The sequence below is a fragment of the Burkholderia sp. AW49-1 genome (assembly GCF_053427845.1).
On the sequence record NZ_JBSAXF010000002.1, the window covers coordinates 286698 to 342510 of the forward strand.

The following is a 55813-nucleotide window of genomic DNA, read 5'->3' on the forward strand; positions in this document are numbered from 1 at the left end:
CCCTGCGCGCCCATCACCGGATCGAACTGGATGAACGGTCCGACCAGCAAGTCGCCGAATCCGGCACGCGAATTCAGCGCGACGTTGCCGATTCCATCGTTCGTATGCGCGGAGGCCACCCACGGCAGGATCACGTCGAGCCCCGGATGCATGCCGCCGAACGTCAACGGCGACTGGTAGACGAGCTGGCTCAGCCCTGCGAACAGGTCGATGTCCTGCTTCGGCAGCCCGACCTTGTTGCCGACGTTGTCGTTGACGCGGCCAGCCGTGTAGTACTCGAGATACTGCGTGCCGTACCAGCCGGAGCCGGCCGGCGGCATTCCGTCGAGGAAGCTGGTCATCCCCAGGTTGACCGACGGCAGGTCGGTCGCATGCGCCGGCGCAGGGCCGGCCAGGCCGAAGAACACGAGGCCTGCGATCGCAAGCAGGCGAGAGCCACATTTCATCATCACCTCCTCCTGAATATTTGTTTGTATGACTAATCAAGCAGCGCGTGAAAGATCGGGATGAGCGGAGATTGCGCGATATTGACCCGCATGGAACACGAGCGGCGCCTTGCCGAACGCATCGAACTGCTCGATCTGTCCGATGAACAGCAGATGGTCGCCTCCCTCGTAATGGCCCACGTTGCGGCACACGAAACGCGCACTTGCGCCGTCGAGGCAGGGCACGCCGCCTGCGTCGGCGTCCACGTGCGGCACGCCGTCGAACTTGTCGGCGCTCGGTGTCGCGAAACGGCGCGACAGCTCGATCTGGTCGTCTGCGAGGATATTGATCGCGAAGTGCGTGGCCGCGACGAAATCCGGGCGGCTCGGCGCCACCTTGCGCAGGCTCCACAGCACGAGCGGCGGGTCGAGCGATAGCGACGAGAATGAATTGGCGGTGAGTCCGACCTTGCGCCCGTCCGGCGACCGCGTCGTGATCACCGTGACGCCGGTCGGAAAATGCCCGAACGCGGCGCGCAGTTGCTGCGGGTCGAGGCCCGGATTGCAGGTAGCGGTGGCATTCATGTCGCCTACTCCGAACGTGCGGCGTGTTCGCGGATCAGCGCCGCGCAGGCCGACGGTTCGAACCACCACGGCGCGAACTGGCGCGGATCGTCGAAGCCATTGACGAGCGTCGCGGCCAGCGATGGCAACTGTCCGGCGGCACCAAGCAGCTCGAGAACATGCGGCGGCGGCGGGGTGAGCAGCGAGTTGGTCCAGCGCACGACGTGCTGCGCATAGGACCAATAGCGTTCGAACGTGTCGTGCATCCAGCCTTCGTCGAACGGTTCGGCTTCGCGCGCGAGGATCGCGTCGCCGTATACCTTCGCGCATTTCGCCGCATTGTTCGAACCCTGGCCAGTGATGGGATCGTTGACGACCACCGCATCGGCCATGCCGAACACGGTGCGACCCGACGGCAGGCGGAAGAACGGCTTGCGCACGGTCGGCGTGAAGCGGCCGGACAGCGTGCCGTTCGGATCGGTGAGCTCGACGTCACGGCAACGCTCGAATTCCCACGGCACGTATTGCTGCAGGAACGACAGGCTGCGGTCGAGATGCTGCTCCGGCGTCTTCACGTCGACCCAGCAGTCGAGCGGGCCGCCCGGGATCCCTTCGAACACCATGATTTCGCACGGGCCCGTGGTCGTTAGTGCGGGGAACACGAAGTATTCGCCGATGCCGGGCAGGAGGTTGAAGCGCACACGCGAATACGGCTGGCTTGGCGTCATGCCTTTCACGTAGGTCAGGGCAAGCGCGCGTTGCGGGCGCTCGAAGGCGCTGCGTGCGTCGTCGCGAACCAGCAGGTTCACGATTTCGCCCTTGCCGGCCGCGAGCAGCACTAGATCGTGGCTGCGCGCGAGGTCCTCGAGTTCCGGCACGCCGACGTCGCAGATGCGCACGTGCGCGCCGCGGCGACGGATCGCGTCGAGCCAGTCAGCCATCTTCACGCGCTGGTCGACCGATTGCGCGTAGCGGGTCAGCCGAGACGACCAGTCGATCGCCTTGCGGCCGTTGCCTTCCGGATGCGGTACCGCGATGCCGATGCCCTCGACGGACGGGCACGCTTGTTCCCAGGTGTTCAGGCCGAGATCGCGTTCGATCTGCAGTGCGGTATGGAACATGCACTGGCTCGACATGACCTTGCCGGCGCGGATCTGTTCCGCGTCGCGGTTGGTCGCGAGCGTGACGTGATAGCCCTGGTCGAGCAGCGTGAAGGCGAGTTGCAGGCCGGCCTGGCCGGCGCCGACGATAGCGATGCGTTTCATGATAAAAATCCTTGGTAGAACGAATTGCATGAGGCGGAGTATGGGCGTGAAGAAGCGGCTGCCGGTTATTCGGCCAGCCGCGGAATCGCCGGCACCGCCTGTTCGGGGCCCATCGCGGAGTAGCCGCCATCCACCGCATAGTCGGCGCCCGTCACGAAGCTCGCCGCGTCGCTGCACAAGAACGTGACGACCTGCGCGACTTCCGACGGATCTCCGACGCGTCCAAGCAGATGAAACGGCGCGGCCACGCGATCGGTCTTCGCGCGGTCGCCGTGCGTGAGCTCGTCCATCACGCGCGACCACGTCCATCCGGGCGACACCGAGTTGACGCGGATCCGGTCGCCGGCCAAATCCATCGCCATGCTGCGCGTGAGCTGGCGCATCGCGGCCTTCGAGGTCGGATAGAGCCAGCGGCCCGTCTGCGCGCATTGCGCCGAGATCGAACTGAAGTTGACGATCGCGCCGCCGCCGCGCCGCGCCAGGTACGGATGAACGGCCTTGACCAGCATCGCGGCCGACACGACGTTGACGTCCATCGCCGCCAGCCAGTCGTTGCGGGTGGCCTGGATCCCGTTGTCGACGTAACTGCAGGCGAGGTTGATCAGCAAGTCGATCGCGCCGAAGCGTTCGGCGACCGCCGACACGGCGCGGTCGATCGCGCGGTCGTCGGTGATGTCGGTCGCGATGAACATCCCGCGTTCGCCGAGCGTGTCGGCTGCACGCTCGCCGGTTTCGGCATCGAGATCGAGGATCGCGACGTACGCGCCGGCGCGGCTCAGGTCCTGCGCGACGGCGGCGCCGATCAGCGTGGCGCCGCCGGTGACGATCGCGACTTTGCCAGCAAGGGCAGTCATGGGGTGTCTCCTGGAATGATTGGGTGAAGGCGGCGCCCATTCGGCGCGCCGCCAGCGTATCCGTCGATCACGCGCTGTCGCGCCAGCGCTGCATCAGCCTGTTCGACGGCACGGTTTCGTCGAGCAGCTTGCGCGCCGTTTCGACACCGGCGACGGGCAGCCCGGCCGCGTCGAGCAGGCCGATCTGCACGAGCACGCTCGCCTGGTCCCAGTAAATGTGTTCGTGATACAGCTTGTTGCCGCGGAACTTGACGATCGCGACGAGCGGAATCTCGACGCGCTTGCCGGTCGGCGCGACGCCGGGCAGCATCCAGTCGATCTCGGTCGTGTGCGTGAAGCAGAACAGCAGTTCGTCGACGATCTGGCTCGCGCCGATCGTGCGCGAGATCGGTGTGATCGTCGTGTCCGGCGGGTTCGCATGCACGAAGTGATGCGTGTAGAAGCGCTTGAGCTCGTCGTGGCCCACGCCGCCGGTCAGCGTCGGAATATGGTTCACGTAAGGCTGCGCGACCATCGTGGCCATCGTCGCGTCGACGTTGCGTGTGTCGAACTCATGCCGGAGGTGTTCTTCCCACAGGGCGGACAGATCGTAGTGCGGGCCGAGCGCCGCGCGGAACGCGGCGATCGCGCGCTGGTGCGCCATGACCGCGGCGGCCTTGTCGAAATGATCCCCGCCGACGCGCGCGAACGCATGATCGACACCCGGGTAGACGTACACTTCGACGCCGTCGCGGCCGGCCAATGCAGCGGCGATGCGCTGCTGCGCGTCGGGCGGACAGAAGCGGTCCTGCGCGGCGATCTGCAGCACGAGCCGGCCGCGCAGATGGGCGACTTCGTCGAGCGCGTGCTCGATCCCCACGCCGTAATAGCTGACGGCGGCGGCCACGTCCGGCAGCCGGCACGCCGCGAGATACGCCAGCTTGCCGCCCAGGCAGTAACCGAGCACGCCGGCCCGGCCCGTGCATTCCGGCCGTTGCGTCAGCACGGCCAGCGCGGCGGCGATGTCCTCGACGCCCTTGTTTTCGTCGTACTCGCGGTACAACGCCATCGCACGCTCGAAGTCCGCCGCCGCGTAACCGAGTTCGATGCCGGGCGCCTGGCGCCAGAACAGGTCGGGCACGAGCACCGTGTAGCCTTCCTCGGCGTAGTAATCGGCCACGTCGCGCATCGTCGCGTTCGCGCCGAAGATCTCGTGGCACAGCACGATGCCCGGCCCCGTGCCGCCGGTCGGCGTGCTCAGGTACGCGCGAAACGTCCCGCCGTCCGGCGACGGGATCTCGATGTGTCGTCCTTGCATGTGTCCCTCCATTCTGTTCGTGACTGGCATGGGCCCAGTATTGGCGGACGAAACGCGCGCTTCTATCCGCTTTCTTCGGCCGGTATCCGCGAATTCCGGAAACCTGCGGATTGGCCCGCCGCGCCGGGGCCGGAACGTGGCGCACTGCGGGTATGTGCGGATGCGGAAGCTCCGTACAGTTTTTACGATGCGCGAAGGGTCCGCTTCTTGCGTCAGGTGCGCAGGGCTTGCGTAGTGTAACGAGGCGGACTGTCCGGGTACTCCGGACGCTATCCGGATCGTGCGACGGTGTTCCCCGGAATCGGGAACGCGTGCACAGCGCAGGTGCGATCGGGCACGACGGGAGAACTTCGATGGGGCAATTTTCCGGAACGGGATGGCTGGGCGACGCCACCTGTTTCAATCGCGACACGCTGCTGCTGCAGTCGGACGACGTGGACGAGGTGCGCGCACGGGTGGCGGACGTGTTCAAGCCGCATCGGCTCACGCTGACCGGCGATTCGCGCGCACTGCACGGCCGCATGCATCACGCGCGTTGGGGCAACCTGTCGCTCAATTTGCTCGACTACGGCGGCGAAGTGTCGATCGAACCGGGGCCGCTCGAGCACTTCTATCTGTTGCAGATTCCGCTGCGCGGCGACGCCGAGATCGAGTGCGGTGTGACGCGCTTCGTGTCGTCGCCAGACACCGCGTCGCTGCTGTCGCCAACGCTGTCGCTCCGGATGCGGTGGGGCGAGGCGTGCCCGCAAGTGATCCTGCGCATCGAGCGCGAGGTAATGGAGCGGCATGCGCGGCGGCATTTCGGCGACGACCGGCGCGGGCCGGTGGAGTTCGAGCCGGAATTCAGCCTGGCGTCGCAGCAGGGTGCGTGTCTCGCGCAAATGCTGCCGATGCTGGCCGACGCGATCGCGACGGACGGGCATCCGCTGCGCCATCCGCTCGCGTTCGAGCAACTCGAATCGACGTTGCTCAACCTGTTGCTGTACGGACACCCGAACAACGCACGCAATGGCACACGCCCCGCGCCGGCGCCGCTTGCGCCATTTTATGTGCGGCGCGTCGAGGAATACATCCGCGCGCATCTCGACGAGCCGCTGACGATCGAGCGGCTGGCCGAACTCGCGGGCGTCAGCCCGAGCACGCTGTTCGCCGGATTCCGCAATCGCCACGGCATTTCGCCGATGGGATTCGTGCGCCAGTTGCGGTTGCAACATGTGCGCGACGAACTGCTCGACGACGCGACACCGGGGCTCGCATCGGTGACGGACGTCGCGTTGAAATGGGGCTTCGCGCACCTCGGGCGGTTCGCGATCGACTACAAGCGCGCGTTCGGGGAATCGCCGTCGGCCACGCTCCGGATGCGGCGTGCGCGGTGCTGACGGGAGGGCAGCCACGACGCAGGCTCACTTTTGAAAGTCTGGCACATGCGTGAAGCGCGGGCTTGACGCAAGTCATCAACGCGGACGATGCCACTGCGCCGCGTAGGGGCACGCCCCCGTCTCCCGCGTCACGGCGCTAGGATGAAAGACGTCATCCTCGATTGCCGGAGACGCACATGAAAATCAGCGAGCCGATGCGGGCCCCGTCGGCGCCCGATACCTTACCGCTGCTGCAGCTTGGGCTGCGGCCCTTCTATCTGACCGGCGCGCTGTTCGCGAGCATCGCCATCGCCGTGTGGCTCGCGGCCTGGCACGGCGTGCCTGTCGCCGGGCGAGCCGGTTCGATGACCGGGCTCATGTGGCATGTGCACGAGATGATCTTCGGCTTCGTCGCCGCGATCGTCGTCGGCTTCCTGCTGACCGCCACGCGCGCCTGGACTTCGCGCGAGACGCTGCGCGGCCCGGCGCTCGCGGCGCTGTGGCTGCTTTGGCTGGCCGGACGCGTGCTCGTCTGGTCGGGGCCGCCGATGCTCGCGGCCGTTGTCGATTCGTTGTTTTTGCCGGTGACGGCCTTTGTGTTGTTGCGCGTGCTCATTTCGGCGAAGAACAGGCACAACGTGTTCCTGCCGGTCGCGCTGCTGTTGTTCGGCGCGCTGAACGCGCTGTTCCATGTATCGGTGATGACGGGTCGTGCCGATCTTGCGCTGCGTGCGGCTTACGCGGCGACGGGGCTGGTCGTGTTCTTCGTCGCGGTGATTACCGGACGCATCGTGCCGATGTTCACGACGAATGCAATCCCCGGCTTCAAGATTCGCCGCTTCAGGATCGTGGATGCGCTCGCGGCCCCGGCGGTCGCGGTGACGCTGTTCGCGGACGCGCTCGGCGCACCCGATACGCTGTTGATCGTCGCTGCGCTCGCGACCGCCGTGCTGCATGCGTGGCGCCTTGCCGGATGGCATTCGTGGCGCGTCGGCAAGCGGCCGATCGTGTGGATTTTGCACGTGTCCTGCCTGTGGATTCCGGTCGGCTTCGTGCTGCTCGCGCTGTCGTTCGCCGGCGCAGTCGCACACTCGCTCGCCGTGCACGCGTTGACCGTCGGCGCGATCGGCGGTGCGATCATCGCGATGATCACGCGCACGGCGCTTGGCCACACGGGACGCATGCTCGTCGCGGGGCCATGGGAGCAGCTGTGTTACTGGCTGGTGATCGGTGCGGCGGTCATTCGCGTGTTCGGTCCGCTCGTGCCGGGGGTGCCGTACGCGGTCTGGCTCGATGCGTCGGGCGCGTGCTGGATCGTCGCGTTCTTGGCGTACGCGGTTCACTACACGCCGTTCCTGATGTCGCCGCGTGCGGACGGTCGCCAGGAATGACGCTCGCGCGTCGACGGATTGCGACAGGAAGCGTGAGGCGCAGCATCAGAGTCGTGTTGCGCGCCGGGCGCGGGGGGATATGACGTCGACCGTTGCCGGTCCGACAAGTGAGGGATCGGAGAATGCATCGCGCCGGCAAGCATCGAGGCTTGCCGGCGGCGTCGCGCAACGAGACCGGTTACTGCGGCCGATCTTGTCGCGCGTATTTCAGAAATGCACGACGGTCCGGATGGACTTGCCTTCGTGCATCAGGTCGAACGCTTCGTTGATGCCGGTGAGCGGCTTCGTGTGCGTGACGAACGGTGCCAGCTGGATCGTGCCGGCCATCGCTTCCTCGACCATGCCCGGCAGTTCGGAGCGACCCTTCACGCCGCCGAATGCCGTACCCAGCCAGCGGCGGCCGGTGACGAGCTGGAACGGGCGCGTCGAAATTTCCTGGCCGGCGCCCGCGACGCCGATGATGACGGACTGGCCCCAGCCGCGGTGCGCGCATTCGAGCGCGGCGCGCATCACGTTGACGTTGCCGATGCACTCGAAGCTGTGATCGACGCCCCAGCCGGTCATTTCGACGATCACCTGCTGGATGGGCTTTTCGTGGTCCTTCGGATTGACGCAGTCGGTTGCACCGAACACGCGCGCGAGGTCGAACTTGCCGGGGTTGGTGTCGATCGCGATGATGCGGCCGGCCTTCGCGAGCTTGGCGCCCTGAATCACTGCGAGGCCGATGCCGCCAAGACCGAATACGGCCACCGTATCGCCTTCCTGCACCTTCGCGGTGTTCTTCACCGCGCCGAGGCCGGTCGTGACGCCGCAGCCCAGCAGGCAGACCTGCTCCGGGTTCGCGTCCGGGTTGATCTTCGCGAGCGAGACTTCGGCGACGACGGTGTATTCGCTGAACGTCGAGCAGCCCATGTAGTGATAGATCGGCTGGCCGTTGTAGCTGAAGCGCGTGGTGCCGTCGGGCATCACGCCCTTGCCCTGGGTGGCGCGCACCGACACGCACAGATTGGTCTTGCCGCTCTTGCAGAACAGGCACTCGCCGCATTCGGCGGTGTACAGCGGAATGACGTGATCGCCGGGTTTCACGCTCGTCACGCCTTCACCGACTTCCACCACGATGCCGGCGCCTTCATGGCCCAGCACGGCGGGAAAGATGCCTTCCGGATCGTCGCCCGACAACGTGAAGGCATCGGTGTGACAGACGCCGGTATGGGTGATCTTGATGAGCACTTCGCCCTTGCGGGGCGGTTCGACGTCGATTTCGACGATCTGGAGCGGCTTACCCGCCTCGAACGCAACTGCGGCACGTGATTTCATGGCAATCCTGTCAAAAAAGAATCATCGAATGGCTCGGACGTCGACGAACCTGCACCGGTCAGCGCAAGTAGGACCGGACGAGGGTCACGATATCGTCGATCGATCCGGACGAGGGCCGCGGGGCGTCCGCGAGCTGGGTGAATTCCTCGCGCAAATGGCTTTCGAGCACGCCGGCCATCACGCCGTTGATCGCGCCGCGGATGGCAGCCAGTTGCTGAAGTATCGGGCCACAGTCCGCCCCCTCCTCGAGCGCTTGCTCGAGCGCGTTCAGTTGCCCGCGAACACGGCGCACGCGGGTCAGCACGCGTTTCTTTTCTTCGGGGGAATGCGGCATGGGATTTGTGGGCTCCGGATACTGGGGGGCAGTATAGAGCAATGCGGCGTGGAGGTATACGGGATCGCTGCGGGCGGGCGCCGCGCGCGCGCCTGACCGGCACACCGTCAGATCAGCAGCGCGAGCGTGCGGAACAGCGCAAGATCCTCGTTGCGCGCCGACCGCGCATGCAGCCGGATCACCTGCAGCAGGCAGTCGATGAAGCAGCGCGCGGCGTCGCTCAGCGTGCTGCTGCGGCGCGTGACGATGCCGAGTTCGCTCGGCTCGAAGGTCTCCCTGAGCGACAGCACGCGCATCCGCTCACCGAACGGCGGCACCGCCGCGAGGATCGTCGGGCACCACGTGCACATGCCGGCTTGCTCGAGCATCGTCTGCAGCATCGCGACCGATTGCGCGCGCACGATGCGCCGCTCGTCGATCCGTGCGCCGTGCCGCGTAAACAGATAGTCGACGAGCGCGGCCTGGCCGTCGGCCGATGAATTCAGCACCCAGTCGCACTCGAGCAGGTCGTGCACCGACTTCGCGTGTTCGAGCGGATGCCCGGCGCGCACCATCACCGACGTCTCGTAGCGCAGCAGCGGCTCGAACGCGAATTCCTGCGCGCCGCCGCCGGCCTGCACGTGGCCGAGCGCGAAATCCATGCTGCCGTCACGCAGCAGCGGTTGCGCGACGGCCATCAGCGCTTCGTAGAGTTCGAGGCGCACGTCGGGCATCCGCTCGCGAAACCGCAGCACGGTTTCCGCGAGGAACGTCATCGTCAGCCACGGCGTGACGCCGACGCTCAGCCGCCCCTCGATGCGTCCGCGCATCCGTTCGAGATCGCTTTGCGCATGCTCTAGCTGCTTGAGCACGAGCTTCGCGTGCGTGAGCAAGGTTTTTCCGTATTCCGTGAAGCCGATGCCTTCCGGCGCGCGCACGAGCAGCGGCAGGCGCTCGCTGGCCTCCAGCTCGCGAAGCGCGCGCGTGACGGCCGCCTGCGACAGCCCGAGCGTGCGCGCCGCGCCGCGGATGCTCCCGGCCTCCGCGCTCGCGACGAGCGCCTGCAGCTGATGCAGCTTGATCGTGCTCATGGTGCGATACCCGACAACGAAAGGTTGTCATCATAACGAAACTGCGGCTGTTCGCCGGTTTTTTTGCTGCCTACGATTTCGCCATGATCCGCCATTCCGGCGATCGACAACCGGCACGCATCGAGGAGTAACGGGGTTGGATCGAGCACGCATTCCGCCTGAAATGGCGACCATCGAGACGGAAATGATCGCGCTGCGCCACCGGCTGCATGCGCATCCGGAGCTCGGTTTCGAGGAACACGCGACGAGCGAGCTGGTCGCCGATTGCCTGACAACATGGGGTTATCGCGTCACGCGCGGACTCGGCGGCACCGGGGTGGTCGGCACGCTCACGCGCGGCACGGGGAAGCGGCTCGGCCTGCGCGCGGACATGGATGCGCTGCCGATCCGCGAGACGACCGGGCTGCCGCATGCGAGCCGGCACGACGGCGTGATGCATGCGTGCGGTCACGACGGCCATACGGCGATGCTGCTCGCGGCCGCACGCTGCATCGCGGAGCGCGGACGCTTCAGCGGCACGCTGAACCTGATTTTCCAGCCGGCGGAGGAAGGGCTCGGCGGCGCGAAGCGGATGATCGACGACGGGTTGTTCACCCAGTTTCCATGCGATGCCGTGTTCGCGATGCACAACGTGCCGGGGCTGCCGGCGGGTGTGCTCGGCTTCTGCGACGGCCCGGCGATGGCGTCGGCCGACGAGGTGCGTGTGCGCGTGACCGGGCGAGGCGGCCATGGCGCGGCGCCGCACACGACGATCGATCCGGTAGTGGTCTGCGCCTCGATCGTGATGGCGTTGCAGACGGTTGTGTCGCGCAACGTGAATCCTCAGGAACTGGCAATCGTTACGACCGGCGCGATTCATGCAGGCACCGCATCGAACGTGATTCCGCCGCATGCGGATCTGGAACTGAGCGTGCGTGCGCTGTCGCCGGACGTGCGCGTGCTGCTCGAACGGCGCGTCCGCGCGATCGTGCACGGGCAAGCCGACAGCTACGGCGCGACCGCCGAGATCGACTATCGCCATGGCTATCCTGTGCTCGTCAATCACGCGGTGGAAACCGCGTTCGCCCGCGATGTTGCGCGCGAATGGGGTGGCGACGACGCGCTGATTCCGCACCTTCCGCCGATCGCGGCGAGCGAGGACTTCGCGTTCATGCTCGACGTCTGCCCGGGCAGCTACCTGTCGATCGGCAACGGCGACGGCGCGGCCGGCTGCGGGCTGCACAACCCCGGCTACGACTTCAACGATGCGTGTCTCGCGACGGGCGCGAGTTACTGGATCGCGCTCGCCGAGCGCTACCTCGCGTGAGGCGGCCGGACCGATTCGATTTACCTTCAACGATGGAAACAAGGAGACTGGCAATGAAACAGTGGATGGCGGCGCTCGCGGTGGCGCTGACGGCAACCACGGTGGCAGGCGTCGCGCATGCTGGCGACTGGACGGGCAAGGAGATTCGCCTCGCGGTCGATCCCACGTATCCGCCGCTCGAATACAAGAAGCCCGACGGCACGCTGACCGGCTTCGGGATCGACATCACGAACGCGATGTGCGCGGAGCTGCATGCGCGCTGCGTGTGGGTCGAGTCGAGTTTCGACGGGATGATTCCGGGGCTGCTCGCGCGCAAGTTCGACGTGATCGCGTCGTCGATGACGATCACGCCGAAGCGGATGGAGCAGATCGCGTTCACCAACCGGATCTCGAATGCGCCGGCGCGGCTGATCGCGCGCAAGGGTTCGCCGCTGCTGCCGACGGCCGCGTCGCTGAAGGGCAAGCGGGTCGGCGTCGAGCAGGGTTCCGCGCAGGCCGACTATGCGATCGCGAACTGGCAACCGGCGGGCGTGCAGATCGAGTCGTACCAGAACCAGGATCAGGTCTATGCCGATCTCGTGACCGGGCGGCTCGACGCGGCGTTCCAGGCATCGATCGCTGCGAGCGACGGCTTCCTGAAGAAGCCGCAGGGCAAGGATTTCATGTTCGCCGGCGCGGCGATCGACGACGCGAAGTATTTCGGGCAGGGCGATGGCCTCGGGCTGCGCAAGCAGGACACCGACCTGCGCGACGCATTCAACCGCGCGCTGGCGACGATCCTCGCGAACGGCACGTATCAGCGGATCAACCGCAAGTACTTCGACTTCGACATCTACGGCACGAAGTAAGCCGCGCCGACCCGTATCGAGCGGGTAGCGACCATCATATAAATAAGGAAAACGAATGAACTGGAGATTGTTTTTCGTCGTGATGCCGGCACTTTGTGCTGCGCCGGCCTTCGCGCAGAGCAGCGTCACACTGTACGGGCTGATCGACGCGGGCATCGACTACACGAACAACGTCCGGGGCCACGGCGCATGGCAGATGGCGAGCGGCTTCGCGCAGGGCAGCCGCTGGGGTCTCAAAGGGTCCGAGGATCTCGGCGGCGGCTACAGCGCGCTGTTCCAGATCGAGAACGGCTTCAACGTGAACAGCGGCACGCTCGCGCAGGGCGGCCGCATGTTCGGGCGGCAGGCTTACGTCGGGCTCGGCAGCACGCGCTTCGGCACGCTGACGCTCGGCCGGCAATATGACTCGGTCGTCGACTATCTCGCGCCGACGACCGCGAATGGCAACTGGGGGGTCTATCCGTTCTCGCATCCGCTCGACAACGACAATACCGGCAATACGTTTCGCGTGAACAACACGGTCAAGTACGCGAGCCCGGATTTTTCCGGCTTCTCGTTCGGCGGCACGTACAGCTTCAGCAATGACACCGGGTTCGCGAACAACCGGCAGTGGAGCGTCGGCGCGCAGTACGAGCGGGGCGGCCTGCTCGTCGGCGCGGCGTTCCTGAATGCGGACAACCCGGGCGCGACGGCCGGCGGCGCGATCGCGGGCTCGGGGTTGGTCGGCGCGGATGCGAACTTCGCGTCGGCGCGGCTGCGGATCTTCGGGGCGGGCGTCAACTACACGGCAGGGCCTGCGACCGTCGGGTTTGCCTATACGAACAGCAACGTCACTCGGCCAACCGCGAACGTCGGCTACCTGTTCGGCGACGAGACGATCGAACCGGTGACGGGGCCGCTCGCGGGTGGCACGGTCACGGCGATCAAGTATCAGAACTTCGAAGTGAACGGAAAATACCAGTTCACGCCGGCGTTCTTCGTGGGCGCGCAGTATGTGTATACGACCGTGCGCTACGACGCGACCACGGGGAGCGCGAAACCGAAGATCCATTCGATCGGGCTGATGGCCGACTACAACCTGTCGAAGCGCACCGACGTCTATCTGATGGGTGCCTGCCAGCGGGTTGCCGGTGACACGACCGGCTCGTCGCTCGACCAGGCATATGTCCCGGGGGCGGCCGATCTGTCGTCGACGTCGAAGCAGTTGATGGTGCATGCGGGGATTCGGCACAAGTTCTGACCGGATCGGGATCGAAGGAGGGGCGGGCGGCCGGCTTGACGTCGCCCGCTCGCGTCATCGACCGATCCCGGCAACGTCAGCGACCATGCGCGGCACGGCAACCGGTTGTGGAGTGGAAGTTGTGAGCGGGGGCGGCCATTCACGCTGAAACCCGAATGCGTGAACGGCTGGCCGGTGCGCGCCGTCGATGCGGCGCGCACCGTGTGTCAATCTCGCGCCATCCCGGCCGATTCCCGCAGCCTCGATGGGAGGCCGGATCGCCGCTGATGTCGATGCAAACAACGCGTGCGTTGCCGACTACCTGGCGACGCGCGTGCGTGCGGACGGTGAGTCTGAGACGGATGGACCGGTTTCGCGCCCGTTACAGCGTTATGCGTTCATTCAGGTGCCGTTCGTGGCGAACCCTGAGCCGTCTGAATGCATGAAGCGAGGCAAAGGAACGTTCGATGAACCCGCGTTTTACCACGGCCACTGTCATGAGGCGAATCGCTTTTTGCAAGCAAGGGCATGATCGGTCTTGCCGCTAATCAAATGCCAATAAATGCCAATCCCGCCATTGCGATGCCAATAGCGGCCACTCCGATTGACAGACCCTGCATCCATGAGCGGCGCGTGAGGATCGTGATCGCCGCAAGTGCGATCGAGATCTGGATGACGGTCGTCGCCTGCGACCACCGATGATGTCGGTGCATCCGCGCCTCGCTCGCCGCGTTGTTCTTCTCGACTTCCGTTTCGAGCGACTCGGCATGTGCCCGGATCGGTTCCTTTTCGGCGCGGTATCGTGCGGCGTCCGTCTCGAACCGCTTCCGCTGCGGCGAGCCGTCGGGGCTCAACGCTGCACCGAGTTCCGCGAGGTTCTGCTTGTTGCCCTTTGCCTGATAGTAGGCCCACTGGTTCGCAGCCTCGGTTTTCCGGATCGCGGCGTCATTCTTGTAGAGCAACGCAAGGCTTTCGTCGGCACCGCTCTGGTAGGCAGATATCGCACCGAAGCAGGCAAGCACGGCCGTCAGCACAGCGATGCGCGACGTACCCTGATCGCGGTCGTGAGCCGCGTGATGTTCCACCGCATGGTCGTGAGGGCCATGAACTTCGTATTCTTCAGACATCGGTGACAAACCCGCAAGAGTTGAATGAATCCATCGCCGGCCGACCGCGCGGACGCTCGATTGCACGTAGGAGTCTGACACAGGTTTGCGCGCTGGCGATGCCTTCACGCGGCGCGCCGACCCGTCGCGTCGCACACGATGTAAGCAAGAGATCCAGATTCTCGTCGAACCGCATCGCGGCTGATGAACCTTACGCGGAGGCTGCCTTCCGCCAGTCAAGGGGGCGCGGGCATTCCGACATCTTCCGTAGGCGTCCCGTGGAGCGCCGATTCTTAAAGCGATTCATGGGTGACGATATGCTTCCGTCGCCGTCCCGCCCGGTTGGATCCCGATAATATCGGCGCGAGACTCAGCGTCTGCCGGGCTGCAGAATTCCGCCGCATGTCACGTAGTCGCGTCGTTGATTTTTGGCAGCCAGGCAAACGCGATCGTCACCAGCGTCACGCCCACGATCAGCATGGGCACCACCATTGGCCACGCGCCCAGTTGATAGCGCGGATCGGTGAAAACCGCTGCCGTCTGTCCCACGCTGAAAGCGAAGAACATCATGATGAAGCCAGACCAGGATACCGCGCGGCCTGCAAGGTGGGGCAGACCGCTGACCGCTCCTGCCTGCCCGCATGGCTGGTGGATTCCGTGGCCGAGGCAGTACACGCCATGCCCCACGAGCAACGGCCAGATGCTTCCGGGAAGCAGCGCACACCCCAATGCCTGAATCACCGCGCCGGAAAGGCTCAACGTTGCGCCTTGTCGCACCGTTCGCAGCATGCTTTGACGTCGCAGCAACAGGCGGCAGCCGTACGTGCTCAGCACATAGACGAGCGTGCCGCTGGCCGGTATCCAGCCATATCGCTGGGGCGACAGGCCGAGATGCCGGATGTAGATTGCGGGAGAAAGCAATAGGAAGCAGAACATGCCGGTGTACGTCGAGGCGGCCAGCAGCGCCCATAGCCTGAACGTGGCATTGCCGACTATCTCGCGCACCTCCCAGGTCGAGCCCCGGCTCGACGAGATTCCCGAGAAACTCTCCTCGAAGCCGTACCAGCACATGACGAGCAGCCCGAACGCATACAGGCTCATCCCGGCGAGCACCCATCGCCATCCGGCCTGCTGCGTGACATACGCACCGAGAAGCGGCGCGAGGAACGCCATCATCCCCATTCCCATGAAACCGCGGGCCATCACGTACGGACCATCGGCCGCCGAATACCGGTCGCGCACCGTCGCGCGTGCGCATACCAGTATCGCGGCCATTGCAAAGCCCTGCATTGCGCGAGCGACCACCAGCATCGCCGCGCTCGAGGCGAGCGCAGCCGCGAGCGCGGCCACTGCATAGAGCGCAAGACCGCTCAGCAACACGGGGCGGCGGCCGTATCGGTCCGAAAGACTGCCCATCGGCAATTGCCCGATACCGAATATCAACGCGAAAACCGTGAGGCTGACACTGGCGGACCCCAGCGTTGCGGCGATTTCAGGCAGCGCCGGCAGGTAACTGTCGGTCGCCACCGGCTGGGCCGCGAGCAGAAGCGGCAACATGAGCGCGAAGTTCATGCGAGCAGGGCGCGTGGTGTCCGACATGACGGTTTTCGGCACGGTATCAGGCATCGGGTGAAGACAGCGGCAACGCCAGTTCGCTCTGCCACTGAGGGCAAGCAGCAGCAAGCTGGAAATGATGGGCGAAAGGGGCGCCGAACACGACGCCCCGTCGAGCGCTGGCTAGCTGCCGATGGACCCCGGCACGTGTTCGCGCACGATACGATGGCGCGCGATCGCATCGGTGCGCAACCGGTCGTATTCTGCCTTGTCGACCGGTTGCGCGTTCGCTCGCCCGAGATCGTTCATATGGATACGATGTGTCTCGCGTGCGCTCGCGGCTGCGAGCGACGCAATCACGGTGATGCCGAATGCGATCGCACCGACGATCAGCCACACGTGGTGTCCTCCGGGCGGCGCGACCGCCGTGAACAGCGCGGGCAGCATCGCCGTGGCCGCGGTACCCAGATTCTGCGCGATTGCCATCGCCGACACGCGCGTGCGGGTCGGGAAGAGTTCGGGGTAGTAGGCGGGAAATACGGCGTTGTAACCCTGGTACACCACACCCCACATGAGCATCGACATCGCGAATGCGAGTGGCACGTTGCGGATGCTGATCGCATACAGGTAGGCAAACGCGAGCAGGCCGGCCGCCAGCGAGCCGACAATGATCGGCGGCCGGCGTCCGACCTTGTCGGACAGGTTGCCGACGAACGGAATCACGATCATCGCAACGATATTGCCCATCACCGTGATCCAGAGATAGACATCTTTCTGGAATCCGATTCCATACGCCGGCTGAACCGCATAGGCTGCGCCGAAGATCGTGGCGACGACTGGAATCACGTTCATCATCGACATGCAGGCAACGCGCACCATGTCGGGAAAGTGGTGCCTGAAAGCGTCGGCAACGGGCGAGCCGGCTTGCGAACGGTTGCGTACCGCTTCATCGAATGCAGGCGACTCGTCGACCTCGCGGCGAATGATCAAGCCCGCGACGATGACCAGCGCACTCAGCAGGAACGGAATGCGCCAGCCCCAGCTGTCGAACTGCGCGGACGGCATGTAGTAGGCGAGCGGCAGGAACACGGCGGCGGCCAGCACTTGCCCGGCCTGCACGCCCTGCAGTGTGAAGCTGACGAAGTATCCGCGTCGACCGAACGGCGCGTGCTCCAGGATCATCGAGCTCGCGCCGGTGATCTCGCCGGCCACGGCGAAACCTTGCAGCAGGCGAAGCGTCACCAGCAACGCAGGTGCGATCAGCCCGGCTTGCTGATAGGTCGGCAGGAGGCCGACTCCGACGGTCGAGATTCCCATCAGAAACATGCAGAAAAGCAGGACGGTTTTCCGTCCGCGCGTATCGCCGAGATGGCCCAGCACGAACGCGCCGATCGGGCGGGACACATAGCCGACACCGTAAGTGGCCAGCGACGCGATGATGGCTGTCGTGGGGCTGCCGTGCGGAAAGAATATCTGCGGGAAGATCAGCGCCGATGCCGTGGCGTAGATGAAGAAATCGTAGTATTCGAGCACCGAGCCGATCCAGCCGCTGACGGCGGCTTTTCTCGACTGGTGCCTGCCCCGGGGCTCGTCTCGCAAGGTCGTGGTCATCGTCGTCTCCAGATATTGATATGTGTGCCGGGCAACGCGGGTGGTGCGGGGAGTCGTCACTGCCCGATGTATCGACTCCGTTGTGTGACCTGACCGAGGCCCATCGATACGACGCACGGCGAACAACCGCGGTGCGCAGGGCTGTGTACGCGGGAACGGTTGCGCATGTGCGTGGGGCCCGCATCGGCAGCCGATGCGGGCATCGGCTTATGCCTCGCGGAGCGCCGAGACCGCGGCCCGCAGCGCCAGCAGATAGCTTTCGACACCGAAACCGCAAATTTGCCCGCTGACGATCTCGGCCAGGACGGAGTGATGCCGGAACGGCTCGCGTGCATGGATGTTGGACATGTGCAGTTCGACGATCGGGCACGTGAGGATGGCAAGGGCATCGCGAATGCCGTAGCTGTAGTGCGTCCATGCGCCCGCGTTGATCAGCACCGCATCCTGGCCTTCCTCGAAGGCGCGATGAATGCGCTCGCACATCGCGCCTTCGCTGTTCGTCTGGAACGCGTCCACCTGTACACCCAGTTCCTCCGCCAGCGCCTGCAGCCGTGCATCGATCTGCGCGAGCGTGATCGTCCCGTACTGCGCCGGGTCGCGCTTGCCGAACATGTTGTGGTTGATGCCGTGCAGCATCAGGATCTTCTTCATGCGAATCTCCACTGCGTGTTCAATCAAAGGGCACGGCCAGCCGATCGATCACCGAAGGGGTCTCGGGACGCACGCCGCGCCACCACGCGAACGCCTCGGCCGCCTGTTCGACCAGCATGCCGACGCCGTCCGCGATCCCGTGTACGCCAGCGTTTTTCGCGAGCCGCAGAAACGGCGTCAGACGCTTGCCGTATGCCAGTTCGTAGGCCGTGCCGGTCGGACTGAACACGCTCGGCGGCACCGGCGGCAAGTCGCCGGTCAGGCTGGCCGATGTCGCATTGACGACCAGGTCGAAACGCCCCATCCGTGAAAGATCGGCGTAGCCGCCGGCGACGAGCGGACCGCGTCCGGCAACCTGCGCGGCCAGTGCGTGCGCCTTGTCGACGTCGCGATTCGCGATGACCAGCTCAGCCGGTCCGGCTTCGAGGAACGGCAAGAGCGCGCCGCGTGCCGCACCGCCTGCACCGAGCACCAGGACGCGCTTGCCGGCCATCGGCAGATCGAGGTTCGCTTCGATGTCGCGAACCAGGCCGATGCCGTCGAAGTTGTCCGCCAGAATCCGGCCGTCGTCGAACTTGAGCGCGTTGGCCGCGCCCGCGAGCTGCGCCCGCTCGCTGCGTTCGTCCGACATCGCGAATGCGTCGAGCTTGAACGGCGCAGTGACGTTGATGCCCTTGCCGCCACCCTCGAAAAACGCACGAACCACGTCGGCGAAAGCGCCTGTCGGCTCGACGGGTCCCTCGATGGCCGTATAGGTCATGTCCTGCCGCGCCTCCTGCGCGAAGAGACCGTGAATCAGTGGGGATTTCGTGTGCCCGATCGGATTGCCGATCACCGCGTATTGGTCGGTCATCATTGGCTCGCTTTTGAATAGAGGACGCCGTCGGCCTGCATCGCGTCGATTTCGGCCGAATCGAACCCAAGGGAGCGTGCGACTTCCGCGTTGTGCTGCCCGAGATCGGGCGCGACGTCGCGAATCGTCGTATCGCAACCAGAAAACCGGAACGGCAGGTTCGGCAGGCGCAGCGTGCCGTAGCGCGGATGCTGTTGCTCGACGACCATGCCTCTTGCCTGGATCTGCGGATCGTCCAATACCTCGTCGATGCGTTGCACCTTCGCGCACGGAACGTCGATGCCGTCCAGCAGTTCGAGGACCGACGCGACGGAACGCGCGGCCACCCACGGCTCGACCACCGACAGAATTTCCGCGCGGTGCGCGTTGCGGCCGGTGCTGTCGTGAAACCGTATGTCGGCGCCGAAGTCCGCCGGGCCGCCGTGCGTCGCGATCAGATCGGCGAAGCGTTTCCACGCGTCGTCGACTTGCGCGGCGATCACGAGATCGCCGTCCGCGGCACGGAATACGCCGTAGAGCGTCGAGGTAGGCATGTCGTGTCCGGTCTGCTCGGGCAGCACGCCCTGCAGCGTGTAGCACTGCACCGCATATTCGTGCATCGATACCAGCGTGTCGTACAGCGCCATGTCGATTTGTTGCCCGCGGCCGCTCTTCACGCGCCCCAGCAGCGCGGCGTTGATGGCGGCGACGGCGTGGATGCCGGTGTACATGTCGCCGAGCGAGATGCGCAGCAGCGGTGGCCGTTCGCCCGGCGTGCCTACCATTTGCATGATTCCGCTCTTGGCTTCGGCGATCAGCCCGAAGCCTGCGCGATGCGCATCGGGGCCGGTGTGCCCATACGCCGAAATCGAGCAGTAGACGAGCCCCGGATTGCGCGCCGACAATTCGGCATAGCCGAGCCCGAGCTTGTCCAGTGCACCCGGCCGATAATTCTCGATGAACACGTCGGCGGAGTCGCACAGGCGCTGCATGAATGCCTTGCCGCGCGCGTCCTTCATGTTGACGCTCACGCCGCGCTTGCCCATGTTGAGCTGCAGGAAGTAGCCGCTTTGCTGGTCGTCGAGCACGGTCGCGTGCTGGCGTCCGGCGTCGCCCGATCCGGGACGCTCGACCTTGATGACTTCGGCGCCGAGCGCCGCGAGACAGCGCCCGACATACGGCCCGGCGAGGAAGTGGCTGTAGTCGACGACGCGAATGCCTTCGAGTGGGCGAGCCTGCATCACAGTGCCTCCGGGCGGCGCGGCACCATCAGACGATGCTCGCCGCGTTGAACGACCTGTCCGTCCTGATTGATCAGCTCCGACGGCAGCACGACGATGCCCCAATCCGGGCGACTCTTGCTGGCCCGCATCGAGCCGACGCGGAACTTCACGTGCAGCACGTCGCCGACCTTGATCGGGAGCAGAAAATCCCACGTCCAGCCGAGCGACATGCCAGGCAGAAAGCGATAGTCGCTCTGCGTCTTCAGGCCGTCGGCGATGGACAAGCCGAACAGCCCGTGCGCGACGAGGCACCCGAAATGGCTCGCGTTCGCGTATGCCTCGTCCACATGGACGGGCGTATGGTCGCCGGTGAGGTCGGCGTACGCGAGAATGCGCTCCTTTGTCACGGTGTAGCTCGGGCTCGTGCACGTGTCACCCTCGCGGGCGTCGTCCCAGTATTTCTCGACGATCGTCATGGTCACGCCTCCGCGCGCGGGTTGATGGCCAGCGCCTGCGCGACGCAGGAAGCTGGTCTGGCCTGGATCAGTTCGACGGCAAGCCCGTCGGGCAGGCGAAGCCAGTTCCGCCCCTGTGGCATTTCCGTCACACCGAACCGTTGCGCCGCGGCCAGCGCGGCTTCCAGGTCTTCGCACATCACGCCGAGATGGGCGAGCCGGCCTTCCGGACCATCGTGTTCCGGCGCGTGGATGAGCTGCATGCCGCCGAGCGTCCAGTACTGCCGCGGCGCGTCGAGCGTGCCGTCCACTTCGCGCAGGGTCATGCCGAGCACGTCCTCGAAGAAGCGGATGTGCCAGCGGATGTCCTTCACCCAGATCGCAACGTGTTCGAGATAGGCTTTCGTGGCATTCATGCGGCGGCCTCCTGCCGTTGGCGGTCGGCCATCGCGCGCTCCAGTCCCTTGATGCAGGCGACGAGCGTCGCATTGACCGGGGTCGGTACGCCGTAGCGCTGTCCCCAGCGCACGACCGAACCATTGATGAAGTCGATCTCGGTGATCGAGCCCTTCTCCAGGCTTTGCAGCATCGACGTCTTGAAGGACGCGGGCAGCCCCTCGGCGGCGAGCGTCCAGGCCTGTTCGGGATCGGTCATCGACAGCTTGACGCCGGCTGCCTGCGCCGCCGCGATTGCCTCGGCCACGGCCGCGAGCGACGTCGCCTTCAGCAGCGGCTCGTCGTAAAGCTGCCCGTAGGTGAGGCCGGTCAGCCCCGTCAGCGCGCCCGTCGCGACGTTCACCAGCAGCTTGTCCCACATCGTGCCGACGATGTTGTCGCTGATCGTCGTGGCGAGGCCGGCGGCATCGAACGCCGCGGCGATCGCCTGCACGCGCGGTGTGATGCGCCCGTCGAGTTCGCCGATATAGGTGTACTTGCCGATCACGCCGGATTCGATATGACCCGCGCCGCGCAGCACGCCGCCGACGTAGGTCTTGCCCGCGAGGACGCGCTCGCGGCCGACGACGTCGATCAGGATGTCCTCGTGTCCGAGGCCGTTCTGCAGCGACAGCACCGTGGTATCCGGCCCCACCAGCGATTGGGCGCCGCGGATGGCCGCGTCGGTGTGGAACGACTTGACCAGCACCACCACCAGGTCGGCCACGCCGACATCGGCAGCCTGGGTCGTCGCGTGGACGCGTACGTGGCGGGTGCCCCCGGCGTCGTCGACGCGCAGGCCGTCACGGCGCATCGCATCGACGTGTGCAGGCGAGCGGTCGATCAGCCAGGTCTCGTGGCCGCCTTGGGTAAGAGTGGCGCCGATCGCGCAGCCCAGTGCGCCCGCGCCCAGAATTGCTATTTTCAATGGTGTCTCCTTGACGTATGGCATCACGATAGGAGCCGCCGCTCATGCCGACAATGCAATGGATACAATGGTGTCATTGCCATGGACAATAACGCCACGATGCCTGCCGACCTGCCCGACCTGAAGCTGCTTCAGCTTTTCGATCTCCTGTACGACGTGCGCAGCGTCACGCGCGTCGCCGAGCAACTGGGCCAGAGCCAGCCGACGGTCAGCATCTGGCTCGGACACTTGCGGGAACATCTGCACGATCCGCTCTTCATCCGGACACCCGGCGGCATGGCGCCGACACCGCAAGCCGACGCGCTGATCGGGCCATGCCGGGAAATTCTCGAATCCCTGCGGCGCTTCACCGCGTGGGAGATTGCGTTCGATCCCGCGACGGCCCAGCGACGGTTTCGCATCTGCATGACCGACGCGAGCCACATCACGCTGCTCCCGCGGCTGCTGGCCCATGTCCGGGCGCAGGCGCCCGGCGTCCGGCTGGAGGCCGCCCGGATCGACGGCAATACGGAGCGCGCGCTCGAATCCGGCGAAGCCGATCTTGCGATCGGCTACGTGCCATGGCTGGGCGGCGGCATTTACCAGCAGAAGCTGTACGACCAGGACTGGGTCTGCCTGGCCAACCGGCATCATCCGAGGATTCGCGGCCGCCTCGGGGCAAGACAGTATCGATCGGAAGGACATGTCGCCATAACGGCGGGGACGGGCGCGCAACTCCTCGAGCAGGCGCTGCGACAGGCGCGCATCGAGCGCGATGTCGTGCTGGAGTTGCCGGGTTTTCTGGGTTTGGGGGCGATCGTTCAGACGACCGACCTGATTACGACGCTACCCCGTCATATCGGCCAGACACTGGCTCAGGCGAGCGATCTGGCAGTTCATGCGTGTCCGATTCCGGTCGACGGGTTTGCCGTGCGGCAGCATTGGCATGCACGCTATCACCACGAGGCCGGCAATCGATGGCTGCGCGGCGTCGTGATTCAACTTTTCGGCGCATCGCATTGACCCGCGGCTTTGGCGCGTGCGACAGACGCCGGACTTCCCGCGTCGCCGACCTCCGGCGAACGGCAGGCGCGGATTCGAACTTGCGGGGCTCGAATGACGTATGCCACCGGCATGCAAGGCCCGCCTGCACGCATGCGACCGAACCCGCCGCGCGTTTGATTGGATGAAAAACATCCTGTAATCGGTGTTTTTCGATGTTTGACGGCGGTAGACAACGCGGTTGAGATTTTTTTAGTCGCATCGAGGCGATATGATTTCTCCAGCCCCAACATCGGTCGGCAAATCCATGAAGCGCGTCAGCATTGCAGTGACGCGGCCCCGCAAGCACGAGAGAGTTGTATGCCGGACACGCCATTCGTCATCGTTGAACACGCCCGCAGGCGGACCGCTCAAGTTCGGGCCGGCGACGTTCCCGCCGCCTTGCAGGATGGTCCCAAGTGGGTGTGCAGGATCGTCCCGGATCACGAACGGATGTCCCGCGAAGGGCACCGGTCGATGGCAAGCACGGCTGAAATGCTCGGCCGATTGAAGCCTGCGAACGTCGTGTTGACGGACTCTGTCCCGAGCGCCGGCGGCTGGCTGGCGCGTTCTTCGACCGACGGGGTTGGCCGGTGTCGTGCCTATGCGCATCTCGGCGTGGATCGGGTCCTCGAGATGGTCGGAATGCCGGGTGTCGGCCCCTGGCTCGACGAGCACGACACCTGGTGGCCCGGCGCGTACGAATTGCCGCTGCTCGAGCAGTTGTCCGCGACCGAGTCGCCGCTGCGTGACCTGCTCGGTGCGGCTGCACAGGCCCATCTGCTGATGAGCCTGACCGAAGTCGACGGCACCGCGCTCGTGACCGAATCGGACGATGGCATCGAACGTCCGTTCCGTATTCCCGCAGGTGTCGATACGATCCATTTCGCACCGGTACGCGTCTTCGGGCCGGCGGCGCATTGGCGCGAAACGCTTGTCACCGCATTCGACCGTGTCCGGCATCTGGTCGGGCTCAGATCGGCCCGACCTTTCTATCTTTGACGCAAGCCCCGTTCTCCGACAGGCCACGCAATGACCGACGCACTCGACTCCTTCGACCGCAAGATCCTGAATATCGTCCAGCGCGACTGCACCGCGACAGCGGATGCCATCGCCGAACGGATCGGTCTGTCCACGTCGGCCGTGCAGAAGCGGCTGAAGCGCATGCGCACCGAGAAGATCATTTCCGCGGAAATCGCGGTGGTCGATCGCGCGGCGGTCGGCAGGCCGATGACGTTCATCGCGGCGATCGAGATAGAACGCGAAAACTACGAGACGGTCGCCAGGTTCCGCGAGTGGTCGAAGGCACATGACGAAATCCAGCAGATCTACTACGTGACCGGATCCGTCGACCTGATTGCGATCATCACCGCGCACGACGTCGAGGCGTACGACCGGCTGTCCGCGCGGATCATGCAGAGCAATCCGATGATCCGCCGGATCAACACGAACGTCGTGCTGAGCGCGGTCAAGGTCGGGCTGTTCGTGCCGGTCGACAAGGACGGCGACGACGGATTGCCGGGCACCTGACGTGCTTGCTTCGCGCGGGGACGGGCGATCCGCCCGTCCCGCATGACAAACCGCAACGGGTGACGGCTTGAATCGGGCGAAACGCATAATTTGAAAATCGATTCGCATCACTAACCTGTGTCCTGTAGTCAATGAACAGGAGATGATCGAGATGGAACTCAAACTGGCACTGGTCGGTTTCGGCGGAGTCAATCAGGGACTGGTCGAACTGCTCAGGAAGAAGCGCGCGATGCTTGGTGCGGCGGGACTCGACGTGTCGGTGACGATGGTCGCCGACCTGCGGCTCGGGATCGCGACGAATCCCCGCGGCATCGCGCTGGACGTCCTCGACGACACCGCTCGGCGGGGCGTCGATGCCGAAGCGCTGCGTCGCGATCCCGGCACGCTGGTGTCGCCGGACGTCGGCCTCGGTGCCATGCTGAAGGCCATCGCGTCGGATCACGTGGACGTCGTCATCGAGGCGACCTTCACCGACCCGAACACCGGTGAGCCTGCGCTGTCGCATTGCCGTACCGCGCTCGAATGCGGCAAGCACGTGATCACGACCAACAAGGGGCCGATCGCCCTCGCGCAGCCGGCACTGGCGCGGATCGCCGCGCAGTCGGGCGCATGTGTGATGTACGAGGGCACGGTGATGAGCGGCACGCCGGTGCTGCGGCAGCTCGCGACGTCGCTGCGCGGCTGCGACATCAACGGCTTCGCCGGCATCCTGAATGGTACGTCGAATTACGTGCTCGGCGAGGTCGAGGCCGGCGCGAGCTTCGAGGCGGCGATCCGGGATGCGCAGCAGCGCGGCTATGCGGAGGCGAACCCGGCGGCCGACGTCAACGGTTCGGACGTACAGCTGAAAGTCGTCATTCTCGCGAACGCGCTGTGGAATGCCGGCCTCAAGCGTGGCGACGTGACGTGCCGCGGCATCGTGGAATTGACCGAGGACGACGTGCGCGCGGCGGCGGCGCAGCGCATGTCGTGGCGGCTGATCGGCTCTGCCACCCGCCATCCGGACGGCACAGTCACCGCGAGCGTCGAGCCGCGCAAGCTGCCGGCCGGCCATCCGCTGCTTGCCGCGAGCGGCGTGACGAACGCGATCACGTTCGACACCGACGTGCTCGGCGAGGTGACGATCAGCGGGCCCGGCGCGGGGCGCGAGGAAACGGCGTTTGCGATCCTCTCCGATCTGATCGAGCTGGCGGACAGGATTGGCGCAGCCTCGCACGAGGTGGCCGCATGAGCGCGCGCGATGCGGTGATGAGCGACTGCACGGGCGCCGGCGTAGCCGATGTCCGTTCGCCGTATGACGGCTCGACCGTCGGTCAGGTTCGTCTGTCGCGTGCCGACGCGGCGCCGGCCCTGGTCGAGCGCGCGCTCGACGGCGCGCGCGCGGCCGCCGCCATGCCGCGCAGCCGGCGGGCCGACATCCTGTTTCGCGCAGCCGCGAGCGTGGAGGCACAAGCGGAGACATTCGCACGCACGATCGCGCTCGAAGCGGGCAAGCCGCTGCGGCAGGCCCGCAAGGAAGTCGCGCGTTGCGTGAACACGCTGCGCCTGTCGGGGGAGGAAGCGAAGCGGCTCAACGGCGAGACGATCCCGTTCGACGGGTATCCCGGCTCCGAGGATCGCAGCGGCTACTACACGCTGGAGCCGCTGGGCGTGATTCTCGCGATCACACCGTTCAACGACCCACTGAACCTCGTTGCACACAAGCTCGGACCGGCGATCGCGACCGGCAATGCGGTCATCCTGAAGCCGTCGTTGCTCGCGCCGCTGTCTGCACAAGCGCTCGTCGAGGTCCTGTGGGAAGCCGGTGCGCCGCGCGATGCGCTGCAGATCGTGCACGGCGGCGCGGATATCGCGTCCGCTCTGGTACGCGATCGGCGGATCCGCATGGTGACCTTTACGGGCGGCCCGCAGACCGGCGAAGCCATCACGCGCGATGCGGGGCTCAAGAAGGTCGCGATGGACCTGGGTGGAAATGCGCCGGTGATCGTCATGGCCGACTGCGATCTGAAGGATGCCGCCGAATCCTGCGTGTCGGGCGCGTTCTGGGCAGCCGGACAGAACTGCATCGGCACGCAGCGCATCTTCGTCGCCGAGGCCGCGTACGAGCCGTTCATCCGGTATTTCGTCGAACTGACCGACAGGATGGTCGTCGGCGATCCGCTGGACGAGGCAACCGACATGGGTCCGATGATCGGGGAGGAACACGCGAGCCGCATCGAACGCTGGGTCGACGAAGCAGTGTCGCGGGGTGCGAAGGTGCTGGCCGGCCACCGTCGGCGCGGGGCGCTGTATGAGCCGACGGTACTCGCGGATGTGCCGCATGACGCGCGTGTATGGACCGACGAGGTATTCGCACCGGTCGTGACGATCGAGAAATTCGCCGACCTGCAGCAGGCGTTGGACGCGGCCAACGCGTCGGAGAGCTGCCTGCATGCAGGCGTGTTCACCAACCGCCTGGAAGTGGCGCTCGGCGCGGCCGAGCGCCTGCAGGCAGGCGGCGTGATGATCAACGATTCGTCCGATTACCGCTTCGACGGCATGCCGTTCGGCGGATTCAAGCATGGGTCGCTGGGCCGCGAAGGCGTTCGGTTCGCGATGACGGAAATGACGCAGCCGAAGGTGGTCTGCTTCAGGCGCAACCGGCGGCTGTCGAGCTGATGCGCCGCGCCGGCACCTGGCGGGCCGGCGCGGCGCGAACCGGAGCGGAGCGGTGTGGTGAGCAACGTATCGAGGAAGGAGTCGAGGATGCCAGCAGCAATTCCTGCATGCAAGCCGGCGGCGGACGCGCTGGTGGTCGAGGATATTCACAAGTCGTTCGGCGGTGTCGAGGTGCTGAAGGGCATCTCGCTGACCGCGAGAAATCACGAGGTCGTGTCGATCCTCGGCAGCAGCGGGTCGGGCAAGAGTACGTTCCTCAGGTGCATCAACTTGCTGGAATTGCCCGACCACGGCCGGATCTGCGTGAACGGCGAAACGCTCGCGCTGAAGCCGGCGGGCCGCGACGGCGCGCTCGTCGCGGCCGACGCGCGGCAGGTGATGCGCGTGCGCCGCAAGCTCGCGATGGTGTTCCAGCAGTTCAATCTCTGGGCGCACATGACCGTGCTGCAGAACGTGATGTTCGTGCCGGTGCGCGTGCTCGGTGTGCCGAAGCGCGACGCACGCGACAAGGCGGTTGCGATGCTCGAACGGGTCGGCCTCGCCGGCAAGTGCGACCACTATCCGAACCAGCTCTCGGGCGGCCAGCAGCAGCGCGTCGCGATTGCACGTGCGCTCGCGACCGATCCCGACGTGATGCTGTTCGACGAGCCGACGTCCGCGCTCGATCCCGAGCTGGTCGGCGAAGTGTTGAAAGTGATGCGCTCGTTGGCCGAGGAGGGCCGCACGATGCTCGTCGTCACGCATGAAATGGGATTCGCGCGTGAAGTCGCGAACCGCGTCGTGTTCGTCCACCAGGGACGAATCGAGGAAGACGGCAGTCCCGATGAGGTGTTCGCGAGCCAGAAGTCGCCGCGTTTCCAGAAGTTTCTGTCCAGCATCATCTGATGCGGATTCAATGCAACCGGAGGGGAAATCATGAAGAAGCTGCTTCAGTCACTGTGCGTGGGTGCGGCATTGCTCGGATCGATCGCGCATGCCGAGCAGGTCGTTCGGATCGGCACGCTCGCCGATTACGCGCCGTTCGAATACAAGGATGCATCCGGCAAGCTGCAGGGCATGGAGATCGACATCGGCAAGAAGATGTGCGACACGATGAAGATCAAGTGCCAGTGGGTGACGATGGATTTCGATGCGCTGATTCCGGCGCTCAAGGCGAAGCAGATCGATGCCGTACTCGCGCAAATGTCGAAGACGCCGGAGCGCGAGCAGTCGGTGGACTTCACGCGCATTTTCACGACGGCACCCGTGCAGCTCGTCGCGAAGCAGGGATCGGGCATCACGGACAACGCCGCCACGCTGCGCGGCAAGACGATCGGCGTTCAGACGGCGTCGACGCACGAATCCTATCTGCGCCGCCGCCTGCCGGCGAGCAAGTCGGGGATCAACGTGAAGGTCTATCAGACGCTCGACGAGGCCTGGCTCGATCTCGAGGCCGGGCGCGTCGATGCAGTATTTGCCGACAACACGGTCGCGTACGACTGGCTGACGAAGGCCGGCAGGAAGGAAGGATTCGACTTCGTCGGCAAGCCGATCGCCGATGCGGAGATCTTCGGCGACGGTACGGCGATCGCGGTACGCAAGGGTGATGCGCCGCTGAAGGCGTTGTTCGACAAGAGCATTGCGCAGGTGCAGGCGGACGGGACGTTCGCCGCGGCCAACAAGCGCTATTTCCCGTTCAGCATCGCGCCGCAATAACCGCGCATCGGGACCGCGCGGTCGCCGGAGGGCGGCCAGCGCGATCCGGGCTCACAAGGAGCGATATTACGATGGACGTTCTGGTGAATTACGGCGCGCAAATCGCGGCCGGCGCGCTCGTCACGCTGGAGCTTGCAGTCGCCGCGCTGTGCGTCGGCATGCTGCTCGGCATCGCGGGAGCATCGGCAAAACTGTCGAGCCTGGGCTGGCTCAGACATGCGACCTATGCGCTGACCAATTTCCTGCGCGGCATTCCCGAGTTCCTGATCCTGCTGATCTGCTACTTCGGGCTGACGCATCTGCTCAACGCGCAATTCGATGGTGCCTTTGTCATCAGCCCGTTCTCGGCCGGCGTGATCGCGCTCGCCGTGGTGTTCGGCGCCTACTCGTCGGAGATGTTCCGCGGCGCATTCATCGCGGTCCCGCCCGGACAGATCGAGGCCGCACGCGCGTACGGGATGACACGCCTGCAGACACTGTGGTACGTGCGCCTGCCGCAGGCGTGGCGCATCTGCCTGCCGAGCCTGAACAACATGTGGCAGAACTTGCTGAAGGACACGTCTCTGGTGTCGATCGTCGGGCTCGAGGACATGTTGCGCAAGGCCAACATCGCCGCGCAGTTCACCAAACAGCCGTTCGTCTTCTACGTGACGGTCGGAATCGTCTATTTCGGCTTTCTCGCCGCATCGAATCCCGTGTTCGCGTGGCTCGAGCGCATCGCGAGCCGCGGTTACGCAACACGCACCTGACGAGGGCCTTGTGATGAACGACTTTCTTTCACTCATCGCGCAGTCCGGCCCGGACGTCGCGCACGGCATATGGATCACGCTCGAGTTGCTGGTGCTGTCATGCACGCTTGCGTTCGGGCTCGCGGTGCCGCTGGCTGTCGCGCGTACGTCGGCGTGCCGGTGGCTGTCGACGCCAAGCCGCCTGTTCATGTCGGTGTTTCGCGGCACGCCGCTGCTGGTGCAGATTTTCGTGCTGTATTACGGGCTCGCGCAGTTTTCGGTCGTGCGTGCGTCGCCTTTGTGGCTGCTGGTCGGCGGATCGTTCTCGTGCGCGTTGTGTGCGCTGACGCTCAATCTCGCGGCCTACATGGCGGAAGACATCCGGGGCGGGATCGCCGGGGTTCCGGCCGGCGAGAAGGAAGCCGCGCTCGCGTTCGGGATGAGCCGCTTCATGCTCACCTGGTTCGTGATCGTGCCGCGTGCGATCGGCATCGTCGCACCGACGCTCGGCAACGAGATCGTGCTGCAGCTGAAGTCGACCGCGCTTGCCAGCACGATCACCGTGCTCGACCTGACCGGTGTCGCGCGACGCATCTCGATCGAAACCTATACGACCGACGCGCTGATGCTGGCAGGCATCGTCTACGTCGGTATCACGGCTGTGCTTTCGACCGTGCTCAAACGCGTCGAAGGTCTGTTGAATCGCCATCTGGGCAGCGTGCGTGCTTGACGGGCGACGCATGAACGCGACACAACGAACGATCCGAGGACGAAATGGAATACAAGCTTGAAACGCTGGCGCTGGCTGCGGACCGCGACGTGACCGACGAGAAGTCGGTCGCACCGGCCATCCACTATTCGGCGGTGTTCAAGGCAGCCGGCAGCGAGGAATTCGCGGAGATGTCGAGCGTGCCGCAGCATCCGCGCAACTACACCCGCTACGGCAATCCGGTTCACGAGCGCGTGAAGGCGATCATGGCGGAGCTCGAGGGCACCGAGACCGCGCTCGTCACGGCATCCGGAATGGGCGCGATCGCCACCGCGATCCTCAGTGTCGTGAAGGCCGGCGATCACGTCGTCGGCCAGACGCGTCATTACATGAGCACCACGAAGCTGCTCGACGACATGCTGCGCCGCTTCGGCGTCGAGGTGACGTTCGTCGACCAGACCGACGCGGCGGCGTTCGATCGGGCGATCCGGCCGAACACACGGCTGATCGTGCTCGAGTCGCCGGTCAATCCGCTGCTGCTCGTGACCGACATCGCGGCGGTCACTGAAATCGCAAGAGCTCGCGGCATCCTGACGCTCGCGGACAACACGTTCGCATCGCCGATCAACCAGCAGCCGCATCGGCTCGGTGTCGACATCGTCGTGCACAGCGCGACCAAGTATCTGGGCGGCCATCACGACCTGACAGGCGGCGTGATCTGCACGAGCCGCGTGCTCGCCGAGCAGATCTGGCATACGCATATCACGCTCGGCTCGGTGCTGTCGCCGATGGACGCGTGGCTGCTGTTGCGCGGGCTGCGCACGCTGCCGATGCGCGTCGAGAGGATCAACGCGAACGCCCAGGCGCTCGCCGAATTCCTCGAAGCGCACGTGAAGATCGAGCGCGTGTTTTATCCGGGTCTGCGCAGCCATCCGCAGCACGGGTTGGCATGCAGGCAGATGCGCGGCTTCGGCGGTGTGGTTGCGTTCGGCGTGCGAGGAAGCTACGGCGAAGCGCAGCGCTTTGTCGAGGCGCTGCGCTTGCCGCTGAATGCAGGCAATCTCGGCGGCGTCGATTCGCTCGCGATCCATACGGCATCCATGTGGGCGGGCACGATGTCGGCGGAGCAAATGCGCGCTGCCGACATCCCGCTCAATTTCATCCGCTATTCGGTCGGCATCGAGCACATCGACGACCTGAAAGGCGATATCTCGCAGGCGTTGGAGCAGATCTGACACGGCCCGGCGCGCACGCTCGATCGACACCCCACGCGCGTCGCGCCGGCCTTTGATTCGATTCGGGCACGAGATGCGCGGATTGCAACGACGGAGCAGGGACTATGCATGACATTACAGTACTCGACGGTGGCATGGGGCGCGAACTGGCGCGAATCGGGGCGCCGTTCAGACAGCCGGAATGGTCGGCGCTCGCGCTGATGGAAGCGCCGCATTACGTCAGCCTCGCGCACGACGCGTTCGTCGCGTCGGGGGCCGACGTGATCACCGCGAACAGCTATGCGGTCGTACCGTTCCATATCGGCGAGGAGCGGTTCCGTCGCGACGGAGTCGCGCTCGCGGCCCTTGCCGGTCAACTTGCTCGGCACGCTGCGGACCGCGCAGGGCGGCCGGTGCGCGTCGCGGGATCGCTCCCGCCGACGGGCGGTTCTTACCGACCCGACCTGTTCGAAGCGGCGCGCGCCGATGCCATTCTGGCGACGCTCGTCGATGGGCTCGATCCGTACGTCGACCTGTGGCTGGCCGAGACGCAGAGCCTGACCGACGAAATCGGTGCGGTCCGGCGTGCACTGGGTGAGAATCCGAAGCCGCTCTGGATTTCGTTCACGCTGCACGACGACGAAGCGGGCGCCACGCCCGCACTGCGTTCGGGACAGACACTCGACGAAGCGATCGATGCCGCCGTGTCCGCGCGCGCGACCGCGCTGCTGTTCAACTGCAGCCAGCCGGAGGTGATGGGTGCGGCGATCGAGACGGTGCAGCGCACGCTCGCGCGAACGGGGACGTCGCTCATGATCGGCGCTTATGCGAATGCTTTTCCGCCACAGCGCGCCGATGCGCGCGCGAACGAGGAACTCCACGGTTTGCGCGGCGACATCGATCCGCCCGGCTATGCGAGATGGGCGGAGCAGTGGCTTGCGCTGGGCGCGCGGATCGTCGGCGGGTGTTGCGGAATCGGTCCCGGCCACATCGCGGCATTGCGCGACGTGGTCGATGCACGCGGCGCCCGGCACACCGGGTTCGGCGAATGAAGATCGACGGCCTCGACCAGAAGATAATCGACGCGTTGTGTGCCGATGCGCGGATTCCGCTCGCGGTATTGGCCGACAGGATCGGCCTGTCCCGGCAGGCGGTGCGGAACCGGATCGACCGGCTCGAAGCGCTGAACATCATTGCAGGGTATACGGTACGGCTCGCATTGCCTGACGATGTCGTGCCGGTGCGCGCGGTGATGCTCGTTTACCGCAAGGACCGGATGCGCGGTGCGGACGTGCTGGCCGCACTCGAGCGGATCGCCGAGGTGCGCGATTGCGCGGTGCTCAGCGGCGAGGTCGATTTGCTCGTACAGATAGAGGCCGCCACGCACGAGCGCATCAGCGACATCTGGGCGATGATCAGTGCGATGGACGGTGTGCAAAACATGACGACCAGCTTCGTGCTCGATTCGGTTGTACGCAAGCGTTGACTAACACGCTTGAAAGAGTCGAGATCTCAGCGAGATTGGATTCGCGATTACTCGCTGCGGCGCGAAGCAAGGTTTGCATCGATCCACGATGCCACGTCGGTGACCGGAATGGCATGGCGCTGATTGAACGTCCCACGCTTGTCCCATGCAACACCCCGTCCTTGAGCGAACGCCGCACGATACTTGCGCATCATATTGTGCGGGTCGCGCGACAGTTCATCCAGCAAGTACTGCACGCTCCACTCCGAACGGCTGAAGGGGCGGCCGAGGGCCGCTTGCAGCTTGTCGGCGACCTCCCCGTAAGTCACGGTGTCGCCGGCCAGATAGACGATCTCGTTCCGGATGCGGGGTTGGGCGAACACGATCGCGGCAGTCAGCGCTCCGATGTCATCGGGCGTCGTCAGCGTCACGGCGGTATCGAGGCTGCCCAGCGCGTGGACTGCGTCGTTCTGCAGGTCAACGACACCGAAGTCCGGCTCGAACAGGTAGCTCATGAACATGCCGGTCGAGATGATGACCCACTCGGTCTGGTGCTGACTGCGCAGCAATTCGCGCACGTCCAGCTGTGCGTCGAAGATGTCCTGCGGACTGCCGCGACCGATCACATCGAAATCGACGCCGAATTGCCATGGGAAGTACCTCGGGATTCGCGCCTGCAAGGCAGCCCGCGCCAACTTCATTGGCGTGTCGATTCCGGCTGCATAACCCGCGCAACCGATTACCGCGTCATATCGCGCGAATACGGCGGCGAGCTCATCGATGGAGCTCTTCACAAGATCGCCGACGACGATCTCGATCCCAAGATCTCGAATCTCCGCGATATCATCGCGCTTGGCTGGGGCACTGGATTCAACGGCACTTGCGCGCAGTAGCACGCTGATCTTCGCACCATCCACGTCCTTCGCCCGGCGCGCAAGATTGCGTAGCACCGGCAGGCCGAGTTCGCCGGCACCGAGCACGAGAATGTTTTGGGACGTTGCGTTAGGATCTGTTTGGTTCATCGTGTAGCCCACTAAGGAATGCGTTGCGGCAGTCTAGCAATGCATGGGCGTGTATGAAAGAAGGCACATGCGTGATACTGGGAGCCGACTAGTTGGATCGAGACGAACTTCTCAAATATTCGCAGACCGTGTGTGACGGCCTGCGAGACGATGATGACGGGTTGCGGCGGGAGGTGCTCGCCCATGCCGGAAGCCGTTGGTCGCTTGGTGTCGTCCACACGCTCGGCGTGTATGGCAGACTGCGCCATGCAGAGATCGGCAGGCGCATGCACGGGGTGACTCAACGTATGTTGACGCGCACCTTGCGACAGCTCGAGCGTGATGGCTTGGTGCTCCGTCACGATTTCGAGGAGATGCCCCCCAGAGTCGAGTACGAACTGTCCGACACGGGCATGGACCTGCTCGTTCGCATGGTTCCGTTGTGGACCTGGATCGTCGAGAATGCGGACCGCTTCCGGGAAGCGCGGCAGAATTTCGACAGACAACACAGCGACGAAAACCCATAGCGTGCCGGGGTTTCGATGCGCTTGGGCTCGACCGTGATTGACATCGCTCGTCGGCCGCCCTCGGCAAATGAGGACCCGAGGAGGCTTGCCGCTGCTTTCCGGTGGCTGATGCGGCAGAGGCCGCGTCAGCGGCCAACGCACTTGGGACGGGTATCAAGTCCGCGTGACGCGCAAGCAATCTGCGGCTTCTTCCTGCATGCCGCCGAGAGGCTGCGCTCCTTGCGGTCCGTCCGCCAACCCGGCGCCGAGGTTCTTCGACATGCCGGTCTCGTTGTAGGTCAGGCCTTCCTTTGCCATCAGGGCATGGCGCCCGATAATGGATTGCCGCTGAGCCGAATCCGCGTCGATGGTAGGCGACGCTATCTGCAACTGCGGGAGCCTTGCCTGACGGGTCTCCGCGAGCGATGGTTGTAGTCTGCTGCCTGGATCGATTCGCGATACGGGCTCGCGTGATTTACCTCGTCGTCTCGAAGCGGGCATGCTGACGAGTATGTATGCGCTACCGCTATCCGCGAATGCCGACCCGATACCGGGTTGTCTGACGATACGTCTGGCCGGGATGAACGATGGTTTCGTCACGCAACGCATCCATGTTGACCTGGTTCGGATAGAACCCGGCTTCGACGCACAGCGCCGCATGTCGTACACACGGCATGCCGCCGCCCACGCGCACACCATCCAGATAGTTGCCCGTATAGAGTTGCAGCCCGCGCTGATCCGTCGACACGGCGAGCTCCCGACCGCTTTCCGGATCGTAGATCGATGCGACGGGCCGCACGCCGCGCGCAGGGTCGCGCAGCACGTAGCAGTGGTCGAAGCCGCGCCCGCGCGCGAGCTGCGCATGCGGCCAGTCGAGACGGGCGCCGACCGGTGCGCTCTGCCGGAAATCGAACGCGGTGCCGGTCACGTCGGCCGTGCCGATCGGGATCAGCGCGTCGTCGACTTCGACGAACGCGTCGGCGTCGATCTGCAGCAGGTGGCCGCGCACGTCGCTGCCCGCGCGTCCGCTCAGGTTGAAGTAGCTGTGATTCGTGAGGTTCAGCGGGGTCGGCGCATCGGTTCGTGCCGAATAGTCGATCGTCAGCGTGCCATCGTCGTCGAGCATGTAGCGCACCTGCACGCTCACGTTGCCGGGGAATCCCGCATCGCCTTCCGGCGAATCGATCCGCAGCGTCAGCCCGCCGCGGTCGTCGATCACGTCCCAGCGCGCGCGATGAAAGCCGCTCGCGCCGCCGTGCAGCAGATTGCCGTTCTCGTTGCGGTCGAGCGTGTAGTCGATGCCGTCGAGCGTGAAGCGCGCGTCCGCGATGCGATTGGCCCAGCGACCGACCGTCGCGCCGAGGTACGCCCCCGATTCGACGTACTCGGCCGGCGTGTCGTGCGCCAGCACGATATCGGCGAAGCGCCCGGTACGGTCGGGCGCGAGCCACGACACGACGGTCGCGCCGAGATCGCTGACGACGACGCGCATTCCGTGCGCGTTGCGCAGCGTGTAGCGCCGCACCGGGTCGCCGCCGGGCAGCGTGCCCCACGGTTCGGACGGAATGCGGCCGGCGTCGGATGCCGGGCGGGGGGAGTCGGTGTCGATATGCATGTGTGGGTTCGCTCGTGAGCGGTGAATTCAGTGAGTCGACGCCGCGCGTTCCTGGTACTCGCGCGGCGTGCAGCCGAGTTCGCGGCGGAACACCGCGTACATGTATTGGAGGGACGTGAAGCCGCAGCGGATCGCGACTTCCGCGCTCGACGCATTGCGGCTCGCGAGCAGCGCCTGCGCGGCCTCGATCTTGTGACGCAGGATTTCCTGGTGCACGGTGCGCTGCAGTTCGCGCCGGAAGTGTTCCTCGAGCAGCGAGCGCGACACGCCGACATAGTCGGCGACCTGCTCGGTCTTGATTCCCTGGCATGCGTACTGCCGGATGAAATGCCGGGCGCGCATCACGTGCGGACTCGCGAGCGGCTGGTGGCGCGTCGATTCGAGCACGTTGATGCCGACCGGCGGCACGAGGATGCGCTGCCCGGGAAACCTCGCGCCGCGCAGCATCCGGTGCAGCAGGTGCGCGGCGGTGCGGCCCATTTCCTCGGTGCCCTGGATCACCGACGACAGCGGAATGCGCGTCAGCGTGCGCGTGAGCGGATCGTTGTCGATGCCGATGATCGCGACCTGTTCCGGCACCGCGATGCCCGCGAGCAGGCACGCCTGCAGCAGATGCCGCGCGCGCGCATCCGTGACCGCGATCACGCCGACGGGCTTCGGCAGCGCATGCAGCCAGCCGATCAGCTGCTCGATCGCGTGATTCCAGCCCGATGCGCTCGTCGATACGCCGCGATAGATCGGTGCGTCGAGCCCGTCGGCACGCGCAAGCCGGTCGAACGCGAGCTCACGCTGCTGCGCCCAGCGGTTCTCCTGCGCGACCGGCAGGCTGTACATCGCGAAATGCGCGAGCCCCGCGCCGATCAGGTGCGTATAGGCGAGCGACACGAGCTTCGGGTTGTCCGTCGCAATATATGGGACGCCGTCCGGGTACTGCGCCGGATCCTCGTACGACGAGCCGACCGCGACGATCGGCAGCGGCGAGCCGGCGAGCGCGTGGGCGACGGCCGGATCGTCGAAGTCCGCGATGATGCCGTCGCCGTCGAAGCGTTCGATGCCGGCGAGCCGGCAGCGGAAGTCGTCTTCGAGGAACAGGTCCCACACGACGCGCGTCGTGTGCAGGTACTGGCCGATACCGCTGATGATCTCGCGGTCGTAGACCTTGTTCGCGTTGAACAGCAGCGCGATGCGGTGCGGCGTCTGGGCGGAAGGGGCACGGGTCATGTGGGTCTCGGGGCGGCCGCCGCTCGGGCGTCTCGCCATTGTCTCCGGGGGCGCGCGGGCGGCGCCGCGCGGTTCTCTGGTGTCCGGCGATTGTAGGACGGAACGCACGCCGCGCGCAGCGGCTGGCAAGAAACGTTAAGCGTGCTGCGCAATTTCGCAATTGCCGGCCGGCAGGCGCGCGGGCACGATCCAGCCAACCGGATTCGGCCGCGTGCGTCGTCGTCGCGACGTGCGTTGCGCTGCAACAAGACCCAGCACGGAGACGCCATGTCGTATTTCGAACACATTCCCTCGATTCGCTACGAAGGTCCGCAGTCGGACAACCCGCTGGCTTACCACTATTACGACCCCGAGAAACGCGTGCTCGGCAAGACGCTCGCCGAGCATCTCCGGATTGCCGTCTGCTACTGGCACACGTTCGTGTGGCCGGGGCACGACATCTTCGGGCAGGGTGCGTTCCGGCGGCCGTGGCAGCAGCCGGGCGACGCGCTCGAACGTGCGCGGATGAAGGCCGATGCGGCATTCGAGTTCTTCGCGAAGCTCGGCACGCCTTTCTATACGTTCCACGACACCGACGTCGCGCCGGAAGGCGACAGCCTGCGCGAGTACGCGGCCAATTTCGCGCGGATGGTCGACTATCTCGGCGAGCGCCAGCAGGCGAGCGGCGTGCGGCTGCTGTGGGGCACGGCGAACCTGTTCTCGCACCCGCGCTTCGCGGCAGGCGCTGCGACGAATCCGAATCCCGACGTGTTCGCGTGGGCCGCGACCCAGGTGTGCCATGCGCTCGACGCGACGCACCGGCTCGGCGGCGAGAACTACGTATTGTGGGGCGGCCGCGAAGGGTACGAGACGCTGCTCAATACCGACCTGAAGCGCGAGCGCGAGCAGTTCGCGCGCTTCCTGTCGATGGTGGTCGAGCACAAGCACCGGATCGGCTTCAAGGGTGCGTTGCTGATCGAGCCGAAACCGCAGGAGCCGACCAAGCACCAGTACGACTACGATGTCGCGACCGTGCACGGCTTCCTCGTGCAGTACGGACTGCAGAACGAGATACGCGTCAACATCGAGGCGAATCATGCGACGCTCGCCGGCCACTCGTTCCATCACGAGATCGCGAATGCGTTCGCACTCGGCGTGTTCGGCAGCGTCGACGCGAACCGCGGCGACCAGCAGAACGGTTGGGACACCGACCAGTTCCCGAACAGCGTCGAGGAACTGACGCTCGCGTTCTACGAGATCCTGCGCCATGGCGGCTTCACGACGGGCGGGATGAACTTCGACGCGAAGGTGCGGCGCCAGAGCATCGATCCGGAAGACCTGTTCTACGGCCACGTCGGCGCGATCGACGTGCTCGCGCTCGCGCTCGAACGCGCGGCCGTACTGGTCGAGAACGACCGGCTCGATGCGCTGCGCCGGCAGCGCTACGCGCAGTGGGACGATGCATTCGGCCGCAAGATCCTGTCGGGCGGCTATACGCTGCAGTCGCTCGCGGACGACGCGCTCGCGCGCGGCGTGGACCCGCGGCACGTGAGCGGCGCACAGGAGCGGCTCGAGAACATCGTGAACCAGGCGATCTACGGGCTGCGCTGACGCCATGTATATCGGACTCGATCTCGGCACGTCGGGCGTGAAGGCGGTGCTGCTCGACCGCGACGGTGTGGTGCGGGCGAGCGCGAACCGCCCGCTGACGGTGAGCCGGCCGCGGCCGCGCTGGTCCGAACAGGCGCCGCGCGACTGGTGGGACGCCGCGTGTGGCGCGCTGGCTGCGCTCGTCGATGAGGCACGCGCGGCCGGCATCGATCCGCGCGACATCGACGCGCTGGGACTGACCGGGCAGATGCACGGCGCGACGCTGCTCGACGCGCACGGCGACGTGCTGCGCCCCGCGATCCTGTGGAACGACGGTCGCGCGGATGCGGAGTGCGCGGAACTCGAGCGGCATGCACCCGCGCTGCGCGCCGTGACAGGTAACGTCGCGATGCCGGGCTTCACCGCACCGAAGCTGCTGTGGGTGCGTCGCCACGAGCCCGACGTGTTCGCGCGCGTCGCACACGTGCTGCTGCCGAAGGATTACCTGCGCTACCGGTTGACCGGCGCGTTCGCGACCGATCCGTCGGATGCCGCCGGCACGCTCTGGCTCGACGTCGCGAAGCGCGACTACGACGATACGCTGCTCGCCGCGTGCGGGCTGTCGCGCGCGCAGATGCCGGCCGTGTTCGAGGGCAACCGCGTGACCGGCACGCTGCTGCCGGCCGTCGCGCGCGCGCTCGGGCTGCGCGAGATTCCGGTGGTGGCTGGCGGCGGCGACAACGCGGCCGGCGCGGTGGGCGTCGGGATCGTGCGGCCCGGCGACGCGTTGCTGTCGCTCGGCACGTCGGGCGTCTATTTCGCTGTGTCGGACGGGTTTCGCGCGAACCCCGAATCGGCGGTGCACAGTTTTTGCCACGCGCTGCCCGATACCTGGCATCTGATGTCGGTGATGCTGAACGCAGCCGGCTGCATCGACTTCACCGCGCAACTGGCGGGTTACGACGGCGTCGCGGCGCTGCTCGCCGATGCCGAGACGAACGCGCGCGACAGCCGCCCGTGGTTTCTGCCTTACCTGAGCGGCGAGCGCACGCCGCACAACGACGTGAATGCGAAAGGCGTGTTCTACGGGCTCACGCCCGACACGCAGCGCGCGGATCTCGCGAACGCGACGCTCGAAGGCGTCGGCTTCGCGCTGCTCGACGGCATCGACGCGCTGCATGCGGCCGGACTTGCGCCCGACGGCATCACGGTGATCGGCGGCGGCTCGCGCAGCGCGTACTGGACCCAGATGCTCGCCGACCTGAGCGGACGCGCGCTGACGCTGCGCGAGGGCGGCGAGGTCGGCCCGGCGCTCGGTGCCGCACGGCTCGCGCGTCTCGCGCTCGAACCGGATGCAGCGCTCGACGACGTGTGTCCGCAGCCGCCGATCGTCGCGGTGCGCGAGCCCGATCCCGCGCGGCACGCGTGGTATCGCGATGCGCGGCGGCCGACGTTTCGCGCGCTTTACCGCGCGCTCGAACCGGTGTTTGCGACGGGTGCGTGACCGGCGCTTCGCCGGTGCGGTTCCGTGCTTTGCAGTGACTCGATGCGGGCGGCGCATTTCCGCGGCCGCCCGGTGTTCGTGAGGTGGTCCAATAACAAGGAGTGGAGACATGAAATCCGTGACGCGTCGTACCGTATTGAGTTCCCTTGCCGGCGCCGCAGCGCTGGCGCTCTTCGCGCTCGGCGCGCCGCTCGCGCACGCGAGCAAGGACAAGCCCGAGATCGGCTTCTGCATCGACGACCTGCGCGTCGAGCGCTGGTCGCGCGATCGCGACTATTTCGTCGCTGCCGCGACGAAGCTCGGCGCGAAGGTGTCGGTGCAGTCGGCCGATGCGAGCGAGGAGCGGCAGATTTCCCAGATCGAGAACCTGATCTCGCGCGGCGTCGACGTGATCGTGATCGTGCCGTTCAATTCGAAGACGCTCGGCAACGTCGTCGCCGAAGCGCGGAAGGCAGGCATCAAGGTCGTGTCGTACGACCGTCTGATCCTCGATGCGGACGTCGACGCGTACATCTCGTTCGACAACGAGAAGGTCGGCGAACTGCAGGCGAAGGGCGTGTTCGATGCAAAGCCGAAGGGCAACTATTTCCTGCTCGGCGGCGCGCCGACCGACAACAACGCGAAGATGCTGCGCGAAGGCCAGTTGAAGGTGCTGAAACCGGCGATCGATCGCGGCGACATCAAGGTCGTCGGCCAGCAGTGGGTGCCTGAATGGAGCGCCTCGACCGCACTGCGCATCGTCGAGGATGCGCTCACCGCGAACAACAACCGGATCGACGCGATCGTCGCGTCGAACGACGGCACCGCGGGCGGTGCGATCCAGGCGCTCGCTGCGCAACACCTCGCCGGCAAGGTGCCGGTGTCCGGGCAGGACGCGGACCTCGCGGCGGTCAAGCGCGTGATCGCCGGCACGCAGACGATGACGGTCTACAAGCCGCTGAAGCTGATTGCGAGCGAAGCCGCGAAGCTCGCGGTCGATCTCGCGAAGGGCACGAAGCCCGCATTCAACGCGCAGTACGACAACGGGAAGAAGAAGGTCGACACGGTGCTGTTGCAGCCGACGCTGCTGACCAAGCGCAACGTCGACGTCGTCGTGAAGGACGGCTTCTATACCCAGGCCCAGCTCGCGAGCCAGTAACGGCACGACGGGCAGGATGCATGCGGCCGGCTAGGTGCGGCCCGGCCAGGAGTGGCCGGCCAGGTGCGGCCGCATGCTCACTGCGAGGCAATGAACGTATGACCGAACCCTTGCTGACGATGCGCGGCATCGTCAAGGCATTCGATGGTGTGAAGGCGCTCGACGGAATCGATCTGACCGTGCGCCCCGGCGAGTGCGTCGGGCTGTGCGGCGAAAACGGCGCCGGCAAGTCGACGCTGATGAAGGTGCTGTCGGGCGTCTACCCGCACGGCACGTGGGATGGCGAGATCCGCTGGGAAGGCGCACCGCTCGTCACATCGGGTGTGCGCGACACCGAGCGCGCGGGCATCGTGATCATCCATCAGGAACTGATGCTCGTGCCCGAGCTGTCGGTTGCCGAGAACATCTTCCTCGGCAACGAGATCACGCTGCCCGGCGGGCGCATGCACTACGCGGAGATGGTGCGGCGTTCCGAGGAACTGCTGCGCGAACTCAGGATCGACGCGATCAACGTCGCGCAGCCGGTAATGAACTATGGCGGCGGCCACCAGCAGCTGATCGAGATCGCGAAGGCGCTGAACAAGCGCGCGAAGCTGCTGATCCTCGACGAGCCGTCGTCGTCGCTGAGTGCCGCCGAGACGCGCATCCTGCTCGACATCGTGCGCGACCTGAAGCGCCGCGGCGTCGCATGCGTGTACATCTCGCACAAGCTCGACGAAGTCGACGCGGTGTGCGACACCGTGACCGTGATCCGCGACGGCCGCCACGTGGCGACCGAGCCGATGCGCGGGATGACCACCGACCGGATCATCGCGATGATGGTCGGCCGCGAGATCCGCAACCTGTATCCGCGCGAGCCGCACGAGATCGGCGACGTCGTGCTGGAAGCACGCAACGTGACCTGTCACGACGTGGCGAACCCGCGCCGCAAGCGTGTCGACGACGTGTCGTTCAGCGTGCGGCGCGGCGAGATCCTCGGCGTCGCCGGGCTCGTCGGCGCCGGCCGCACCGAGCTGATGCAGGCGATCTTCGGCGCGTATCCCGGCGCGAGCACGGCGACCGTGCGGATGAACGGCCGGCCGCTCGCGATCCGATCGCCGGCCGATGCGATTCGCGCGGGCATCGCGATGGTGCCCGAGGACCGCAAGCGTCACGGGATCGTGCCGCAGCTCGGCGTCGGCCATAACATCACGTTGTCGGTGCTGCGCCGTTTCGCCGCCCACGGGCGGATCGACGCGGCCGCCGAACTCGACGCGATCCGCACCGAGATGCAGCGGCTGTCGGTGCGTGCCGCGCATCCGTTTCTGCCGATCGCGAGCCTGTCCGGCGGCAACCAGCAGAAGGCGGTGCTCGCCAGGATGCTGCTGGCCGACCCGCAGGTGCTGATCCTCGACGAGCCGACCCGCGGTGTCGACGTGGGCGCCAAGGCCGAGATCTACCGGCTGATCTTCGCGCTCGCGCAACGCGGCGTCGCGCTGATCGTCGTGTCGTCGGAGCTGCCGGAAGTGCTCGGGCTCGCCGATCGCGTGCTCGTGATCGGTGAAGGCGAGTTGCGCGGCGATTTCGTCAACGACGGTCTCACGCAGGAACAGATCCTCGGCGCCGCGCTGAAGCCCGCGGGGCAGCCGGCCGAACCCATTGCAGCGAGTGCCACATGAATACCGAACTTTCCTCCTCTTCCGCCGTGCCGCCGGACGCCGACGCGCGCCGCACGCATCGCCATCCGCTTCGACAGGTCTTCGTGCGCTACAAGGTGCTCGCGCTGCTGTTCGCGGTTGCGGCGATCTGGGTGTTTTTCTCGGTGCTGACCGACGGCGCGTTCGTCACGCCGCGCAACGTGTCGAATCTGCTGCGGCAGATGTCGATCACCGGGATGCTCGCATGCGGGATGGTGTTCGTGATCATCGCGGGCGAGATCGACCTGTCGGTCGGGTCGCTGCTCGGGCTGCTCGGCGGCATTGCGGCGATCCTTGATGTCAATCGCCACTGGCCCGTGGCCGCAACGGTGCCGACCGTGCTCGCGCTCGGCGTGCTGGTCGGGTTGTTCAACGGCTGGTGGTCGACCTACCGGCGCGTGCCGTCGTTCATCGTCGGGCTGGGCGGGATGCTCGCGTTCCGCGGCATCCTGCTTGGCGTGACGGGCGGCTCGACGATCGCGCCGGTGTCGGACGGCTTCGTATTCCTCGGGCAGGGCTATCTGCCGCGTGCGGCCGGCGACGGCCTCGCGGTGCTGCTGTTCGCGCTCGTCGCGCTACTGGTCATCCGGCAACGTGGCACGCGGCGCCGCTATCGGCTCGCGGTCACGCCGCTGTGGCAGGACGTCGCGAAAGTCGTCGCCGCCGGCGCAGTGCTGTTCGCGTTCGTCGCGACGCTCGATCGCTACGGCGGTATCCCGGTGCCCGTGCTGCTGCTGCTCGCGCTGCTCGGCGCGTTCTCGTGGATCGCGACGCAGACCGTGTTCGGCCGGCGCATCTATGCGGTGGGTTCGAACCTGGAGGCGACGCGGCTGTCGGGCGTCGACACCGATCGTGTGAAGCTCGCGATCTTCGCGCTGATGGGGCTGATGTGCGCGTTCGCGGGCATCGTCAACACCGCGCGGCTCGCGGCCGGCTCGCCGTCGGCCGGCACGATGGGCGAGCTCGACGCGATCGCCGCATGCTTCATCGGCGGCACGTCGATGCGCGGCGGGTCGGGCACCGTCTATGGCGCGCTGATCGGTGCGCTCGTGATGGCGAGCCTCGACAACGGAATGTCGATGCTCGATGTCGACGCGTACTGGCAGATGATCGTCAAGGGCGCGGTGCTGGTGCTGGCGGTGTGGATCGACGTGGTGTCGCGATCGAACCGGCGATGAGGCCGTCCGTTGCGGGCCGTGCGCGCTTGCGCGAGGGGCGTGTCGCACGCAGTCCAGCGTCGAGATCGTTCATCCGCCTTTCTGGATGACCGCCTGTTGCTCGGTATCCGCCTTGATGAAATCGACGAAGGCCCGCAGCGGAGCCGGCACGAAACGCCGCCCCGGATAGTACAGATACGGGCCGGAAAACGGCCGCCACCAGCCGTCGAGCACGGGCTCGAGCGCGCCGCTCGCGAGGTGCGGACGAAGCCAGTCTTCGTAAAGATGCACGATGCCGAGCCCCGCACAGGCGGCGTCCACGACGAGATCCACGGCGCCTCCGATCTGCACGACGAGCGGCCCCGACGGCTCCACGCGGACCACTTCGCCGGCGCGCTCGTATTCCCACGCCGGCATCGCGCCGCTCGCGAACCGGCCGCGCAGGCATGCGTGATCGAGCAGTTCGCGCGGGTGGGCCGGCCGGCCGCGCCGTTCCAGATAGGCGGGGGCCGCTGCGGTGGCGAAGCGTTGTGAACGCGGGCCGATGGGCACGGCGATCATGTCCTGTTCGAGGCGCTCGTCGTAACGGATGCCCGCGTCGCAGCCTGCCGCGAGGATATCGACGAAACTTTCGTCAGCCACGATCTCGAGCCGGATCTCCGGATACGCGTCGAGAAAGCGCGGGATGATCGACGGCAGCACGAGCCGCGCCGCGCTCGTCGGTACATTGAGCTTCAGCGTGCCGACCGGCCGCTCACGAAACGTATTGACGACGTCGAGCGCCGCCTCCACCTCGCCCAGCGCCGGTGCGAGCCGCGCGAGCAGGCGCTCGCCGGCTTCGGTCGGCGCCACGCTGCGCGTCGTGCGGTGCAGCAGCCGCACGCCGAGTTGCGCCTCCAGCCGGCGCACCGCTTCGCTCAGACCGGACGCGCTCGCACCGATCGTGCGTGCACCTTCACGAAAGCCTTTCGCGCGCGCCACCGCCACGAACGCGTTCAGATCGCCCAGATCGACTTGCATTGTTCGCCCTTTCGTACAGGTCGTGCAGATTATGACCGGTTATCGCGCAGCGCGTCGCGGCGTAACCTGCGGCTCATTCATTCGCCACAGGAGCACGATCATGTCCCCCATCGCCCGGTCCGGCACGTTTTCCATCGCGGGCCGCCACGTTCACCGCATCGGTTACGGTGCGATGCAACTCGCCGGTCCTGGCGTGTTCGGCCCGCCCCGGGACCGCGTTGCTGCGCTTGCGGTTCTCCGTGAAGCCGTTGCATCGGGCGTCGACCACATCGACACGAGCGACTTTTACGGCCCGCATGTGACGAATCGGCTGATTCGCGAAGCGTTGCATCCGTATCGCGACGATCTGCTCATCGTGACGAAGATCGGCGCGCGGCGCGGCGAAGACGGCTCGTGGCTGCCGGCATTCTCGGCCGAAGCGCTCGCCGCCGCCGTCCAGGACAACCTGCGCAACCTCGGTCTCGACGTGCTCGACGTGGTCAACCTGCGGATCATGTTCGACACGCACGGCCCGGCCGAGGGCTCGATCGAGGCGCCGCTGTCCGCACTGGCCGAACTGCAGCGGCAAGGCTTCGTGCGGCACATCGGGCTGAGCAACGTCACGGCCGCGCAGGTCGCGCAAGGGCGCCGGATCTGCGACATCGTCTGCGTGCAGAACCACTACAACCTCGTGCATCGGGACGACGACGATCTCGTCGATGCGCTCGCCCGCGACGGCATCGCCTACGTACCTTACTTTCCGCTCGGCGGCTTCAATCCGTTGCAGTCCTCCGCGCTCGACGCGGTCGCCGCGCGGCTCGGCGCGACGCCGATGCAGGCCGCGCTCGCGTGGCTGCTGCACCGCGCGCCGAACATCCTGCTGATTCCGGGAACGTCGTCGGTCGCGCATCTGCGCGAGAATCTCGCCGCCGGCGCGCTGGCGTTGCCGGAGGATGCCGTGCGCGAACTCGACGGCATCGTGTCCGCTCGCGGTTGAACCCCGTACGGTCGTCGCGCGCGGACGGTCGAAGCGACGCCCGCGTTGCGCCGGCACCGGACTCAGCGCGCCTGACCCAACTGCTCGTCGATCGTCCGGGTCAGCGGCGACTGGACGTCGCCGGTGTGTTTCGTCTGCACGGGCTCGATCAGCACGATCCAGCATTCGTCGTCGGCGACCGGATTGTGCTGCGTGCCGCGCGGCACGACGTGCATCGAGCCGGCGGGCAGCTCGACGACGCGGCCGCCTTCATACTCGATCCTGAGGTGGCCGCGCACGACGAAGAACAGCTCGTCTTCATGCGCATGGTCGTGCCACACGAGCTGGCCGCGTACCTTGGCGACTTTCACGTACTGATCGTTGACCTGCGCGACCACCTTCGGCGACCAGTACTCCGATACATCGGCGAAGGCAGCCTCGAGGTCGAACGATTCGGCAAACGGCACGGCGGGGAGGGTCATCTCGGCTCCGGAGTCGGCTGTGCGAATACGCGATCGAAACCGGCCCGTTGCCGATCGTCGATTCGTCGGGAAAGCCGATTATATTGACGCGGCCGCCATGCTGCACGACGCCTGAACGCATGCGGCATCCGGCGCGCGTTCACGGGGCTACGTCCGGTCGCGATTGCGCGCGCGCGTCGCACCGGTAATCACCGCGATGCCGAACAGAATGACGGCGACGATCTCGATGATGTGCTGCGACACGTGCAGCGTCATCAGGCCCCATGCCACGCCGGCGATGAAAATGATCCATCCGAGCAGGTAGATAAGCAGGGTCATCGCTTGTCTCCTTGTAGTTGCGGGTCACGACGCCGGTTGCGTGCGTTGCAAAACCTGCCGTGCAACCGGCAAACCGGGATGTGCGCATATTTCGTGCCCGGTTCGGCCGCGTCGTGCCGGGGGCGGACGCCCGCGAACGTCTCAGATCGTCGGGTCGCCCGGCCTCATGCATCGAGCAGGCCGCGTGCGGCCAGATTGGCGTACAGCGCGCGCACGCCGAAGGTCCACGGCGCGATCTCGGTGCAAAGCCGCACGACGTTGACGAGCGCGCCGAGCGCGGGCGTGGAGATGGTGACGCGGTCGCCCAGGTGATGCGTGAATCCGCCGCCGGGTGCGTCGCGGTCCTGGATCGGCGAGAACATCGTGCCGAGGAACAGCATGAAGCCGTCCGGATACTGGTGATGCGCGCCGCAGGTCTGAGCGACGAGATCGGCCGGGTCGCGGCTGATCTCGCGCATGTGGCTGATGCCGTCGAGGACGAATTCGTCGTCCGCGCCGTCGACGCGCAGCGACACGCTGGCCTGCCGCACGCTGTCCAGCGTGAAGCCGCCGTCGAAGAGCCGCACGAACGGGCCGATCGCGCACGAACCGTTGTTGTCCTTGCACTTGCCGAGCAACAGCGCCGAGCGGCCTTCGATGTCGCGCAAATTCACGTCGTTGCCGAGCGTGGCGCCGACCGGCCGGCCGTCGCTGCCGACCGCCAGCACGATCTCCGGCTCGGGATTGTTCCATACCGACCCGGGCAGCAGCCCCACGTCCGCGCCGAAGCCCACCGCGGACATGGGCTGGGACTTCGAGAACACCTCGGCATCCGGGCCGATGCCGACTTCCATGTATTGCGACCACGCGCCGCGGCGCTCGAGTTCCGCCTTCAGGCGCATGGCGGCGTCCGAACCGGGAACGATCTTCGACAGATCGGTGCCGATGGTCGCGGCGATGGTTCCGCGTATTTCCCTCGCCTTGACAGGATCCCCGCCGGCCTGTTCTTCGATCACGCGTTCGATCAGGCTGACGGCAAAGGTCACGCCGCAAGCCTTGATGGCCTGCACGTCGCACGGAGCGAGCAGGCGCGTGGCGCCGGACGCGCCGTCCAGCGCCGCCTGCAACAGCGGCTCGGCACGGCCGAGCGATTCGCCGGGGGCGGTGCGGGCGATGTCGACTGCGTCGGGGCGGTCGAACAGGTCCGCGGTGGTCGGCACGGTGCGCGTGATGTCGAACACGTCACCGCCGCGCACGGCGACGACGCTCGGGCCCGCGTGGGCACCGTCGTGCCGCCAGACGCGGCCGATCAGCAAGGCCTGCGCAAGGTCGTGCGGCAGGCAGTCGGATACGGAAAGAGTACGCATGGTCGTCAGCTCGGCAAAAGTCGTGGGCGGTTGGGTCAGTGTGAATGGCGCGGGTTGCCGCGCTGCTCGATGACCTTCAGATAGAGCGTGGCCGGTTCGAGGCAGCCGCCGGTGGACAACTGGCCCACGAACTGGCGATAGAGTGCCTGCCACGGCGTTTGCGCCTGCGGCACGGTGAAGCTGGCGGTCTCGCGGCGGCGCGCGAGTTCTTCGGCGTCGACCAGCAGGTCGACGCTGCGACGATTCAGATCCACGCGGATGCGATCGTTCGTGCGCAGCAGGGCCAGGCCGCCGCCGACGGCAGCTTCCGGCGACACGTTCAGGATCGACGGGCTGGCGGACGTGCCGCTTTGGCGTCCATCGCCGAGGCATGGCAGCGACGTCACGCCACGTTTCACCAGGTGGGCGGGCGGCGCCATGTTGACGACCTCCGAACTGCCCGGGTAGCCGACCGTGCCACAGCCCCGGATCACCAGGATGCAGCGTTCGTCGATCTCGAGCCGAGGGTCATTGATGCGGGCGTGATAGTCCTCGGGGCCATCGAAGACGACGGCGCGTGCCTCGAAGGTATTTTCCGCGCCCGGCTCTGCAAGGTAGGTTTGCCGGAAGGCCTCGCCGACGACCGACATCTTCATGATCGCGCTGTCGAAGAAGTTGCCGGACAGCACCATGAAGCCGGCGCCATGCTTGAGCGGCTCGTCGGGCGTGCGGATCACGTCGCGGTCGGCCTCCTGCGCCGTGTCGGCGATCTCGCCGATCGCGCGGCCGGACACGGTCAGGCAGTCGCGCCGCAGCAGGCCGGCCGCATCGAGTTGACGCAGCACGGCGGGCACGCCGCCGGCGCGGTGGAAGCTCTCCCCGAGGTATTCGCCGGCCGGCATGCAGTTGACGAGCAGCGGCACGGATTCACCGAAGCGCTGCCAGTCGTCCAGGCTGAGTGCCACGCCCATGTGGCGTGCAATGGCGATCAGGTGCGGCGGGCAGTTGGTCGATGCGCCGAGGGCGGAGGCGACGACGATGGCATTCTCGAAGGCCGCGCGCGTCATGATCTTCGACGGACGCAGATCTTCGCGGACGAGCTCGACGGCCCGCTTGCCCGTCGCGTATGCCATCTGGCCGCGCTCGCGGTAGGCGGCGGGAATGCTCGCGCAACCCGGCAGCGACATGCCGAGCGCCTCGGCCAGACTGTTCATCGACAGCGCCGTGCCCATGGTGTTGCAGTGGCCGATCGACGGCGACGATGCCGTGGTCAGCTGCATGAACCCTTCGTAGTCGATATCGCCGGCTGCCAGCAGATTGCGGGCGTGCCAGATCACCGTGCCCGAGCCGACGCGCTTGCCCTCGTGCCAGCCGTCGAGCATCGGCCCGCCCGACAGCACGATGGCGGGCATGTCCACGGTGGCCGCGGCCATCAGGCAGGCGGGGGTGGTCTTGTCGCATCCGGTCGTCAGGACCACGCCGTCCAGTGGAAAGCCATGCAGGATTTCCACCAGCCCGAGATACGCCAGGTTGCGGTCGAGTGCCGCGGTGGGCCGGCGGCTTTGCTCGGCCAGCGGATGCACGGGGAATTCCATCGGGATGCCGCCCGCGTCGCGAATGCCTGCCTTGGTGCGTTCGGCCAGTTCGATGTGGTGTCGGTTGCACGGTGCCAGGTCGCTGCCCGTCTGCGCGATGCCGATGATGGGACGGCCCGACTGCAGCTCCTCACGCGTCAACCCGTAGTTCATGAATCGCTCGACATAGAGCGCGGTCATGTCTGCGTGTGCGGGATCGTCGAACCACTCCTGGCTGCGCAGGCGGCGAGGGGTTTGCGGCATGGGGGGCTGTCTCCGAATAGGGCCGTGTCCGGTTTTGCATGCTGGATAGTTACCGGTAACATTCGAGCGGATGTTAGCACGGGGTTTTTGCGTCGAGGAAGGGAATTTTGCGTGTGGATGGGGCACGCGCTGGAGAATGTGCGCCGACAGAAGAGGGCGGGGCGACTGCCTCCGTCAAGTGCGCACGTTGCGCATCGGACGCCCGATGAGGGGCGACACGCCCGGCAGTCGGCTCGTCAGGCGCTTTCCCGCGCGACGATCGTGTAGTCCACACGGATGCTGTGCGACTCGATCCGTGCGCCGCCGTCGCGCGCTTGCAGCGCCGCGAGCAGGGCCTCGCCCGTGCGCAGGCCGATGCCGTAGGCGTCGACCGATACCGTGGTGATGGTCGGGTGGCAGCATGCCGCCACTTCGAAGTTCCCGAAGCCGGCCACGGCCATGTCCGAGGGCACTGACAGTCCGCGTCGATGGCATTCCATGATTGCGCCGAACGCCGACATGTCGCTCACGCACATGACCGCGGTGGTGTCAGGCCACGTCTCCAGCAATGCTGCCATGGCGGGCCCGCCATGGCTCATGGTGATCGGCGATTCGCCCAGTCGCACGATGCGCGGCTCGCCAAGCCCCAGGGCCTTGATTTCCGCCTGGTATCCCTTGAGCCGGTCCAGGCCGCGGCGGTCCAGTGTGCTGGCGCCGCCGAGAAAGCCGATGCGTTCGTAACCGCGCTCGGCCAAATGGCGCACCATCGCGCGTGCGGCGCGCACGTTCGAGAAGCCCACTGCGGTATCGATCGGATGCGTTGGCAGGTCCCACATCTCGACCACGGGGATGCCCGAGCGCGCCAGCACCGTGCGCGTCGCATCGGTATGCTGCGCACCCGTCAGCGCGATGCAGCGCGGCTGGTGACGCAGCATGGAGCGTACCAGCCGTTCTTCCCGTTCCAGGTCGTAATCGGTGTCGCCGAGCAGCAGTTGCAGGCCATGCGGCTCGAGTGCATCGGTGAGGCCGCGCACGGTGTCCGAGAAGTTGGAACTCGACAGAGACGGCACCAGCACCGCGACGAATTCCGATCGCCCGGACGACAGCGCGCCTGCGGCGGCGTCCGCCACGTAGCCGAGCTGATCGATGGCCCTGCAGACCCGTTCGCGCGTCTCGGCGGCCACGCTGTGGCCGGCCAGCACGCGCGACACGGTCATCTTCGATACGCCGGCCAGGCGCGCTACATCGGACATGCGGGGCGGTCCGACGGGCCGGACGGCAGTGGGGCTGGGCATTGGAATAGCGATCGGGAGAAACCTGGAAAGGCTACATGATACCGGTGCCGTGCGGGCTGTCCGCCGCGCTTCCATGATCGGCTCGGCACTAGGGGAAACTACTTGGCGGTCGGGACTTGAGCACGCCTGTCGCGGCATGCTACCTTCGCGACTGTTACCGGTATCAGCATGTCGGTTGCTCCCGTCGCCAGATCGGCGGCTTTTTTGGGCCGGGAATGTTATCGGTAACATTGGCGAATCAGTTCATCAGCGAATCCGCCGGCACGAAGAAGTCCTACACAATCAGGAGACAAACCGATGCCATCCCTCACGCAGACCGCTGCCGCCCCGGCCGCGGCCGGCTCATCCGAAGACGCCCTCTACCGCAAGGTCATGCGGCGCATCCTGCCCCTGCTGCTGCTCTGCTACGTCGTGGCCTACCTGGACCGCGTCAACGTGGGTTTCGCCAAACTGCAGATGCTCGATGACCTGAGCCTGAGCGACAGCGTCTACGCGCTCGGTGCCAGCGTGTTCTTCTGGGGCTATTTCCTGTTCGAGATGCCGAGCAACTTGCTGCTGCACCGCTACGGCGCGCGCTTCTGGATCGCGCGGATCATGATCACCTGGGGCATCGTGTCGTCGTCGATGGCCTTCATCGTGCCGCTCGCGCAGTTCTTCCACGTGCAGACGTCCACCATGTTCTACGCGCTGCGCTTCCTGCTCGGCCTGTGCGAAGCCGGCTTTTTCCCGGGCGTCATCCTGTACATGAATTACTGGTTTCCCGCGCGCCGCCAAAGCGTGGCCATGTCGGGCTTCCTGGTGGCGATCCCGCTGAGCCTGACGCTGGGCAGTGTCATTTCCGGCTGGCTGATGGAGCAGACGCACGGCTTGTCCGGCATGAGCGGCTGGCAATGGATGCTGCTGCTCGAAGGCCTGCCGTCGATCGTGGTGGCGTTCATCGTGCTGGCCTGTCTCGGCGACGGCCCGCAGTCGGCGAAGTGGCTGTCTGCCGAGGAAAAGGCGGTGCTGTCGCGCAACCTGGAATCCGAGGCCGCGCACAAGTCGCACGGCGTGGGTGCCGCGCTGCGCAGCCCGCGCGTCTGGCTGCTGACCTTCATCCTGCTCACGTTCAATACCGGCTTCTACGGACTGGCCTTCTGGCTGCCGTCGATCATTCGCGCGTCGGGCGTGCGCAGCCCGATGCATATCGGTTTGCTGACTGCGATTCCATACCTGACGGCCATCTTCGCGATGGTGTGGAACGCATCGCACTCGCGCAAGACCGGCGAACGCCGGCTGCACGCCGCGATTCCCGCGCTGATCGGCGGTGTCGGCCTGATCCTGAGTGCGGCGTGTGCGCAGAACGTGGTGCTGTCGATCCTGTTCCTGACGATCGCCACGTGCGGCATCCTGGCGCTGATGCCGATCTTCTGGACCTTTCCGGGGCAGATACTGTCGGGCACGGCCGCGGCCGCCGGCATTGCGCTGATCAACTCGGTGGGCAATCTGTCCGGCTTCACGGGTTCGATGATCACGGGCATCGCAAAGGAAATGACCGGCAACATCAACAACGGAACATACGCGCTCGGTGCGTGCCTGCTGGTCAGTTGCGTGCTGATCACGTTGATTCCGCGCGGCGTGCTGTTTCCCGCGGCCGCGAAGTAGGTTCGTTGCTGACCGTCGTGTCCCGGTGCCACGCGGTTGTCCCAGTGGCCGGACAGACGGAGCGGCGTGATTCGATGTCGCTGACCGGCTCGTGAACGGGCGCTGCACCGTCGCCGTATTCGATGCCGGGAGCCGGTCGTCGATATCCCGGCGTCGCAAGTCGACCGGCTGCGCCGGGCCGGCGCAGGATGCTTTGCGCTATCCTGTCGCCCTCTACCGACCGCCCGATCCGATGAAGCGTCCGCCGTTTTCCACTCAACTCGTCATGCTCTGGGCGCTCGTCGCGGCGCTCTGCGCGACGCTGGTCGCGGTCGTCTGGACCATGGCCGGTTTCGCCGAGGGTCAGCAGATCGCCGGCGCACGGGCCGCGGGCGAGGCGGCCTGCGAAGCGGTCGCCTCGCGTTACGACACCTCCGCGGCGTCGGCCGGCGCGCAGCCGGATTCTGCGCTGATGCATGCGATCCTCGATATCGTTCTGGCCCGTGCGCCGGACATGGAAGGCGGGTTCTGGGCGGCCGGCAGCGCACCCGCCGCGGGCGGATTTCTCGCGTATTCCTTTCCCACTTATCAAGGCAGCGGAATCAAGCGCGACGTTCCTGACGCGGAAACACCATTGATTCTCCGGACGCTGCGTGCGGCCGCAGCGACGCGCGCCGCGACATCGAACGTCGTCGAGGGAGCGCAGGATGCCGTGGTTGCGGCAGCGTGTCCGGTTCGCGCCGGATCGGGACTGTTCGCCTGGATGCTGACGCGCGCCCGCCCGCCGCTCGGCAGGCACGGCGAGCTGCTTGCGATGGGCCTTGCCGGCGTGCTCGCGGTGATCCTCGCTCTCGCGGCGGCGTTGGCCATTGCATTGCGGCGCTGGAGGAGCAATCTCGCGCGGATCGAAGCCGGGTTGGCGCCCGACGGCCGTGCACCGCACTTGCCGTACGTCGGCGAGCCGGATCTCGACCGGATCATCGATGCATTCAACGCGCGTGCACGGCGCGCCGAACACCTGCAACAGCAGGCCGCCGAACTCCGCACGCGGCTCGCGCAGGCGGAACGCTTCGGGATGCTGGGCAAACTGGCCGCCCAGATGGCGCACGAGATTCGCAATCCGATGGGGGCGATGCGGCTGAAAGCCGAAAACGCGCTGGCTGGCGATAGCCGCCGACAGCAGGATGCGCTGCGCGTGATTCTGGCGCAGATCGAACGCATCGATGCGCAATTGTCGGGGCTGCTTGCGCTGACGCAGCCGGTCAGCCCGCACGCGACGCGCGTCGATGTCGACGCATGGCTCGCGCAGGTGGTCGACCCGCACCGCGAACTGGCGCAGCGGCAAGCGATCGATCTCGCATGGTCGCACGGCGTGCGCGTCGCGCAACCGTCCGGTTTTCCCGTGTTCGATCCCGACCAGATGCGCCGGGCGCTCGACAACCTGTTGCTCAATGCGCTGCGCCATGCCGGCGACGGTGGAGCGGTTACGGTCGCCACCGCGCGTCGCACGTTCGCCGGGCGCGACTGGCTGCGGTTCACCGTGTCGGACAGCGGCCCCGGGGTTCCCGCCGCGCAGCGCGAGCGGATTTTCGAACCATTCGTGACGGGGCGTGCGGATGGAACCGGCCTCGGTCTCGCCGTGGTCCGCGAAGTGGCTGCGGCGCATGGCGGCCAGGCGTGGCTCGACGACGCACCGCGCGGCGCATCCTTCGTCATTGAAATCCCATGGCAACTCTCCTCATAGTCGACGACGACGCCGCCTTTCGCGACGGCCTGGCCGAGACGCTTGCCGATCTCGGTCATCGGGTCGTCGAAGCCGGGACCGGCCAGGCGGCATTGAGCATGCTGCGCGACGGCGGCCGCATCGATTGCATCTTCCTGGATTTCCGCCTGCCGGACCTGGACGGGCTCGCCGTCCTCGTGCAATTGCGCGACGATCCCGCACTGGCCGCCATTCCGGTCGTGATGCTGACGGCCCATGCGACCAGCGACAACACGATCGACGCAATGCGGCTCGGTGCGTTCGATCACCTGACGAAGCCGATCGGGCGTCGCGACATCGCGCAACTGCTCGCGCGGATCGTTTCCGCCAACCAGCCGCCGGCGGTCGCCGAGCCCCACGGCGACGGATTTGCGCGCGAACCCGCATCGAACCGCCCCAGGCTGCTGGGCGTGAGCGCTGCGATGCGCGACGTGCAAAAGCAAATCGGCCGCGCGGCGACAAGCGACGCGACCGTGCTCGTCACCGGCGAGACGGGCACCGGCAAGGAAGTGGCGGCGCGCGTGCTGCATGCCGCGTCGATGCGGCATGCGCAGCCGTTCGTCGCGGTCAACTGCGCGGCCATTCCAGCCGATCTGCTCGAAAGCGAACTGTTCGGGCATCGCCGCGGGGCGTTTACGGGCGCTCACGTCGATCGTGCCGGGCGGCTCGTCGAGGCCGACGGCGGCACGCTGTTTCTCGACGAGATCGGTGACATGCCCGCGGCCATGCAGGCCAAGCTGCTGCGCGCGCTGCAGGAACGCCAGGTG

The 55813-nt window shown here is 66.2% G+C and carries 56 protein-coding genes (2 of these 56 only partly in view); 28 read left to right on the plus strand and 28 right to left on the minus strand.

The annotated features are described in order from the left end of the window. The 5 genes from ACV22W_RS06050 to ACV22W_RS06070 form a co-directional block, all read right to left on the minus strand. Positions 1 to 449 carry the beginning of a SphA family protein gene (locus tag ACV22W_RS06050; RefSeq protein ID WP_448018337.1) on the minus strand. It extends 511 nt beyond the left edge of the window, so only the first 449 of its 960 coding nucleotides appear in the window; its start codon is at positions 447 to 449; its stop codon lies off the left edge, out of view. A gap of 33 nt (positions 450 to 482) precedes the next feature. Beyond that, on the minus strand, positions 483 to 1010 hold the full coding sequence (locus ACV22W_RS06055) for a flavin reductase family protein (RefSeq protein ID WP_448018338.1): 528 nt from the start codon (positions 1008 to 1010) through the stop codon (positions 483 to 485). Between the two features lie 5 nt (positions 1011 to 1015). Next, complete coding sequence (locus tag ACV22W_RS06060) at positions 1016 to 2254, minus strand: styrene monooxygenase/indole monooxygenase family protein (protein WP_448018339.1); 1239 nt, start codon at positions 2252 to 2254, stop codon at positions 1016 to 1018. A 65-nt stretch (positions 2255 to 2319) separates the two neighbouring features. After that, positions 2320 to 3108, minus strand: a complete 789-nt coding sequence (locus ACV22W_RS06065; RefSeq protein WP_448018340.1) for an SDR family oxidoreductase — start codon at positions 3106 to 3108, stop codon at positions 2320 to 2322. 67 nt (positions 3109 to 3175) lie between these two features. Further along, a complete protein-coding gene (locus tag ACV22W_RS06070) occupies positions 3176 to 4405 on the minus strand; it encodes a dienelactone hydrolase family protein (protein ID WP_448018341.1) in 1230 nt (409 codons plus the stop codon). Positions 4406 to 4758: 353 nt separating this feature from the next. On the opposite strand from ACV22W_RS06070, the gene ACV22W_RS06075 reads away from it, so the two are divergent. Both ACV22W_RS06075 and ACV22W_RS06080 read left to right on the plus strand, forming a co-directional pair. Next, complete coding sequence (locus ACV22W_RS06075; RefSeq protein ID WP_448018342.1) at positions 4759 to 5784, plus strand: AraC family transcriptional regulator; 1026 nt, start codon at positions 4759 to 4761, stop codon at positions 5782 to 5784. 176 nt (positions 5785 to 5960) lie between these two features. After that, on the plus strand, positions 5961 to 7154 hold the full coding sequence (locus tag ACV22W_RS06080) for an NnrS family protein (protein ID WP_448018343.1): 1194 nt from the start codon (positions 5961 to 5963) through the stop codon (positions 7152 to 7154). Between the two features lie 207 nt (positions 7155 to 7361). Here the strand turns inward: ACV22W_RS06080 and ACV22W_RS06085 are convergent, their stop codons facing one another. The 4 genes from ACV22W_RS06085 to ACV22W_RS06100 form a co-directional block, all read right to left on the minus strand. Continuing rightward, positions 7362 to 8471, minus strand: a complete 1110-nt coding sequence (locus tag ACV22W_RS06085) for an S-(hydroxymethyl)glutathione dehydrogenase/class III alcohol dehydrogenase (protein ID WP_448018344.1) — start codon at positions 8469 to 8471, stop codon at positions 7362 to 7364. 58 nt (positions 8472 to 8529) lie between these two features. Continuing rightward, a complete protein-coding gene (gene frmR / locus ACV22W_RS06090; protein WP_006753040.1) occupies positions 8530 to 8805 on the minus strand; it encodes a formaldehyde-responsive transcriptional repressor FrmR in 276 nt (91 codons plus the stop codon). Positions 8806 to 8912: 107 nt separating this feature from the next. Beyond that, entirely contained in the window at positions 8913 to 9875 is a 963-nt protein-coding gene (locus ACV22W_RS06095) for a LysR substrate-binding domain-containing protein (protein ID WP_448018345.1), read from the minus strand. Then, a complete protein-coding gene (locus ACV22W_RS06100; protein ID WP_448018346.1) occupies positions 9872 to 10024 on the minus strand; it encodes a hypothetical protein in 153 nt (50 codons plus the stop codon). Before ACV22W_RS06100 ends, ACV22W_RS06095 begins: the two co-directional genes overlap by 4 nt. Here ACV22W_RS06100 and ACV22W_RS06105 point away from each other — a divergent pair. The 4 genes from ACV22W_RS06105 to ACV22W_RS06120 all read left to right on the plus strand — a co-directional run bounded on the left by ACV22W_RS06105 (position 10012) and on the right by ACV22W_RS06120 (position 13780). Then, complete coding sequence (locus ACV22W_RS06105) at positions 10012 to 11181, plus strand: M20 aminoacylase family protein (RefSeq protein WP_448018347.1); 1170 nt, start codon at positions 10012 to 10014, stop codon at positions 11179 to 11181. The genes ACV22W_RS06100 and ACV22W_RS06105 overlap by 13 nt on opposite strands. Positions 11182 to 11234: 53 nt before the next feature. Further along, on the plus strand, positions 11235 to 12029 hold the full coding sequence (locus tag ACV22W_RS06110; protein WP_448018348.1) for an ABC transporter substrate-binding protein: 795 nt from the start codon (positions 11235 to 11237) through the stop codon (positions 12027 to 12029). 55 nt (positions 12030 to 12084) lie between these two features. After that, positions 12085 to 13269 carry a porin gene (locus ACV22W_RS06115; RefSeq protein ID WP_448018349.1) on the plus strand — a complete coding sequence of 395 codons (1185 nt, stop codon included), beginning with the start codon at positions 12085 to 12087 and terminating at the stop codon, positions 13267 to 13269. A 244-nt stretch (positions 13270 to 13513) separates the two neighbouring features. Next, complete coding sequence (locus tag ACV22W_RS06120) at positions 13514 to 13780, plus strand: hypothetical protein (protein ID WP_448018350.1); 267 nt, start codon at positions 13514 to 13516, stop codon at positions 13778 to 13780. 16 nt (positions 13781 to 13796) lie between these two features. Here ACV22W_RS06120 and ACV22W_RS06125 read toward each other — a convergent pair whose 3' ends face one another. From ACV22W_RS06125 to ACV22W_RS06165, 9 genes are all read right to left on the minus strand, one after another. Then, entirely contained in the window at positions 13797 to 14375 is a 579-nt protein-coding gene (locus ACV22W_RS06125; protein ID WP_448018351.1) for a DUF4337 domain-containing protein, read from the minus strand. A gap of 384 nt (positions 14376 to 14759) precedes the next feature. Continuing rightward, entirely contained in the window at positions 14760 to 15953 is a 1194-nt protein-coding gene (locus ACV22W_RS06130; protein WP_448018352.1) for an MFS transporter, read from the minus strand. A 138-nt stretch (positions 15954 to 16091) separates the two neighbouring features. Then, complete coding sequence (locus ACV22W_RS06135; protein ID WP_448018440.1) at positions 16092 to 17519, minus strand: MFS transporter; 1428 nt, start codon at positions 17517 to 17519, stop codon at positions 16092 to 16094. Between the two features lie 207 nt (positions 17520 to 17726). After that, complete coding sequence (gene aroQ, locus ACV22W_RS06140; RefSeq protein WP_448018353.1) at positions 17727 to 18170, minus strand: type II 3-dehydroquinate dehydratase; 444 nt, start codon at positions 18168 to 18170, stop codon at positions 17727 to 17729. A gap of 19 nt (positions 18171 to 18189) precedes the next feature. Continuing rightward, positions 18190 to 19023, minus strand: a complete 834-nt coding sequence (gene aroE, locus ACV22W_RS06145) for a shikimate dehydrogenase (protein WP_448018354.1) — start codon at positions 19021 to 19023, stop codon at positions 18190 to 18192. After that, positions 19023 to 20243, minus strand: a complete 1221-nt coding sequence (locus ACV22W_RS06150) for a CaiB/BaiF CoA transferase family protein (protein WP_448018355.1) — start codon at positions 20241 to 20243, stop codon at positions 19023 to 19025. Before ACV22W_RS06150 ends, aroE begins: the two co-directional genes overlap by 1 nt. Continuing rightward, positions 20243 to 20701, minus strand: a complete 459-nt coding sequence (locus ACV22W_RS06155; protein ID WP_448018356.1) for a MaoC family dehydratase — start codon at positions 20699 to 20701, stop codon at positions 20243 to 20245. Before ACV22W_RS06155 ends, ACV22W_RS06150 begins: the two co-directional genes overlap by 1 nt. Positions 20702 to 20703: 2 nt before the next feature. Next, a complete protein-coding gene (locus ACV22W_RS06160; RefSeq protein WP_448018357.1) occupies positions 20704 to 21096 on the minus strand; it encodes a VOC family protein in 393 nt (130 codons plus the stop codon). Further along, the gene (locus ACV22W_RS06165) at positions 21093 to 22043 is read right to left on the minus strand and encodes a ketopantoate reductase family protein (RefSeq protein WP_124489184.1); all 951 of its coding nucleotides are present in this window, start codon (positions 22041 to 22043) and stop codon (positions 21093 to 21095) included. Before ACV22W_RS06165 ends, ACV22W_RS06160 begins: the two co-directional genes overlap by 4 nt. 81 nt (positions 22044 to 22124) lie before the next feature. On the opposite strand from ACV22W_RS06165, the gene ACV22W_RS06170 reads away from it, so the two are divergent. The 12 genes from ACV22W_RS06170 (at position 22125) to ACV22W_RS06225 (ending at position 33083) form a co-directional block, all read left to right on the plus strand. Continuing rightward, on the plus strand, positions 22125 to 23045 hold the full coding sequence (locus ACV22W_RS06170; protein WP_124668312.1) for a LysR family transcriptional regulator: 921 nt from the start codon (positions 22125 to 22127) through the stop codon (positions 23043 to 23045). Positions 23046 to 23384: 339 nt separating this feature from the next. Continuing rightward, entirely contained in the window at positions 23385 to 24065 is a 681-nt protein-coding gene (locus ACV22W_RS06175; protein ID WP_448018358.1) for a hypothetical protein, read from the plus strand. Between the two features lie 30 nt (positions 24066 to 24095). After that, complete coding sequence (locus tag ACV22W_RS06180) at positions 24096 to 24593, plus strand: Lrp/AsnC family transcriptional regulator (protein ID WP_448018359.1); 498 nt, start codon at positions 24096 to 24098, stop codon at positions 24591 to 24593. 151 nt (positions 24594 to 24744) lie between these two features. Further along, a complete protein-coding gene (locus ACV22W_RS06185; RefSeq protein WP_448018360.1) occupies positions 24745 to 25824 on the plus strand; it encodes a homoserine dehydrogenase in 1080 nt (359 codons plus the stop codon). After that, positions 25821 to 27251, plus strand: a complete 1431-nt coding sequence (locus ACV22W_RS06190; protein WP_448018361.1) for an aldehyde dehydrogenase family protein — start codon at positions 25821 to 25823, stop codon at positions 27249 to 27251. Before ACV22W_RS06185 ends, ACV22W_RS06190 begins: the two co-directional genes overlap by 4 nt. 87 nt (positions 27252 to 27338) lie before the next feature. Next, the gene (locus ACV22W_RS06195; protein ID WP_448018362.1) at positions 27339 to 28136 is read left to right on the plus strand and encodes an ABC transporter ATP-binding protein; all 798 of its coding nucleotides are present in this window, start codon (positions 27339 to 27341) and stop codon (positions 28134 to 28136) included. A 30-nt stretch (positions 28137 to 28166) separates the two neighbouring features. Beyond that, positions 28167 to 28946, plus strand: coding sequence for a transporter substrate-binding domain-containing protein (locus ACV22W_RS06200; RefSeq protein WP_448018363.1), 780 nt, complete (start codon positions 28167 to 28169; stop codon positions 28944 to 28946). A 71-nt stretch (positions 28947 to 29017) separates the two neighbouring features. Next, positions 29018 to 29695: an ABC transporter permease gene (locus ACV22W_RS06205; protein ID WP_448018364.1), complete on the plus strand. Its 678-nt coding sequence runs from the start codon at positions 29018 to 29020 to the stop codon at positions 29693 to 29695. 13 nt (positions 29696 to 29708) lie between these two features. Further along, positions 29709 to 30404 (plus strand): ABC transporter permease, encoded by a 696-nt coding sequence (locus tag ACV22W_RS06210; RefSeq protein WP_448018365.1) that lies wholly within the window; start codon positions 29709 to 29711, stop codon positions 30402 to 30404. Positions 30405 to 30448: 44 nt separating this feature from the next. Further along, entirely contained in the window at positions 30449 to 31618 is a 1170-nt protein-coding gene (locus tag ACV22W_RS06215) for a trans-sulfuration enzyme family protein (RefSeq protein ID WP_448018366.1), read from the plus strand. 104 nt (positions 31619 to 31722) lie between these two features. Further along, entirely contained in the window at positions 31723 to 32649 is a 927-nt protein-coding gene (locus ACV22W_RS06220; protein WP_448018367.1) for a homocysteine S-methyltransferase family protein, read from the plus strand. Then, positions 32646 to 33083, plus strand: coding sequence for an Lrp/AsnC family transcriptional regulator (locus ACV22W_RS06225; protein ID WP_448018368.1), 438 nt, complete (start codon positions 32646 to 32648; stop codon positions 33081 to 33083). Before ACV22W_RS06220 ends, ACV22W_RS06225 begins: the two co-directional genes overlap by 4 nt. A gap of 47 nt (positions 33084 to 33130) precedes the next feature. On the opposite strand, the gene ACV22W_RS06230 is transcribed toward ACV22W_RS06225, so the two are convergent. Continuing rightward, on the minus strand, positions 33131 to 34084 hold the full coding sequence (locus ACV22W_RS06230; protein WP_448018369.1) for an aromatic alcohol reductase: 954 nt from the start codon (positions 34082 to 34084) through the stop codon (positions 33131 to 33133). A 92-nt stretch (positions 34085 to 34176) separates the two neighbouring features. Here ACV22W_RS06230 and ACV22W_RS06235 point away from each other — a divergent pair, with 92 nt between their 5' ends. Beyond that, positions 34177 to 34590, plus strand: a complete 414-nt coding sequence (locus ACV22W_RS06235) for a winged helix-turn-helix transcriptional regulator (protein ID WP_448018370.1) — start codon at positions 34177 to 34179, stop codon at positions 34588 to 34590. Between the two features lie 153 nt (positions 34591 to 34743). Here the strand turns inward: ACV22W_RS06235 and ACV22W_RS06240 are convergent, their stop codons facing one another. From ACV22W_RS06240 to ACV22W_RS06250, 3 genes are all read right to left on the minus strand, one after another. After that, positions 34744 to 34887: a hypothetical protein gene (locus ACV22W_RS06240; RefSeq protein ID WP_448018371.1), complete on the minus strand. Its 144-nt coding sequence runs from the start codon at positions 34885 to 34887 to the stop codon at positions 34744 to 34746. A 208-nt stretch (positions 34888 to 35095) separates the two neighbouring features. Further along, the gene (locus ACV22W_RS06245) at positions 35096 to 36184 is read right to left on the minus strand and encodes an aldose epimerase family protein (RefSeq protein ID WP_448018372.1); all 1089 of its coding nucleotides are present in this window, start codon (positions 36182 to 36184) and stop codon (positions 35096 to 35098) included. Between the two features lie 27 nt (positions 36185 to 36211). Further along, the gene (locus ACV22W_RS06250; RefSeq protein WP_448018373.1) at positions 36212 to 37405 is read right to left on the minus strand and encodes a XylR family transcriptional regulator; all 1194 of its coding nucleotides are present in this window, start codon (positions 37403 to 37405) and stop codon (positions 36212 to 36214) included. A 267-nt stretch (positions 37406 to 37672) separates the two neighbouring features. Between ACV22W_RS06250 and xylA the strand changes: the two genes are divergently transcribed. From xylA to ACV22W_RS06275, 5 genes are all read left to right on the plus strand, one after another. Then, on the plus strand, positions 37673 to 38995 hold the full coding sequence (xylA, locus tag ACV22W_RS06255; RefSeq protein WP_448018374.1) for a xylose isomerase: 1323 nt from the start codon (positions 37673 to 37675) through the stop codon (positions 38993 to 38995). 4 nt (positions 38996 to 38999) lie between these two features. Beyond that, the gene (xylB, locus tag ACV22W_RS06260; RefSeq protein WP_448018375.1) at positions 39000 to 40478 is read left to right on the plus strand and encodes a xylulokinase; all 1479 of its coding nucleotides are present in this window, start codon (positions 39000 to 39002) and stop codon (positions 40476 to 40478) included. Between the two features lie 109 nt (positions 40479 to 40587). After that, entirely contained in the window at positions 40588 to 41616 is a 1029-nt protein-coding gene (xylF, locus tag ACV22W_RS06265; protein ID WP_059536104.1) for a D-xylose ABC transporter substrate-binding protein, read from the plus strand. 98 nt (positions 41617 to 41714) lie between these two features. Then, entirely contained in the window at positions 41715 to 43274 is a 1560-nt protein-coding gene (gene xylG, locus ACV22W_RS06270) for a D-xylose ABC transporter ATP-binding protein (protein ID WP_448018376.1), read from the plus strand. Beyond that, on the plus strand, positions 43271 to 44470 hold the full coding sequence (locus tag ACV22W_RS06275; protein WP_448018377.1) for a sugar ABC transporter permease: 1200 nt from the start codon (positions 43271 to 43273) through the stop codon (positions 44468 to 44470). The genes xylG and ACV22W_RS06275 overlap by 4 nt, the downstream gene beginning before the upstream one ends. A 69-nt stretch (positions 44471 to 44539) precedes the next feature. Here ACV22W_RS06275 and ACV22W_RS06280 read toward each other — a convergent pair whose 3' ends face one another. Further along, complete coding sequence (locus ACV22W_RS06280) at positions 44540 to 45469, minus strand: LysR family transcriptional regulator (RefSeq protein WP_448018378.1); 930 nt, start codon at positions 45467 to 45469, stop codon at positions 44540 to 44542. Between the two features lie 100 nt (positions 45470 to 45569). Here ACV22W_RS06280 and ACV22W_RS06285 point away from each other — a divergent pair, with 100 nt between their 5' ends. Beyond that, entirely contained in the window at positions 45570 to 46445 is an 876-nt protein-coding gene (locus ACV22W_RS06285) for an aldo/keto reductase family oxidoreductase (RefSeq protein WP_448018379.1), read from the plus strand. 62 nt (positions 46446 to 46507) lie between these two features. On the opposite strand, the gene ACV22W_RS06290 is transcribed toward ACV22W_RS06285, so the two are convergent. The 5 genes from ACV22W_RS06290 to ACV22W_RS06310 form a co-directional block, all read right to left on the minus strand. After that, the gene (locus ACV22W_RS06290) at positions 46508 to 46906 is read right to left on the minus strand and encodes a cupin domain-containing protein (RefSeq protein ID WP_448018380.1); all 399 of its coding nucleotides are present in this window, start codon (positions 46904 to 46906) and stop codon (positions 46508 to 46510) included. Between the two features lie 147 nt (positions 46907 to 47053). Further along, positions 47054 to 47224, minus strand: a complete 171-nt coding sequence (locus ACV22W_RS06295) for a hypothetical protein (protein WP_162999306.1) — start codon at positions 47222 to 47224, stop codon at positions 47054 to 47056. A 164-nt stretch (positions 47225 to 47388) separates the two neighbouring features. Further along, positions 47389 to 48570, minus strand: a complete 1182-nt coding sequence (locus ACV22W_RS06300; protein ID WP_448018381.1) for a fumarylacetoacetate hydrolase family protein — start codon at positions 48568 to 48570, stop codon at positions 47389 to 47391. A gap of 35 nt (positions 48571 to 48605) precedes the next feature. Beyond that, positions 48606 to 50387 carry an IlvD/Edd family dehydratase gene (locus ACV22W_RS06305; protein WP_448018382.1) on the minus strand — a complete coding sequence of 594 codons (1782 nt, stop codon included), beginning with the start codon at positions 50385 to 50387 and terminating at the stop codon, positions 48606 to 48608. A 236-nt stretch (positions 50388 to 50623) separates the two neighbouring features. Beyond that, positions 50624 to 51661, minus strand: a complete 1038-nt coding sequence (locus ACV22W_RS06310; protein WP_448018383.1) for a LacI family DNA-binding transcriptional regulator — start codon at positions 51659 to 51661, stop codon at positions 50624 to 50626. A 297-nt stretch (positions 51662 to 51958) separates the two neighbouring features. On the opposite strand from ACV22W_RS06310, the gene ACV22W_RS06315 reads away from it, so the two are divergent. The 3 genes from ACV22W_RS06315 to ACV22W_RS06325 all read left to right on the plus strand — a co-directional run. Continuing rightward, complete coding sequence (locus ACV22W_RS06315; protein ID WP_448018384.1) at positions 51959 to 53305, plus strand: MFS transporter; 1347 nt, start codon at positions 51959 to 51961, stop codon at positions 53303 to 53305. 232 nt (positions 53306 to 53537) lie between these two features. Beyond that, the gene (locus ACV22W_RS06320) at positions 53538 to 55028 is read left to right on the plus strand and encodes a sensor histidine kinase (RefSeq protein ID WP_448018385.1); all 1491 of its coding nucleotides are present in this window, start codon (positions 53538 to 53540) and stop codon (positions 55026 to 55028) included. After that, on the plus strand, positions 55010 to 55813 hold the 5' portion of the coding sequence (locus ACV22W_RS06325) for a sigma-54-dependent transcriptional regulator (RefSeq protein WP_448018386.1). It continues 582 nt past the right edge of the window; only the first 804 of its 1386 coding nucleotides appear in the window; the start codon lies at positions 55010 to 55012; its stop codon lies off the right edge, out of view. The genes ACV22W_RS06320 and ACV22W_RS06325 overlap by 19 nt, the downstream gene beginning before the upstream one ends.

Excerpts from the sequence above, each read along its gene's own strand:
- ACV22W_RS06110 (WP_448018348.1), top strand. The coding sequence starts at position 11,235 with ATGAAACAGTGGATGGCGGCGCTCGCGGTGGCGCTGACGGCAACCACG.
- ACV22W_RS06295 (WP_162999306.1), bottom strand. The coding sequence starts at position 47,224 with ATGACCCTGCTTATCTACCTGCTCGGATGGATCATTTTCATCGCCGGC.
- ACV22W_RS06095 (WP_448018345.1), bottom strand. The coding sequence starts at position 9,875 with ATGAGCACGATCAAGCTGCATCAGCTGCAGGCGCTCGTCGCGAGCGCG.
- aroQ (WP_448018353.1), bottom strand. The coding sequence starts at position 18,170 with ATGAAGAAGATCCTGATGCTGCACGGCATCAACCACAACATGTTCGGC.
- ACV22W_RS06240 (WP_448018371.1), bottom strand. The coding sequence starts at position 34,887 with ATGGCAAAGGAAGGCCTGACCTACAACGAGACCGGCATGTCGAAGAAC.
- ACV22W_RS06160 (WP_448018357.1), bottom strand. The coding sequence starts at position 21,096 with ATGAATGCCACGAAAGCCTATCTCGAACACGTTGCGATCTGGGTGAAG.
- ACV22W_RS06285 (WP_448018379.1), top strand. The coding sequence starts at position 45,570 with ATGTCCCCCATCGCCCGGTCCGGCACGTTTTCCATCGCGGGCCGCCAC.
- ACV22W_RS06185 (WP_448018360.1), top strand. The coding sequence starts at position 24,745 with ATGGAACTCAAACTGGCACTGGTCGGTTTCGGCGGAGTCAATCAGGGA.
- ACV22W_RS06070 (WP_448018341.1), bottom strand. The coding sequence starts at position 4,405 with ATGCAAGGACGACACATCGAGATCCCGTCGCCGGACGGCGGGACGTTT.
- ACV22W_RS06300 (WP_448018381.1), bottom strand. The coding sequence starts at position 48,570 with ATGCGTACTCTTTCCGTATCCGACTGCCTGCCGCACGACCTTGCGCAG.
- ACV22W_RS06315 (WP_448018384.1), top strand. The coding sequence starts at position 51,959 with ATGCCATCCCTCACGCAGACCGCTGCCGCCCCGGCCGCGGCCGGCTCA.
- ACV22W_RS06155 (WP_448018356.1), bottom strand. The coding sequence starts at position 20,701 with ATGACGATCGTCGAGAAATACTGGGACGACGCCCGCGAGGGTGACACG.
- ACV22W_RS06220 (WP_448018367.1), top strand. The coding sequence starts at position 31,723 with ATGCATGACATTACAGTACTCGACGGTGGCATGGGGCGCGAACTGGCG.
- ACV22W_RS06310 (WP_448018383.1), bottom strand. The coding sequence starts at position 51,661 with ATGCCCAGCCCCACTGCCGTCCGGCCCGTCGGACCGCCCCGCATGTCC.
- ACV22W_RS06225 (WP_448018368.1), top strand. The coding sequence starts at position 32,646 with ATGAAGATCGACGGCCTCGACCAGAAGATAATCGACGCGTTGTGTGCC.
- ACV22W_RS06180 (WP_448018359.1), top strand. The coding sequence starts at position 24,096 with ATGACCGACGCACTCGACTCCTTCGACCGCAAGATCCTGAATATCGTC.
- ACV22W_RS06245 (WP_448018372.1), bottom strand. The coding sequence starts at position 36,184 with ATGCATATCGACACCGACTCCCCCCGCCCGGCATCCGACGCCGGCCGC.
- ACV22W_RS06280 (WP_448018378.1), bottom strand. The coding sequence starts at position 45,469 with ATGCAAGTCGATCTGGGCGATCTGAACGCGTTCGTGGCGGTGGCGCGC.
- xylF (WP_059536104.1), top strand. The coding sequence starts at position 40,588 with ATGAAATCCGTGACGCGTCGTACCGTATTGAGTTCCCTTGCCGGCGCC.
- ACV22W_RS06060 (WP_448018339.1), bottom strand. The coding sequence starts at position 2,254 with ATGAAACGCATCGCTATCGTCGGCGCCGGCCAGGCCGGCCTGCAACTC.
- frmR (WP_006753040.1), bottom strand. The coding sequence starts at position 8,805 with ATGCCGCATTCCCCCGAAGAAAAGAAACGCGTGCTGACCCGCGTGCGC.
- ACV22W_RS06055 (WP_448018338.1), bottom strand. The coding sequence starts at position 1,010 with ATGAATGCCACCGCTACCTGCAATCCGGGCCTCGACCCGCAGCAACTG.
- ACV22W_RS06230 (WP_448018369.1), bottom strand. The coding sequence starts at position 34,084 with ATGAACCAAACAGATCCTAACGCAACGTCCCAAAACATTCTCGTGCTC.
- aroE (WP_448018354.1), bottom strand. The coding sequence starts at position 19,023 with ATGACCGACCAATACGCGGTGATCGGCAATCCGATCGGGCACACGAAA.
- ACV22W_RS06190 (WP_448018361.1), top strand. The coding sequence starts at position 25,821 with ATGAGCGCGCGCGATGCGGTGATGAGCGACTGCACGGGCGCCGGCGTA.
- ACV22W_RS06175 (WP_448018358.1), top strand. The coding sequence starts at position 23,385 with ATGCCGGACACGCCATTCGTCATCGTTGAACACGCCCGCAGGCGGACC.
- ACV22W_RS06075 (WP_448018342.1), top strand. The coding sequence starts at position 4,759 with ATGGGGCAATTTTCCGGAACGGGATGGCTGGGCGACGCCACCTGTTTC.
- ACV22W_RS06320 (WP_448018385.1), top strand. The coding sequence starts at position 53,538 with ATGAAGCGTCCGCCGTTTTCCACTCAACTCGTCATGCTCTGGGCGCTC.
- ACV22W_RS06080 (WP_448018343.1), top strand. The coding sequence starts at position 5,961 with ATGAAAATCAGCGAGCCGATGCGGGCCCCGTCGGCGCCCGATACCTTA.
- xylG (WP_448018376.1), top strand. The coding sequence starts at position 41,715 with ATGACCGAACCCTTGCTGACGATGCGCGGCATCGTCAAGGCATTCGAT.
- ACV22W_RS06275 (WP_448018377.1), top strand. The coding sequence starts at position 43,271 with ATGAATACCGAACTTTCCTCCTCTTCCGCCGTGCCGCCGGACGCCGAC.
- ACV22W_RS06085 (WP_448018344.1), bottom strand. The coding sequence starts at position 8,471 with ATGAAATCACGTGCCGCAGTTGCGTTCGAGGCGGGTAAGCCGCTCCAG.
- xylA (WP_448018374.1), top strand. The coding sequence starts at position 37,673 with ATGTCGTATTTCGAACACATTCCCTCGATTCGCTACGAAGGTCCGCAG.
- ACV22W_RS06290 (WP_448018380.1), bottom strand. The coding sequence starts at position 46,906 with ATGACCCTCCCCGCCGTGCCGTTTGCCGAATCGTTCGACCTCGAGGCT.
- ACV22W_RS06120 (WP_448018350.1), top strand. The coding sequence starts at position 13,514 with ATGGGAGGCCGGATCGCCGCTGATGTCGATGCAAACAACGCGTGCGTT.
- ACV22W_RS06305 (WP_448018382.1), bottom strand. The coding sequence starts at position 50,387 with ATGCCGCAAACCCCTCGCCGCCTGCGCAGCCAGGAGTGGTTCGACGAT.
- ACV22W_RS06150 (WP_448018355.1), bottom strand. The coding sequence starts at position 20,243 with ATGCAGGCTCGCCCACTCGAAGGCATTCGCGTCGTCGACTACAGCCAC.
- ACV22W_RS06250 (WP_448018373.1), bottom strand. The coding sequence starts at position 37,405 with ATGACCCGTGCCCCTTCCGCCCAGACGCCGCACCGCATCGCGCTGCTG.
- ACV22W_RS06065 (WP_448018340.1), bottom strand. The coding sequence starts at position 3,108 with ATGACTGCCCTTGCTGGCAAAGTCGCGATCGTCACCGGCGGCGCCACG.
- ACV22W_RS06115 (WP_448018349.1), top strand. The coding sequence starts at position 12,085 with ATGAACTGGAGATTGTTTTTCGTCGTGATGCCGGCACTTTGTGCTGCG.
- ACV22W_RS06200 (WP_448018363.1), top strand. The coding sequence starts at position 28,167 with ATGAAGAAGCTGCTTCAGTCACTGTGCGTGGGTGCGGCATTGCTCGGA.
- ACV22W_RS06215 (WP_448018366.1), top strand. The coding sequence starts at position 30,449 with ATGGAATACAAGCTTGAAACGCTGGCGCTGGCTGCGGACCGCGACGTG.
- ACV22W_RS06130 (WP_448018352.1), bottom strand. The coding sequence starts at position 15,953 with ATGTCGGACACCACGCGCCCTGCTCGCATGAACTTCGCGCTCATGTTG.
- xylB (WP_448018375.1), top strand. The coding sequence starts at position 39,000 with ATGTATATCGGACTCGATCTCGGCACGTCGGGCGTGAAGGCGGTGCTG.
- ACV22W_RS06135 (WP_448018440.1), bottom strand. The coding sequence starts at position 17,519 with ATGACCACGACCTTGCGAGACGAGCCCCGGGGCAGGCACCAGTCGAGA.
- ACV22W_RS06210 (WP_448018365.1), top strand. The coding sequence starts at position 29,709 with ATGAACGACTTTCTTTCACTCATCGCGCAGTCCGGCCCGGACGTCGCG.
- ACV22W_RS06205 (WP_448018364.1), top strand. The coding sequence starts at position 29,018 with ATGGACGTTCTGGTGAATTACGGCGCGCAAATCGCGGCCGGCGCGCTC.
- ACV22W_RS06170 (WP_124668312.1), top strand. The coding sequence starts at position 22,125 with ATGGACAATAACGCCACGATGCCTGCCGACCTGCCCGACCTGAAGCTG.
- ACV22W_RS06195 (WP_448018362.1), top strand. The coding sequence starts at position 27,339 with ATGCCAGCAGCAATTCCTGCATGCAAGCCGGCGGCGGACGCGCTGGTG.
- ACV22W_RS06125 (WP_448018351.1), bottom strand. The coding sequence starts at position 14,375 with ATGTCTGAAGAATACGAAGTTCATGGCCCTCACGACCATGCGGTGGAA.